Annotated in this window: 47 protein-coding genes (1 of these 47 only partly in view); 23 read left to right on the top strand and 24 right to left on the bottom strand. The window is 53.8% G+C overall.

Translation table 11 applies throughout. The features are described 5' to 3' along the window. The 7 genes from tssF to tssB form a co-directional block, all read right to left on the bottom strand. Nucleotides 1-231, bottom strand: the start of a protein-coding gene (gene tssF / locus GSQ82_RS13795) for a type VI secretion system baseplate subunit TssF (RefSeq protein WP_158792821.1). It extends 1,614 nt beyond the left edge of the window; the window shows 231 of its 1,845 coding nt (coding positions 1-231); it begins with the start codon at nucleotides 229-231; its stop codon lies beyond the left edge, outside the window. A 4-nt stretch (nucleotides 232-235) separates the two neighbouring features. Then, entirely contained in the window at nucleotides 236-697 is a 462-nt protein-coding gene (gene tssE, locus GSQ82_RS13790) for a type VI secretion system baseplate subunit TssE (RefSeq protein ID WP_158792820.1), read from the bottom strand. A gap of 3 nt (nucleotides 698-700) precedes the next feature. After that, nucleotides 701-2,617, bottom strand: a complete 1,917-nt coding sequence (gene tssA, locus GSQ82_RS13785; RefSeq protein WP_158792819.1) for a type VI secretion system protein TssA — start codon at nucleotides 2,615-2,617, stop codon at nucleotides 701-703. After that, entirely contained in the window at nucleotides 2,617-3,348 is a 732-nt protein-coding gene (locus GSQ82_RS13780; RefSeq protein WP_158792818.1) for a type VI secretion system accessory protein TagJ, read from the bottom strand. The genes tssA and GSQ82_RS13780 overlap by 1 nt, the downstream gene beginning before the upstream one ends. A gap of 6 nt (nucleotides 3,349-3,354) precedes the next feature. Then, the gene (locus GSQ82_RS13775) at nucleotides 3,355-3,846 is read right to left on the bottom strand and encodes a type VI secretion system tube protein Hcp (RefSeq protein ID WP_158792817.1); all 492 of its coding nucleotides are present in this window, start codon (nucleotides 3,844-3,846) and stop codon (nucleotides 3,355-3,357) included. A 65-nt stretch (nucleotides 3,847-3,911) separates the two neighbouring features. Next, nucleotides 3,912-5,414 carry a type VI secretion system contractile sheath large subunit gene (gene tssC, locus GSQ82_RS13770; protein WP_174243076.1) on the bottom strand — a complete coding sequence of 501 codons (1,503 nt, stop codon included), beginning with the start codon at nucleotides 5,412-5,414 and terminating at the stop codon, nucleotides 3,912-3,914. Beyond that, nucleotides 5,411-5,929 carry a type VI secretion system contractile sheath small subunit gene (gene tssB / locus GSQ82_RS13765; protein WP_158792816.1) on the bottom strand — a complete coding sequence of 173 codons (519 nt, stop codon included), beginning with the start codon at nucleotides 5,927-5,929 and terminating at the stop codon, nucleotides 5,411-5,413. Before tssB ends, tssC begins: the two co-directional genes overlap by 4 nt. Before the next feature lie 534 nt (nucleotides 5,930-6,463). Between tssB and GSQ82_RS13760 the strand changes: the two genes are divergently transcribed. From GSQ82_RS13760 to GSQ82_RS13750, 3 genes are all read left to right on the top strand, one after another. After that, a complete protein-coding gene (locus GSQ82_RS13760) occupies nucleotides 6,464-9,613 on the top strand; it encodes a serine/threonine protein kinase (protein ID WP_158792815.1) in 3,150 nt (1,049 codons plus the stop codon). After that, nucleotides 9,610-10,848 (top strand): hypothetical protein, encoded by a 1,239-nt coding sequence (locus GSQ82_RS13755; RefSeq protein WP_158792814.1) that lies wholly within the window; start codon nucleotides 9,610-9,612, stop codon nucleotides 10,846-10,848. The genes GSQ82_RS13760 and GSQ82_RS13755 overlap by 4 nt, the downstream gene beginning before the upstream one ends. 101 nt (nucleotides 10,849-10,949) lie before the next feature. After that, on the top strand, nucleotides 10,950-11,630 hold the full coding sequence (locus GSQ82_RS13750; RefSeq protein ID WP_158792813.1) for a PP2C family serine/threonine-protein phosphatase: 681 nt from the start codon (nucleotides 10,950-10,952) through the stop codon (nucleotides 11,628-11,630). Between the two features lie 26 nt (nucleotides 11,631-11,656). Here GSQ82_RS13750 and GSQ82_RS13745 read toward each other — a convergent pair whose 3' ends face one another. Genes GSQ82_RS13745 through tssK (GSQ82_RS13735) form a run of 3 tightly spaced genes read right to left on the bottom strand, consistent with a single transcriptional unit; the run spans nucleotide 11,657 to nucleotide 17,138 of the window. Further along, entirely contained in the window at nucleotides 11,657-15,088 is a 3,432-nt protein-coding gene (locus tag GSQ82_RS13745; RefSeq protein ID WP_158792812.1) for an ImcF-related family protein, read from the bottom strand. Then, entirely contained in the window at nucleotides 15,085-15,786 is a 702-nt protein-coding gene (locus GSQ82_RS13740) for a DotU family type IV/VI secretion system protein (protein WP_158792811.1), read from the bottom strand. The genes GSQ82_RS13745 and GSQ82_RS13740 overlap by 4 nt, the downstream gene beginning before the upstream one ends. Next, nucleotides 15,783-17,138 carry a type VI secretion system baseplate subunit TssK gene (gene tssK, locus GSQ82_RS13735; protein ID WP_158792810.1) on the bottom strand — a complete coding sequence of 452 codons (1,356 nt, stop codon included), beginning with the start codon at nucleotides 17,136-17,138 and terminating at the stop codon, nucleotides 15,783-15,785. The genes GSQ82_RS13740 and tssK (GSQ82_RS13735) overlap by 4 nt, the downstream gene beginning before the upstream one ends. Nucleotides 17,139-17,394: 256 nt before the next feature. On the opposite strand from tssK (GSQ82_RS13735), the gene GSQ82_RS13730 reads away from it, so the two are divergent. Continuing rightward, the gene (locus GSQ82_RS13730) at nucleotides 17,395-18,618 is read left to right on the top strand and encodes a hypothetical protein (RefSeq protein ID WP_158792809.1); all 1,224 of its coding nucleotides are present in this window, start codon (nucleotides 17,395-17,397) and stop codon (nucleotides 18,616-18,618) included. Nucleotides 18,619-18,709: 91 nt separating this feature from the next. After that, on the top strand, nucleotides 18,710-19,510 hold the full coding sequence (locus GSQ82_RS13725) for an IS5 family transposase (protein WP_371417232.1): 801 nt from the start codon (nucleotides 18,710-18,712) through the stop codon (nucleotides 19,508-19,510). Nucleotides 19,511-19,563: 53 nt separating this feature from the next. Here the strand turns inward: GSQ82_RS13725 and GSQ82_RS13720 are convergent, their stop codons facing one another. Further along, nucleotides 19,564-20,871 (bottom strand): hypothetical protein, encoded by a 1,308-nt coding sequence (locus GSQ82_RS13720; protein WP_158792808.1) that lies wholly within the window; start codon nucleotides 20,869-20,871, stop codon nucleotides 19,564-19,566. Between the two features lie 665 nt (nucleotides 20,872-21,536). Between GSQ82_RS13720 and GSQ82_RS13710 the strand changes: the two genes are divergently transcribed. Further along, entirely contained in the window at nucleotides 21,537-22,025 is a 489-nt protein-coding gene (locus GSQ82_RS13710) for a hypothetical protein (protein ID WP_158792807.1), read from the top strand. Between the two features lie 161 nt (nucleotides 22,026-22,186). On the opposite strand, the gene tssK (GSQ82_RS13705) is transcribed toward GSQ82_RS13710, so the two are convergent. Then, nucleotides 22,187-23,545: a type VI secretion system baseplate subunit TssK gene (gene tssK / locus GSQ82_RS13705; protein WP_158792806.1), complete on the bottom strand. Its 1,359-nt coding sequence runs from the start codon at nucleotides 23,543-23,545 to the stop codon at nucleotides 22,187-22,189. Nucleotides 23,546-24,276: 731 nt separating this feature from the next. On the opposite strand from tssK (GSQ82_RS13705), the gene GSQ82_RS13700 reads away from it, so the two are divergent. The 10 genes from GSQ82_RS13700 to GSQ82_RS13650 all read left to right on the top strand — a co-directional run bounded on the left by GSQ82_RS13700 (nucleotide 24,277) and on the right by GSQ82_RS13650 (nucleotide 37,085). Next, the gene (locus tag GSQ82_RS13700; RefSeq protein ID WP_158792805.1) at nucleotides 24,277-25,881 is read left to right on the top strand and encodes a GMC family oxidoreductase; all 1,605 of its coding nucleotides are present in this window, start codon (nucleotides 24,277-24,279) and stop codon (nucleotides 25,879-25,881) included. Between the two features lie 88 nt (nucleotides 25,882-25,969). Continuing rightward, the gene (locus GSQ82_RS13695) at nucleotides 25,970-26,422 is read left to right on the top strand and encodes a cupin domain-containing protein (RefSeq protein ID WP_254061642.1); all 453 of its coding nucleotides are present in this window, start codon (nucleotides 25,970-25,972) and stop codon (nucleotides 26,420-26,422) included. Between the two features lie 141 nt (nucleotides 26,423-26,563). Then, the gene (locus tag GSQ82_RS13690) at nucleotides 26,564-27,517 is read left to right on the top strand and encodes an alpha/beta fold hydrolase (protein WP_158792804.1); all 954 of its coding nucleotides are present in this window, start codon (nucleotides 26,564-26,566) and stop codon (nucleotides 27,515-27,517) included. Between the two features lie 425 nt (nucleotides 27,518-27,942). Continuing rightward, entirely contained in the window at nucleotides 27,943-28,869 is a 927-nt protein-coding gene (locus tag GSQ82_RS13685) for a hypothetical protein (protein WP_158792803.1), read from the top strand. Nucleotides 28,870-29,509: 640 nt separating this feature from the next. After that, a complete protein-coding gene (locus GSQ82_RS13680) occupies nucleotides 29,510-30,925 on the top strand; it encodes a DUF418 domain-containing protein (RefSeq protein WP_158792802.1) in 1,416 nt (471 codons plus the stop codon). 497 nt (nucleotides 30,926-31,422) lie between these two features. Continuing rightward, nucleotides 31,423-32,544, top strand: coding sequence for an alpha/beta hydrolase (locus tag GSQ82_RS13675; RefSeq protein WP_158792801.1), 1,122 nt, complete (start codon nucleotides 31,423-31,425; stop codon nucleotides 32,542-32,544). 46 nt (nucleotides 32,545-32,590) lie between these two features. After that, on the top strand, nucleotides 32,591-32,983 hold the full coding sequence (locus GSQ82_RS13670; protein WP_158792800.1) for a carboxypeptidase-like regulatory domain-containing protein: 393 nt from the start codon (nucleotides 32,591-32,593) through the stop codon (nucleotides 32,981-32,983). A gap of 327 nt (nucleotides 32,984-33,310) precedes the next feature. Continuing rightward, entirely contained in the window at nucleotides 33,311-34,123 is an 813-nt protein-coding gene (locus tag GSQ82_RS13665; protein ID WP_158792799.1) for an alpha/beta fold hydrolase, read from the top strand. A 452-nt stretch (nucleotides 34,124-34,575) separates the two neighbouring features. Next, nucleotides 34,576-35,508, top strand: coding sequence for an AEC family transporter (locus GSQ82_RS13660; protein WP_158792798.1), 933 nt, complete (start codon nucleotides 34,576-34,578; stop codon nucleotides 35,506-35,508). Nucleotides 35,509-35,945: 437 nt separating this feature from the next. Next, complete coding sequence (locus GSQ82_RS13650; protein WP_158792796.1) at nucleotides 35,946-37,085, top strand: PLP-dependent aspartate aminotransferase family protein; 1,140 nt, start codon at nucleotides 35,946-35,948, stop codon at nucleotides 37,083-37,085. 321 nt (nucleotides 37,086-37,406) lie between these two features. Here GSQ82_RS13650 and GSQ82_RS13645 read toward each other — a convergent pair whose 3' ends face one another. The 3 genes from GSQ82_RS13645 to GSQ82_RS13635 are packed head-to-tail and all read right to left on the bottom strand — an operon-like array spanning nucleotide 37,407 to nucleotide 39,701. After that, complete coding sequence (locus GSQ82_RS13645) at nucleotides 37,407-37,913, bottom strand: protein-disulfide reductase DsbD N-terminal domain-containing protein (RefSeq protein WP_158792795.1); 507 nt, start codon at nucleotides 37,911-37,913, stop codon at nucleotides 37,407-37,409. Between the two features lie 22 nt (nucleotides 37,914-37,935). Continuing rightward, nucleotides 37,936-39,255 (bottom strand): TlpA disulfide reductase family protein, encoded by a 1,320-nt coding sequence (locus GSQ82_RS13640; protein WP_158792794.1) that lies wholly within the window; start codon nucleotides 39,253-39,255, stop codon nucleotides 37,936-37,938. Beyond that, entirely contained in the window at nucleotides 39,252-39,701 is a 450-nt protein-coding gene (locus tag GSQ82_RS13635; RefSeq protein WP_158792793.1) for a hypothetical protein, read from the bottom strand. Before GSQ82_RS13635 ends, GSQ82_RS13640 begins: the two co-directional genes overlap by 4 nt. A gap of 689 nt (nucleotides 39,702-40,390) precedes the next feature. Between GSQ82_RS13635 and GSQ82_RS13630 the strand changes: the two genes are divergently transcribed. The 6 genes from GSQ82_RS13630 (at nucleotide 40,391) to GSQ82_RS13610 (ending at nucleotide 45,592) form a co-directional block, all read left to right on the top strand. Then, entirely contained in the window at nucleotides 40,391-41,275 is an 885-nt protein-coding gene (locus GSQ82_RS13630; RefSeq protein WP_158792792.1) for a helix-turn-helix domain-containing protein, read from the top strand. Then, the gene (locus GSQ82_RS13625; RefSeq protein ID WP_158792791.1) at nucleotides 41,272-41,490 is read left to right on the top strand and encodes a hypothetical protein; all 219 of its coding nucleotides are present in this window, start codon (nucleotides 41,272-41,274) and stop codon (nucleotides 41,488-41,490) included. Before GSQ82_RS13630 ends, GSQ82_RS13625 begins: the two co-directional genes overlap by 4 nt. Beyond that, nucleotides 41,429-41,578: a twin-arginine translocation signal domain-containing protein gene (locus GSQ82_RS25730; RefSeq protein ID WP_371417208.1), complete on the top strand. Its 150-nt coding sequence runs from the start codon at nucleotides 41,429-41,431 to the stop codon at nucleotides 41,576-41,578. The genes GSQ82_RS13625 and GSQ82_RS25730 overlap by 62 nt, the downstream gene beginning before the upstream one ends. 188 nt (nucleotides 41,579-41,766) lie before the next feature. Beyond that, nucleotides 41,767-42,759, top strand: coding sequence for an alpha/beta hydrolase (locus GSQ82_RS13620; protein WP_371417207.1), 993 nt, complete (start codon nucleotides 41,767-41,769; stop codon nucleotides 42,757-42,759). 650 nt (nucleotides 42,760-43,409) lie between these two features. Continuing rightward, nucleotides 43,410-44,036, top strand: coding sequence for an RNA polymerase sigma factor (locus GSQ82_RS13615; RefSeq protein WP_158792790.1), 627 nt, complete (start codon nucleotides 43,410-43,412; stop codon nucleotides 44,034-44,036). 353 nt (nucleotides 44,037-44,389) lie between these two features. Next, nucleotides 44,390-45,592 (top strand): cupin domain-containing protein, encoded by a 1,203-nt coding sequence (locus GSQ82_RS13610; RefSeq protein WP_254061640.1) that lies wholly within the window; start codon nucleotides 44,390-44,392, stop codon nucleotides 45,590-45,592. An 874-nt stretch (nucleotides 45,593-46,466) separates the two neighbouring features. On the opposite strand, the gene GSQ82_RS13605 is transcribed toward GSQ82_RS13610, so the two are convergent. The 7 genes from GSQ82_RS13605 to GSQ82_RS13575 form a co-directional block, all read right to left on the bottom strand. Continuing rightward, nucleotides 46,467-47,225, bottom strand: a complete 759-nt coding sequence (locus GSQ82_RS13605) for an SDR family NAD(P)-dependent oxidoreductase (protein ID WP_158792788.1) — start codon at nucleotides 47,223-47,225, stop codon at nucleotides 46,467-46,469. Between the two features lie 128 nt (nucleotides 47,226-47,353). Next, nucleotides 47,354-47,827 (bottom strand): hypothetical protein, encoded by a 474-nt coding sequence (locus GSQ82_RS13600; protein ID WP_158792787.1) that lies wholly within the window; start codon nucleotides 47,825-47,827, stop codon nucleotides 47,354-47,356. A gap of 117 nt (nucleotides 47,828-47,944) precedes the next feature. Beyond that, the gene (locus tag GSQ82_RS13595; RefSeq protein ID WP_158792786.1) at nucleotides 47,945-48,130 is read right to left on the bottom strand and encodes a hypothetical protein; all 186 of its coding nucleotides are present in this window, start codon (nucleotides 48,128-48,130) and stop codon (nucleotides 47,945-47,947) included. A 125-nt stretch (nucleotides 48,131-48,255) separates the two neighbouring features. Further along, nucleotides 48,256-49,131 (bottom strand): CPBP family intramembrane glutamic endopeptidase, encoded by an 876-nt coding sequence (locus GSQ82_RS13590; protein WP_158792785.1) that lies wholly within the window; start codon nucleotides 49,129-49,131, stop codon nucleotides 48,256-48,258. Nucleotides 49,132-49,331: 200 nt separating this feature from the next. Further along, nucleotides 49,332-50,207 (bottom strand): CPBP family intramembrane glutamic endopeptidase, encoded by an 876-nt coding sequence (locus tag GSQ82_RS13585; protein WP_158792784.1) that lies wholly within the window; start codon nucleotides 50,205-50,207, stop codon nucleotides 49,332-49,334. A gap of 434 nt (nucleotides 50,208-50,641) precedes the next feature. Continuing rightward, nucleotides 50,642-52,135, bottom strand: coding sequence for an aldehyde dehydrogenase family protein (locus GSQ82_RS13580; RefSeq protein WP_158792783.1), 1,494 nt, complete (start codon nucleotides 52,133-52,135; stop codon nucleotides 50,642-50,644). 97 nt (nucleotides 52,136-52,232) lie between these two features. After that, nucleotides 52,233-53,885, bottom strand: coding sequence for a GMC family oxidoreductase (locus GSQ82_RS13575; protein ID WP_158792782.1), 1,653 nt, complete (start codon nucleotides 53,883-53,885; stop codon nucleotides 52,233-52,235). 971 nt (nucleotides 53,886-54,856) lie between these two features. Between GSQ82_RS13575 and GSQ82_RS13570 the strand changes: the two genes are divergently transcribed. Then, on the top strand, nucleotides 54,857-56,125 hold the full coding sequence (locus GSQ82_RS13570) for a glycosyltransferase (RefSeq protein WP_158792781.1): 1,269 nt from the start codon (nucleotides 54,857-54,859) through the stop codon (nucleotides 56,123-56,125). Nucleotides 56,126-56,188: 63 nt separating this feature from the next. On the opposite strand, the gene GSQ82_RS13565 is transcribed toward GSQ82_RS13570, so the two are convergent. Both GSQ82_RS13565 and GSQ82_RS13560 read right to left on the bottom strand, forming a co-directional pair. Beyond that, nucleotides 56,189-56,551, bottom strand: a complete 363-nt coding sequence (locus GSQ82_RS13565; protein WP_158792780.1) for a hypothetical protein — start codon at nucleotides 56,549-56,551, stop codon at nucleotides 56,189-56,191. Nucleotides 56,552-56,796: 245 nt separating this feature from the next. After that, the coding region (locus tag GSQ82_RS13560; protein WP_216847082.1) for a hypothetical protein at nucleotides 56,797-57,671 on the bottom strand (875 nt) is incomplete at its 5' end.

The raw sequence follows: 57,671 nt of genomic DNA, 5'->3' as shown, positions 1-57,671 counted from the left end.
ATTGAGCAGTGAGGAGCTAAGCTCCGGCAGATCGTCATCTAGACGTAGATGAAGTCGAGCCGCCAGAAAGGCAAACGACTCGATTAAGCGTTCGACGTGGGGATCTTCGCAACGATCCGGTTCAAGTAGTAGTCGACTCGCAACACGCGGATACTTGCGGCCAAACTCCCCACCCATGTCGCGGAGATAGCTAAGTTCCCGTTCGTATGAATCCAGCAGTTCAGGCCGCATCGTTTCAGTCCACCAGATACTTGCCGGTGGTGAGATCAAGTATGGTGTCGAACACAATCTCCTCCGGCAAAGGTTTCATTTGCATATGCGCTCCGATTCGGAAGAGCAATCGTTTTCTTTGCGGATCCCCTTCTTCAAGCCGTACCTGAACCTCTCGAAGACGCGGCTCAGAGCGTTCGATCATCTCGGCGATCACTTGCTGTAGGCGCAACTGACCGTCGTTTGAGGTGAGATTCAGTGAGTTGAGGTCGAGCAGCCCATAATAAAGAACCGTATGTCGGGCAAGAGGGTAGTTTTCAATGCCAGCGATGGGGGGGCGGCGTGTATTCAGGAGCCATTCGAGGTTTCGCTTGATATTGTCTCGTAGAAAATTAATGGACTGCGCCCGTGTCACAGGCCAATCAGCAGTTGTACTCAATCGATCGAGAACAGACTGGGTGACCAATAATTCAAGTGTTCTTGCCATAACTTACTTACTTTCTCCGCGCTCTACCGGAGGTGTGAAAGCGAGGGCAGCGCTGGGATCAATCGCACACAGACGAGCGAAGATGGATTGAGCATCGAGCTTATCCATAGGTGAACATTGCAGGAGCAACGCATAGGGACGTGCAATGGTTTCGCGCGGCTCCCAACTTTCAAGTTGTCGTTGCTCCACTTCTCGTATAAGGCTCTGCAACACGGGTATGGCGACAGCTTTGTTCCCGCTTTGCATACAAAGCTCGGCGATCTGAAGCTTACGACTATAACGCAGACGTCCGACCGATTGCTGTGCGGCGTCATGTGCCAACATTTGAATAGCTCCTTTGATCTGACCATTGGCGGTAAGTGCCTGGGCGGCGACAAATAGATTCTCCTCATCCGGAGAGTTGGAGGATGCAGTTCCAACTTCTTGCTCGGCCGCAGGCACCGGCGCAGCGGCCAAAACCGTCGCCACCTCGATATCGTCTCGACCCGGAGTCACAGCAGGTGACGTTATCTCTTCTCGAAGCCAGCGCAGCGTGTCCGCATTCCCAACTGGCGTGTCGTCATTCAATGTCCATTGTGGAAACTCTGGAATTTCGCGCAGTGTCCGCGAGACTACACTGAAAATGGAGCGCTGCTGTGCCTCCCAACCTTCTTCGTGGCAACTAGTCCAAAGGTAGCGATAGAGGTCAAGCCACGCGCGACCGCACGACGTACCAAGCGCCTCAAAACTTTGGCGGTGTACTTCCCTCCAGTTGCCTGAATCGATAGCGTTTTTAATTGACCACCTGAGTTCGGTTGAGGGTGCTACAAGATCTTCATGTCGCAAATCTTCGCAAATGGCAAGCAATTCCCCAATACGCATAGAACTTCGCACCAGAAACGGCACGCGGCTGCTGGGATCCTGTTCGTACATGTAGCCCACGGCACTTTCGATGCGGCTCAGAGCATCGCTCCAGCTTTCGGGTGTTATCGTCTGGCTGTTCGCCTTGGGCAGAGGTTGTCCCGAGGCCAAGGCGGGGCGTGTCTGCGCAGGTCCCTCGTCCTTGACCACGTCAGCAGAGACAGGTGGCAACTCGGCATGATCTTCCTCATGAAGTAGGTCGCTTCGGCTCTCGATATCATTGCCGACTTGATCTTTTACGGCGTCTGGGTCCTGTCGTCGCTTCTCGCGTAGCAACGAACTCGAGAGATTATGCACTTCCTCCAAAGCTTCTCGTAGCTGACGGAAGGATGGACCGTCTTCTACGTAATGCTCCTCGCAAAAGATCTCCAATTCGCGCAGGGTGTCTCTAGCCGAATGTAACTCTTGCTCCAGCTCTACATAAAAAACTTTTGGTGTTGCCGCTATCGAATCGTCCACCTCTTCGCTTGTAGGCTTACCTTGGGCGACAGCCTCCTGGCGGAGCGCACGTCGCTGCTCGCTACCACCTGCCTCTTCCTCTGTCCCGGCTGCGCGAGCCGCTTTGAAGTCGAAAAAGTCAATAGCGCCACTGGTTAGCCCAAAACCATAAACAACTGTCGTATAGGATTTCGAGGCCCACTGAAGAGGGGCTACACGTAATCCTGCATCTCCATCGTCAAGCTCTGGATACAAGGTATCCCAAAAACGCTCCTGCAATTCGAGGCAAAGCCTCAATACAGATGGCAGTACAGAGACACCTTCCTGCCTGCAGACCGCTTCTCCCAGCCAAACTGCTAACTGAAGATCCTTACTCTTATTGACAAGTGCCTCACTGGCAAGTTTAATCACCAGGTTTAGATCAGCCCGCTTGACCGGCCGGTCCCACGCCCCGGTCGGTAGCGTCTCATCCTCTTCAGTTCGTGCCTCTTTGATCTGATCGTAGACTGTTTCGTAACGAAGATTTACACCCGCCGGATTATCTCCAGCAATAGGCGTCAGTAGATTCTGACGTAGAGGCACTATTCCAGCTCCACAGAGGTAGATGCAGTATGCGCGAAGGTAAGCTCGCGTATGGAAAGAAATGGATAAGCTACCCCGTCAACCAGAAAATTTTTTTGCCCAATAGGTACCCCTTCACTTTCTCCGTCCGCATTCTGCCACATGGTTGCACGACCGAGTCGCACTAAATCGTCGTCCGAGGCCGAACTACCGGGGCAAAGCACTGGAAGTAATACTTCGCCAAGATCCTGTAGTCTAAAGTCCGATGTAGTAGTGAGAGTCGCTCTTGCCCATAGTAGATCTCGAAGACGTTTCGGGGACATCATCTTTACTCGCTGAATATATCGAAATGGAATTAAGGTATAGCTACCGGCAAGAAACACCTCCAGATTTTTGCCAATCCTAGAATCCTCGTCCTCTATGGCGGTGAAAGTAGTCTCATTCACAGAACCGGAGATAGAAGCATCTTCAGGTTTCCGTGCGGATAGTTGGCCATTAAGAAATAAGTCTTCGCGCATACGCTGTGCATGAAGCGCCGCCTTGTACAGCATGGAGCCTGCCAAGGCGCCTTTATTCGATTCAGCAAGTACATCCAGCTGTTTTTCGGCGCGGGTATATGCACCCGTGAAACAAAGCAGTTCAAAGAGGAAAGTGCGACGCCTGATATCACCCGGCTGCATGCGCAGCTCAGTGCCAAGCGCCTCAATGGCCGGGCCCAACTGCCCGGCTTTATATAGGTCGACAGAATTCATAGTTGACTAGCTTGCTTTTTGCGTTCCAAGAGTATAGGTAACCTCACCCGTCGAAGATAGAGTACCGGTCTTGGATTCAACAAATGTCTCCACCGTCACTTCGGAATAAGCAAAGCTGAATGAACCTATGGCCAGACCTCCATCCCCGGCTTCCTGGAAGGATAGACTTGTGGTGTAACAATTTTGGAATGTACATTTGAAAAATGGAGACGATGTGCTATTTACCGTCTTAAGTCCAGTTACTGTTATTGAACCCAGACTTTGTTGCGATATCATATTTTTGAATAACATACCTGCGGCAGCATCCCCCTTCAATTGCAGGGCACAGTCCCCGCACATTGGCTTGGCGGGAGCCTTTCCTATTCCGTTCGAAGTGGCCGAAAGAAATAGGTTAAAGTCGATTACTTCTACCTGCCCATTTACAGCGGATGGGGTTTCATCTGGATTTGTAACTCCGGGAATTTGAGCCCACCAGTTTTGGGATGATTCGCTTGCCATAACGTATTTGTGCCCCTTTTTTATTATTTTAATGAGAAATTACTCAGTCGAGTACTCGCGAAGGTCTAGCCACGAGCAGACTCTGGAAGCTCCGCAACTAGACGAAGCGATATTGTAAGTTCGTCTAGTTGAAAGTGCGGCCGCAAAAAAGCAACTGCTCGATACACGCCAGGTTTGCCTGGAACCTCAGATACCTCAATGGACGCTTCACGCAATGGCAATTTCGATTTTGCCTTATGACTTCCTTGGTCGGACGCAAGCACATAGCGCGAGATCCATTGATTGAGAAAAATCTGGCAGTCCTCCCGTGTAGTGAAACTGCCGATTTTGTCGCGCATCATCGCTTTGAGATAGTGCGCAAACCGCGACATTGCAAGAATGTAAGGGAGCTGAGCGGAGAGGCGCGCATTAGCGTTGGCCGCGTCTTTGTCGTACAGCCTCGGCTTGTTTCCCGACTGCACGCTGAAAAATGCGGCATAATCAGTGCCTTTACAGTGCACTAGGGGTATCAATCCCTGATCGGCAAGCTCTTTCTCACGCCGGTCGGTCACCGCAACCTCCGTGGGACACTTCAGCGCAACATCGCCTTCATCGGTTCGAAAGGTGTGCGCGGGAAGTCCTTCCACCAAGCCGCCGCCCTCCACTCCACGGATTGCAGCGCACCAGCCATACTTTGCAAAGGAATTTGTAAGACGGGCGCCCAAAGCGAACGCTGCATTACCCCACAGGTATTTAGAGTGGTCCGTCCCATCGACCGCTTCTTCATAAGCGAATTCATCGACCCTATTCGTCTCGTTCCCATAAGGAAGGCGCATGAGGATGTGCGGCAGAGCCAAACCTACATAGCGAGAGTCCTCCGACTGGCGGAAGCTTTTCCATTTGGCATATTCCGTGGTGTCAAATATTTTTCCAATGTCGCGGGGATTTCCAAGCTGGGTGAAGTCTTCGAGATTGAGCAACCCTGCGGAGGCTGCAGAAAGGAACGGCGCGTGCGCAGAGGAGGCTACCTGCGCAATCCGCTCCAACAGTTCTATGTCTTCAGGCCCACGACTAAACTCGTAATCCCCGATCAACGCAGCAAACGGTGCGCCACCGAATACTCCAAACTCTTCCTCATAGACCTTCTTAAACAATGCGCTTTGATCAAACTCCGAGGCACGTTGAAGATCCTTAAGTAACTCCTTCTTGGAGACATTAAGCACCTTGATCTTGAGCATAGAGTTGGTTTCGCTCTGATCCAACAAATATTTGATACCGCGCCAAGTCGCTTCGAGCTTTTGAAAGGCTGGATGATGAAGAATTTCGTTCAGCTGCAGCGAAAGCAACCGGTCGATCTGAGCGATACGCACCTGGATCGCGGCTTCAGCATCTCTGCTTACAGTCATGTGGCCTTCGAGCACCTGGGCCACAAACCCCTTGATCATGTCGCGTCCGCGTTCCTGGCTCACCACATCTTTACTGAAGCGACCCTGGGCAACAATCTGGTCGAGTAACGATATCTCCTGGGCTCCGGCGATCACTGTATTATCAGACAACGGTTCCGCAACTGCCGACTTAACTGCACTCACTGCACACCCCCACTGTTTTCGATTTCCTTGCGCAGCTTTTCACGCATCTCTGTATTGGATACGACATCCAACAACATCTCATCGAGCTTGTCGTTGCCTTGGAGGCTGCCACTCAAGTCGGAAAGACGCTTGCGCAGTTCGAGTAGTTCGTGCAAGGGCGGAATCCTCTTTGCAACGTTCTCCGGCGCAAAGTCGTCCAACGATTCGAACGCGAGGTCAACCTTGAACTGTCGGTCATCGTTGACGTCGCTCAGTTTATTCGCAACGGAATAAGCCACGTGCGGCTCCATATTCTTGAGAACGACATCGAAGTTGTCCGGGGTAATCTCGACAAACTTACGCTCTTTGAGCGCAGCAAGCTGACTGGCCGGCTGGCCTGTTAAATCCCCAAGCACCCCCATTACAAAAGGGAGTTCCTTCAACTCAATTGCATCGCCGATTTCAACGTCATAGGTGATCTGGACGCGCGGTGCACGAACGCGATCAAGCTTATGTTGCGTATTTTCTCTTGCCATAAATGTCTCCCCCGAATCGGGCTTGCTAGAGTAATTCCTAAGCCATTTCCGATCAAATGCTCTAACTAGATCTTCCAGTGTCGTTCTCGCCTATTGATCATCCATTCACTCGAACCCGTGCTCCTTCAGCCCCGGTATGTCCAATTGAGTAAACCCCGGTTGCTCTCGTTTATTCCAAGGCAGTACGTTTTTTTTGAGATTGGGAAACTCAGATATGCCTTCCACACAATCTGACCATCAGAGACTACCCTTCATATTCAAAGAGGCGCCCCTTTGCCCCCTACCCTTGTTCGTGCAACAGAGCCTGATGCGTTGAGCAATAAACTGATCGCATTCTTAAGAAACAATACCCTTAGCTTTTTATTCCCCTGCGTATGTCGCCGAAACAACCCATTCAAAAACGTAGAGTGATTTTACGAACGGACATACCCTGTTGAAATAAAAGGCTGCCTCGGGTGTTCCGTTGGGAGACGCGATTCCACGGGGCTATCTCAGCATGCGGCGGCGTGGAGCGAGTACGAGGAAAAGTAGACAATGACTAGCGATCCCAAAGCCGACACGACTCAACGTATCGGCCGGTACGATATCATTGGTGAGATTGGCCGCGGTGGCATGGGCATCGTGTACCGTGGCGAAGACAAGCTGATTGGCCGCGATGTTGCCATCAAGACTTTGACAGAGGTGACGCCGGAGCTGCGCGAGCGCTTCTACGTCGAGGCTCGCTCGGGCATCCTTAGCCACCCGAACATCGTCACGGTATACGAACTAGGTGAACACGAAGGCAGTCCATTTATCGCGATGGAGTTCCTGTCGGGGGATTCGCTTGAAAAGATGTTGCGGTTGCGGCGACGTTTGCCCGTGCTTGAGACGTTGTTGATCGTGGAGCAGATATGCGCGGGGCTCGCCTATGCTCATCAACACGGCTTGCTGCACCGTGATGTCAAGCCCGCGAACATGATCGTGTTGCCTGATGGTCGGGTTAAGATCGTCGACTTCGGTATTGCCCGCCTGGCTGATCAAACGACGAGGCTGACTAAGACCGACGCGCTGCTCGGTACCTTCCATTACATAGCGCCCGAGCGTTTGAAAGGTGAATTGAGCGATGGACGCGCGGATATATGGTCGCTTGGCGTGATGCTCTACGAAATGGTGACGGGAGAGTTGCCGTTTAGGGGTAAAGACGTATCCGCGCTCTACCGCGTCATCAACGAACCATATGTGCCTCTTGCGGAGCTCGTTAGCGATGTACCGCAGGCGCTCTCGATGGTGCTTGATCGAGCGCTTGCCAAGGATGTCGACGAGCGTTATGCCACGGCTGAGGAGATGGCGTTTGACCTGCACCTGGTAGGGGATAGTCTGAAGATTGAGCGCGTGCAGGAACTCGTGGAGTCAGCTCGACGACTGACAGAGGAGCGCCATTTCTCCGGTGCGCGTGCTGTATTGCTTCAGGCCCAGAGGATCGATCCTTCTCATGCCGATGTTCGGCTATTGATGCAGGACGTGCAAGACGAGATCGGCCACCTGCAGCGGGGGGAGCAGCTTCGGCAGGTGGTGGAGCAGGCAGGAGACGCGGTAGAATCCGAACGCTACGATGAGGCGATTGCATTCTATGAGCAGGGCGCGAAGCTGGACCTCGAGAATACGTATGGCCTCACCGAACGGATAGAGGCAGCACGGGCGAGCAAGGAACAGGCGCGGCGGGTGCGAACTTTATGGGATCAGGCGAACGAGGCACGAAGCCGTGGTGACCTCACCATGGCGGAGGAGTTCCTAGGCCAGGCAGTGCGGATCGATGAGAAAAGCACAGACCTGCGCAATGCGCACTCCGTCGTCCTTCGCGAGGTACGGCACAAAGAGGAAGTCCGTCGCGTTGAGAAGCTGCTCCAGCGTGCGCGCGAGGAGTACAGCGGCAGGCGATATACAGAAATGATTGCTTGCTTGCGCGAGGCCGCCGAGATCGATCCGATGCACAGCGAAGTGCAGCAGTTATTGCTCACTGCGACGGCCAGGCAGAAGGAAGAACGCAGGCGTCTGTTGCTCGAGCAGCTTGTCGCGGGCATAGGTGAATCCTTAGGCGCGGAGGACTTCAGCCGTGCGCAGGATCGAATAACACGCGCACTGGAATCGCTTCCTCACGAACCTTTGCTACTGCGGCTTAAGACCGAGATCGAAGAGAAGAAGCAGGCATTCGACGCGGCTCAGTTGGTTCGCGCGGCCATGCTTGAAGCGCAACAGCTTGCTGCTGACGATCCTGGCGCAGCGCGCTCGATCATCCAGAGCGCCCTCGAGCAAGTTCCCCGCGATACGGCATTGTTGCAGTTTCTTTCGCGACTGGAGGAGCAGCTGGAGCGCATGGAGAAAGACGAGCTCCATGGACGGCGGCTGGTCGAGGCGCAGGTGCACCTGGCGGCGGAGCGATTTGATGATGCGATCCGTGGGCTCGAGTCAGCTCTGATTGAATTGGGTGCCTCGGAAGAGGTGCAATCACTTCTCGCATACGCGCGAAGTGAGCAGCAGAAAAGCACGCAACGCGCTGAAAATGAGGCCATCTGGCAGCAGGCACAAAGCTTACAGGCCGCAGCTAAGTGGCAGGCTCTGGCAGGCTATCTTGAGCCTATTGTGACAAAGCAGGAACATGCCGGGCTCGCGTCGATGCTCGAAGATGCCCGGCGGAGATTGGGGGAGACAGCAACCCGAATTGAGAACGTACGAAATCGTGTGAACGAACTCGCAGAAAAACACGCAGACGAAGCACTGCAATTGCTGGCAGATCAGCCGCCCGAGATATTGTCTAATGGTGAACTTAGCGCGTTACGTGACGAGGTCGTGCAACGCGTGGTTTTTCACCGGGCACTCGCCGCAGCGTCGGCTCAGAGCCGGCAACTGTTGGCGTCGGGCGACTTGAGTAGCAGCCTCGATGGTTTCAAGGATGTGTCGCGCACCTACGGCGATTCGTCCGAACTGGAGCAGGCAAAGGTCGCCTGTGAGAAGGATCGCATGGCTGCAGCAGATGATGCATTACAGCAGTCGATAAACCTTGCCCGCAAGGCTATCCAGGCCGATGAAGGAAAGCGGGCATTGCAAGACCTGCGCCGCAACAAAGATATTGCAGCTTTCGCGAGTGAGCCGGTGCGCGCGACGTGGCAAGCCCTGCAGGGCTCCGCGACAAAGAAGAAACGAGCGCGCAGGCAGACTGCAGGCAAAGCCGAGAACAGTGATGTAGTCGATCATGCAGGAGCAGGATTAAGTGAATTTAGTGTTGCGAGTGCCGTCACACGTTGGTCTAGGGCCTCGCTCTTTGGAGTCCTCGGCACTGCGCTTCTTGCATTCGTTGCATTCGAAAGCAGGCACACGCGTCATACGCCTGCGCCCCTGCCTGCTGGTCCGACAATCTCGACAATGCCGGCGATTCCACTCACCTATATGGAAATAAATGCCTCACCCTGGGCCAAGATTGTAAAGATCACTGACGCGCATGGCAAGAGCATGCAATTAGATGATGTGAATGCAGTCACTCCGCTTCGGGTGGCAGCTATCGCTGCCGAGGGGTATGACGTGACCTTCGAGGATGCCGAAGGCCAACAGCAGGTAGTTCATTGTAGCGTGACACCTAGCCAGCACGCATGCAGTGCGGATCTGGGAACACCCGATGTACGCCAGGTCCTTGCAGGAGAGCAACCATGAAGACACGTAACATGCGGCTTGCAGCAGCCTTATTGAGTAGTGCAGCCTTCCCCTCCCTAGTACATGCGGATCAACAGACAAACCGTCTGAAGGATATCGCCAAGTTGGCAGAGACGAATGGTGACCTGGACCAGGCAGCATCAGCATTGTGCCAAGCAGCGAAAGTGGATCCGCAGCACTACACGAAAAAATGTGCTCGCGTTCGTGCCGACGCGGATCAGAAGTTGCAGGTTTACTCGCTAAAGCTGGCTATGAGCAAGTCCGAGCTACAGCAGAAAGATTATCTCGGTGCGATCCGCGATCTTAGCACCATCAAGTTCGGCCCGAACAAGGAAGAAGCACAGCAGTTGCTTGAGCAGGCGGAAGGCTCACTGCCCGGCGCGCATCCAGAGAGCACCTCAGCTCTGCGTGCCGCGCAGGTGGCTTATCTGCAGGGAAACTTCGACCTGGCCGCGGCGCGGGCAAGCCAGGTGATGACGCAGCCTCAGCGTGCCGCTGCCACACAAATATTAACTAACATCAAGACCTACAGCGACACAATGGCGCAGGCCGACACGTTTGTCAAAAATAGAGAATACGAGCGGGCGCAACAGTTGTATATGTTCGCGGTTAGGATCAAGGCAAACGGTCCTGGCAATCCAAGTGAAAAGCTGCAGCAGCTGAACGCACTGATCGCACAACAGGCCGCGGTGGCAGCGCGACAGCCGATGTCGGACGAAACGAAAGAAACCCAGCTGTCGAATGCAGACTACACAGCGAAAATCAAGGCGGCACTGACTACAGCACGTCGCGACGAGACAAGCGACGATATGAAGGGTGCACTGCAAGCCTTCAACAGCGTACTCGCGCTCGATGAACGGCAGGCGGAGGCAATTGCAGGAAGGCATCGCATTCTGGCCCGAATGCAGCGAGATCCGAAGGCTCTTGCGGACAGCCTGGAGACTGGCATTCGCAGCTACTATGCAGCACAGTTTGACCAGGCTACCCAGGCGTTGACGCTTTACCTGAGCGGGGGCGGTATGCATGATAAGGGAGCGGCTCATTTCTACCTCGCAGCGTCTTTAGTCTCGCAAGCCGTCGTAGCCGACCCTAAAGATATCGATGAGATCGCAGACCTGCAGCAGAAGGCACAGCGGGAATTTGTATTGGCGAAACAGGCGAGTTACAGACCTGTCGAAAAACTGGTCTCTCCAAAGATTATTGCGGAGTGGAGCAAGATCGGAAGTCCGAGGTGATGGGAGAGCCTGTTGTTGTTTCGGGACTAGAGGAAGGTGAGCGGTCAATACATGCTTCGACACACGCGAGTATGCAGTGCGATGTAGCAGCGCTATCTGACGTGGGCCATAAACGCTCCAATAATGAAGACTGCTTCGGCTACGACCTAGCTAAGAAACTCTTCGTGGTCTGCGATGGAATGGGTGGCCTTGCTGCTGGTGAGATAGCGAGCAGGACCGCGGTAGATCATCTCCTCACGCATTACAGCCGCGGTGGCTCAGGCACGATGGCGATGGAGGATTCTCTTCATGAAGCGATCCTTTCCAGCAACATGGCTGTGTGGGCAGCATCGCAGACGGGGCCGCACGTCCGCGGCATGGGCACGACACTGGTGGCTGCATGTCTCGATCAAAGCCGGATCGTGATCGGGAATGTGGGCGATAGCCGCGCTTATTTTCTAAGAGACGGAGCATGCGCACAAATTACGCAAGACCACTCCGTTGAAGCAGAGCGGAGACGGCTTGGGTTGCAAGAAGATGCCGCATCTCTACGTCAGTTCATCACGAGGGCGGTCGGTGTAGCCGAGAGCGTACAGCCAGACTTCTTTACTGCCGAAGTGGGCCCTGGCGATTCTATTCTGCTGACGACGGACGGGCTTACGCGCTACGCAGATGCGGGTAAGATCGCGCTCGAAGTAAACAGGCACGCCAGCGTGGCTGAGGCATGTGCGGGACTAATCGAGATTGCAAAGTCAGAAGGCGCTGAAGATAACGTGACCTGCCTATTACTGCGCCTGTTGTAAGTCTTGTTGTACTCAAATCAGATAGCTTAATGCGCGACCTGCGAGACACAGCGTAAGCCACTCAATCCGCCGGGTATCAGCAGGCTGGCACCTGCTCCTGAGATCTCGATCCGCTCGGTGAGCGGGGTACCGTTCACTAGGATAGGTGTGTTTGAGATCTCAAGCGGATAAGCAAGCCGAGCTGGGCTGCTGGCCGGTTCGAGTTTGCCGCGATCGATCAGGTGGAACAGCGACCACGTGCCGTTGAACTGGAGCGGCAAGCTTCCTGTGCCATAGTTCGCCATAAGTTCTGCATACTTCGCATTTTGTCCGGACCAGGTGAACTGCTGTGATACATCCGCCCCTGTCAAGCGCTGCGCATCGACTGCGAGCGTTACGCTTTTGATCTCTGGCGAGCGCAGAATATGGACTGTGAAGGCCAGCGTAGGCTCGGCTGTGCCCGCGGGAAAAAGGGCAGCAGAGAGTGCGGCTGCACGGTTGAAAAACTGCAGAAACGCCGGCGCCGGCTTAAGAATCGAATTTGGCACTGCGCCCCACGTCGTGCCTTGCTGGGTAATCAGCGTCTTGAGGTTGGCATCATAGAACCGCCACAACGCGCCCGAGCCTGGCTTCAGCAAAGCAGTGACCTCCGCAGGGGTTGCATCTGTGGTAGCGTTGCGCGAAAACGGATACTTGTTCGTAAGGGCCGAAAAGCTGCTGCAGAAGCTGCGGCCCGCAGCATTTACCTGTTCTGGTCGCTCGCCTCGCACCGAGTCTTCGATCAAGGAGATTGGGGCTTGTAGTAGGCTGATGACCGTTTGCTCTACGTGTGCGTGCGGATCGAGATTAAACGCCTGCGCGGTCTCTGCGACGGCTCCGTGCGCCCTCACGGCAGCGCTAATGACGGACTGTGCAGCGTCGGGATTGCTCGCGCTTGCGGGATCCTGTGTGAACTCCGCGACAGCACCCTGCAGACCGATAAGTCCGTTGATATAGTTTTGGTTCCCCTGCGACATTAGCCTGCTCACGCTGGCTGGCGGCACAAGCGCCTGAGCTGGCTGGAATTCCTGCACAATTGATGCATCGGGCACAGCAGTGTTTTGCGAGACGGTGAACATGAGCGCAAGTAAAGCAGAGTTAGGAGAGGAAAGGCTCTGCAGCTTCTGTCTCGCATCTGAGAGGCTACGGTAGCGAACTACGGCGGCTGCGTGCAGAAAGGCTATCCATTGCTCCGCGAATTCAGTGGAGTAACGCTTGGTCAACTGCTGGATGAGTGAAGCTGTCTGCAGGGATGGCGCGGCCTGACCACCGAGTACCCATGCTTCGCCAGCGAAATACCGGTCTGGATGCTGTATCGCTTGCTGCATATAAGTAAACCCGCCCCGTGTAAATGCGCCTTGCACGATGTGTGGATCAACGACAGTGCTGCTGGAGCCCGGGAAGAGATGATTGAAGTCAACTGGGAGGCTTGACTGATTAGCAGCCGCGATCAGGTTCTGGTAGATGCGATCAAACCCGCCAAAACTGTTGAGGTAGATACGGGCGTGTGCGACGGGGTCCATCACAGGTGTGAAGTGGTAGGGATTGTCGACCAGCAGTTCGTCAGCATAGAACGAAAATTGAAACTGCGCAAGTTGCGCCTGCTCATCAGTCTCGGGTTGCTGCCCGTTCAGCCACGCCTGCACAAGAACCGGCGCAAGAAAATGAGGCGTACTCTTGTCCGCGTAGGAGGTTGTGATGAGATAAGCTCGCAACGAATTATATGCAGCCGAATACCCGGCATTGGCTGGGGCCGTTTCTGGTAGCGCTCCGAGCGTCGCTACCAGATTCCTTTGTGTGCGCACCAAAAGCAGCTGCGCGAATCTGTCGAAGTAAACGTTTCGCGCCAGCGCGATAAGGGAGTGGCCGCGATATAAGCCCCAGCGATAGCTGAATGGTGCGCCCTGGCGATCGAAAGCCTCCAGTTGCATGAGCGTAAGCCGGAGTCGATCAAGGGATGCAAGCTGTGCTGTGGAAGCAAGCGTTACGAATGGCGGTCCTGAGGCCAGCGCAATCCTGCTCTCCTCAATTGTGCGTTCAAGCTTCGCGTTATTGCGATAGGAGATGCTCAAGCCAAGGAACCAGAGTAGAAGAGCAGCTGATGCGGCGCCCAGCGAGACGCGACGCACGAGGTGAACGAGCGCGCTGGTTCTCGTGGCGGAGAGAGCAGTACGGTCGGCAAAGATTGCGTCGGAGAACAATCGTGGGAGAAAGCACCACTGCGCAATTTTCTGCGTGACAACCTGCGGGCCACCTCTCTCACTCTCAGCCTGGATGCTCTTGAGCGAAAAAATACGCGTGGCATCTGCATCGTTCTCCGCGTGCCGGCGCACGACCGCAGGCACGCTGACGGCTTGCTCGGTCACGTGCGCACGGACGCCGGTAAAGTAGAAGCTACGTAGACAGGGATTCGCACTGAGGTGACTCGGACGTGTGAGCTCTACGAGGTAAGAGGCAAGGTTAGTCCGCAGCTTTTGCATCTCGCGGGGAAATTCGTAGACCAGAGCGCTGCTCTCCTCGTCTGAGCTGCGCGAAAGTGCTTCGACGCGAAATTCGCCCAGCGAAAAAAAAAGTTGATCGAGCGCTGACGAGACGGTTGAGGTTGTCTGTTCAGCATAGAGCCCACCTATCACACTGCTGTGAGAGAGAGCGATGCCAAGCGGGGCCATGATTTCTTCGGTTGTAAGATGGCGGACATATTCGGCGAAACCTGGAATGCGATCGAGTTTGGTAAAGATAACATACACCGAAACATCGGTGCCAAGCTTACGGGAGAGGGTCCGCAGCATTAGATTAGTCTTGCGGGCCGACGCGGTAAGCGACTCAGCAGCGTCTGGCCCGAAGAATAGTTCGCAGCTCATGCACACAATCGCTGCGCGGAACGTTGGTCTGATGCCGAATGCGGAACGGTATGTCTTGGGTCGAGTCTTATGCACCAGCGTATTCCAGAGATGGTCGCTTTCGCGCAGTGTTTCGCCTGCTTCGATTAAAATGCCATTCTCTGTATAGGAGAATGTGGCGAGCGCCGTAGGAATCACACTCTTGTCGCGGTAAACCTGTCCGGCCAGCAGTTCTGGATCAAGCCCGGAACGGAGTAGCGTTGTGGTCTTCGCCGAGTTGGCTCCTCCAAGAATGTAGAACAGGGGGGTTGTATCTAGTGACTTGGCGCGGGCTCTCTGCGAAGAGACCAGTCTCTGTTGAGCATCACGAATCAAAGTTGTAAGTTCGGTAGCATCACGCACCTCCGCGTCAGATGCGGTTGCTCTCACCACTCCGCGTTGTGCAAAGAAGACGGCTACGGCGGCGGCGATGCCAGCCGCGATGATGATAAGCCGCAGCAGTACCAGGGCGCCTCCGTGGAAGTGGGTTATCGGACCGACCAGCCATCCAAGCAGACCCGAAGTGGTCAGGAAAAGAGCCGGGAAGAGGTAGGGCTTCACAATCCCCCCTGATAGATAACCTGGCTATCTGCCTGCAGACGCGGAGCGTCGGCAGAGAGTGAGACTTCGTAGACGCCGAAAGCGAGCAGGACGAAGCAGGCCAGGATACATGCAGTCCATGCGAGACGGCGGGTCCACGGGTCAGGACCGCGCCGCATAGGGATTACGGCGGTAGGGGTGGGTAGCGGACGTAGGCGCGCTTCTCCGCGTATGCGGACAATTCGCTCGCGAGCCTGACGGAGCATCGCATGCAACTCCCCGCTGTTGCCGAACGCATACCTTCCGCGGTAACCCATCAAAAGGCACAGGCAATGCATCTCGAGCACATCTGCAACCTCGGGAGAGTCCTGTTGTGCGAGCGTAGAGTGTAAATTCTGAAAAAACTTTTCGCCTGCAAGGTGGCCGCCGAAAAGTTCCTCCTGCAAGGGACGGCGTGCCCAATGTGCGAAAACCGGGTCTTGCAGATTAAGGATACTTTCATCGAGAAATGCCACTGCGGCAAAGACAGCTCTCTGTATGCTTTCATTGTTGTAGCCGAGAGCCCGTGCCTGTTGCATGGTAGTTTGCAGCGATTGGCGAATTTGCGCGCGAAATCCTTGTGCCTCCTGCACCTGCTGCGCTCGAAACTTGACACGCAGGATGGCGGTAAGAACTTCCTGGAAAGTGGAAGCTAGGCTCGCTGCACGTGCATTGCTCATGATGCCGTCTCCACGATGGCGATAAGTGTGAACTCAGGGTCGGCGATTTCGCCGGGTATATAGATGCCGACGCTCTTCGTTTGCAGGATGTGTTCCCAACAGGCGCCCGAGGTATCGATTGAGAAATATTGCATGTCGGCCACTGCGCGAATCGCTGTTGGCGGTACAGGCAAATGCATCAACGTCATGCCCGGCAGCGCACGCTTGACGAGCTCTGGGACGAAACGAGCAGAGCATATCTTGATGAGCCGCGGAACGAGTTGTAGTTGCTCAGATTCGCCGATCGATGAGCGTACGCCGAGGATCCAGCGTGAACGGTGTAGGCAGCGCTCGTCGATCACGACTGCCTGATGAAGGTAGGCGCCTGCCGACGTGAACGTAAGCGTGACAGCGTTCGAGGGGACAACGATCTCAAGGTGATGCCGTATGTGAGCGATAAGCGCACGAAATATTGGGCCAGGATCGCCGTGATTGTAGTCGGGCAGCAGTCGAGGGGAGGAATCTACGGAGAACGTGCATAGCGCACCGGCGAGGCGCGATACTTCAAGAAAACAATCGGCAGGGTGCGCGTGCCGCGTGTAAATTAGGTGCCGCAGCGGAGGCAACGCAGTATGCAGGGAGTGTAGAAACCAGTAATTGGCTATGTCGAGCGCGGAAATACCGGGCTCGAAGCGTTCCGGTCGCTGTGCCCCACGCAGAATGGTAGCGCTCTTTTCACCAATGGTATCAATCAATCGTTTTAGCATCGACATCAGGGCAGGGCTCGCGCTGACGCGTAGGCTTGCCGGCACAAATTCGTCGTCGTAGGTGAGCTCCCCGCGGCCGTCGCGAACAACACGCGCAAGTGGCAGGGATATCATCCCCGGCGTAAGCTCGTTCGCAGTGACGATGTGAATATTCTTACGTGCGAGCAATACTTCGCGTTCGTCGAGTCCGTTGGTCTCATCACGCAATGTATGCGGTGCACTCAGGTAGCGAGAGTCTCCCGACGCGTGTGAAATATTCGCGTCATAACCATCATTTCTGCGGCCCGGCACCATAAGGTACAGCAGCAGCTCTGTCGCAGATGGCTCAAATAGCAGCGCAAGGTCGCGCGTCGCCGGAACCGCGTCAGACGTGGGCATATCAAATGTAAGCCCATCCGCAAAGATGCCAGAGGCGTGCAACAGCGAGGCGCTCCCGTTGGAGATCGCTTTTGCGTCCATTTCGAGATAAAGAAATCCCCAAGGCTCGCTCCATAAACCGCTGGCGAGAAAGGCTATGGAATCGTCGAAATAACGGCTTTGTGCCTGAAAGTGGTGCGGGGCAAGATACATACCTTCGGACCACACAGGGCGAGATAGAAATTTCATAAGCTTCGGTCTGGATCCAAGTAGTCCCTGGAGCGAGTGGTTTTCCACTGTTATCTGTCGCCAGGGAGAACGGCGTACATTTTTATCTGCCTCCTAGGGAATAACGGGATCGTTGATGTTTTATTCCCTGTGTACTTCATTTTGCGCAGAGGCGATGCCTTTCGCGAGAGGATGAACCTTGACTAATAAGCAGGATCAAGAACTCGAGGCTTGTCCTGCTAGGCCTCGGGATGCCTCATCTGCTGATGGACTGCAGATGAGCGCTACCGAGGCTCTGTCTCGCAGTGCGATAGCCGGACTGCAGAAAATTCCTAAGAGTGACGATGAGATCGCCCAGCTGCTTGGAGGTCTAACGGCCACCGAAACCAAGACCTTTGCGATCGCAGAGGCCGCGGCGACAGGAACAGAAGGTCAGCAGCCGTCTTCGCAAGCCCATGCCACAGCAGCGAGCCAACACGGCACTGAAAAGGCGGCTCTTCACAAAGGACCAACACCCGGAAATACAGATTCAACCCTTGAGGAGATACCACCGCGACCTGCGGGTCAGCTTGACTTGACGGGGATATTTAGAAAGGTCGCGGTGGAGAGTTCTGTGCAAAGTCCACAGACTGCTGATGCGCCTGGCAGGCCAGCACGGGAGGGGCAGAACACAGAAGCTGGTCTTGGGTTCACGCAGATCTTTCAATCACTGGCGGCGCCACGCGCATCGACGAATGACGCCCAAAAAGCAGCCGGTGCAGCAGGCACATCCCTGACTGACCACGAAGCTGGACCACGCCTGACGAACGAGATGAGCTCATCTGCGCAAGATGACTTCACCAGCTTTTTTGAGCGGGTTGATGCAAGAAGCACGGATTTCAAACGGATAGAAGAGGGTTTTCCATTCAGGACGAGCAGCCCTCCATTGGCTGAACCTGTTCAGGATGGCGGCTTTACGCAATTGCTGCGCACGCTTTCCGCTGAGCAGGATACGGGTCTCCCTAGAGACCTCCCGGTAAACCCGCGAACGCAGGAAATGGCCATCTCGTCCTCCGGTCCGGGCGAATTTACGCAAATTATTTCAGGCTCCATACTCCGCGAAATGCAAGCAAGAGTAGATCGTCAGGACGAGCCGAGGATACAAGCCACTCCAGCCGGGCAGCTGCAAGCCGAAACATTGGCGTCCCATACCCCTGTTCCCGCGGAGCAGAGGCTTGCTCCTCATGTACCGGCCCCATCGGTGTCTTCTGCGGTGGCTCCACAACAATGGATGGCCGCTGCTTCGGCCCATTCACCGTCATCTCAGGTGTCGTCGCTTCTAGCCCACTCGTCGCAGGTTGTCCCGCAGGCAATGTCGCCACATTCAGGTGGGCAGGTTGCGCCAGCCGCAGCGCCTCCAACAAACAGATTGCAGCAATATATACCTCTGCTGCTGATCGCTAACTTATTTGCGATGGCTTTGGTGCTCATTCTGGTAACTGTCTTGCTACTGCACCGCTAAGCGCCAACCAGGTGCTTAGCGGTTTTCCCTGGGATTTAGGGCACCCCTTATTCTGATTCAAACACCGTTGCGATTCTTCAGCTAGCAGAGCATTCATGAGGTCCGGAAGAGTATTCGACTTGTTAGCCCAAACGTACCTTCTAATGCGGCTGGGACGGTTGGACGACCGGCGGAGGATGACCGGCGGTTCGTGGATGGTGTCTTGTGGGTGCTGCGCTCGGGCATGCGCTGGCAAGATATGCCCGAGCGTTATGGCAAGTACAAGACGACCCACAAGCGTTTTACGCGATGGGCAGGGACCGGTGTCTGGGATCGGCTCTCGCCGATCTGCTCAAGGACCGGGAGACCGGTATGTCATGATCGACTCAAGTGTCGTTCGCGCTCACCATCAGGCCGCGACGGCGCGAAAAAAATGGCTTCGGAGACCGCTCTGGGGCGGAGTCGAGGAGGTCTCACGACCAAGATTCATCTACTCGCCGATGCGCTTGGCCTCCCCCTCAGCTTTGTGCTGACCGGCGGCCAGACCCACGACTGCACCCAAGCCATCGCACTGCTCGGCGACCGTCGGCCCGAAGCGGTGCTAGCCGACAAGGGCTACGATACCGACTCGATCCTCAGCCATCTCGCGACACGCAACATCCAGGCTGTGATTCCACCGCGATCCATGCGCAAGGTCCAACGCACCTTCGACCGTACGCTCTATCGCCAGCGCAACCGCATAGAACGAACCTTCGCTCAGCTCAAGCAGTTCCGCAGGCTCGCCACCAGGTTCGATAAACTCAAACAGAACTTCCAAGCCACCGTAGCTATCGCCTACGCTTCGCGTTGGCTCAGACAATATATCGATACAACCGGCAATATTTGCTCTGACAAATGCACGAAGGCTTTTTAAGGATCGATGATTGCAAGCTGCAGGAGTTGGCGGATATGTGCCCATGCACGTATTCACATCGAATCCAGTGAACGTGTTCGGCTGCTAATTTTACTCTGGAGTCTCAGGAGTTCATCGTAAAAATGAGCATTTTTGCGGGGTTGATAGACGACGTCGCCCCACCCAACCGCAGTGGCGCCTTGCGGGATAGCACCAGACGCCCGCCACGTTCCCGGCTCCATTGTCTGACACCATCGCGCTAAGACCGAGATTTCTTTTCGGTGAATATAGTCAAATTGCGCGAATTGCGGAAGTTTTCCTTTGTTCTTCGGGATGCTGGGCTTCAACTTACCGAGGTCACCTCCTTTGGTCGGGCTGGCAGGCATCACACCTCCGACTAGATGCATGTCTTCGATCTTACGCACGCCTGCCATCTGACGCCTTGCCGCAACAGGCCCCTGGATATTGACGGCTTCCACTTCTTCATCAAAGTATGGCTGCCTTCCCGGAATTCGTAGATCGTATGGATGCCAGACGATCTGATCGAGGGTGTACGTGCCCCTAGAGGCCATGTCCAGCAGCATCAGATTGACCGGAAACGCCCGCAGATTGCGCGAAGGCTCGGCCAGAAACATAGCCGCCGTGAGCACGGGCAGCATGGTCTGCATGCGGGAATAGTTTGCAACATTGCTGGAGGTTTTCGGAGCCAACAACAAGGCGCTCTCATTCTTCAAAAAGGCCCGCATTGCTCGCAGCAATGCAGGCTGTTTGGTGGCCATCGCCCAACTGGAAATGGGGCGATGCAGTTGCAGTAGACCTGCGGCCCTGCTGTTTTCGGTGTTCTCGGGCAAATTCCTGCCCGGTTCAACAATGTTTTCTGCGACCTCGCGATATTTCGGCGCATTCCCCCCAAACGCCTTGTTTGGAGCTGTACTCTGCAGCTCCCAGAATCCCGGTGAAACCGGAGGTCGAGGGACAGCCGACATACCCGGAGGTGGAGGGGCAGCCGGTGGACCGAAAATTGCGTTTGCATTTCCGTTCAGATTATTGCCTGACGTTGCTGCCTCAACACGGCTGTACCACGCAGGACCCTGATCGCTGATATACCGGCTTTTGTCCTTTTTCAGGAGCCTCCCCCCCACCACGAGGTATTGATCGTCAACCCCTGTCAACTTGCTGGCACAGTGCATCCACTGAGCTGCTTCTCTAAACCTCCAGGGAGCCTGGAGTGTACCATCTCCGTCTGCGGGGAGAAGGGGGGCCTCGTTCACCAGCCTCTGGAGGAGAAAGAGGAGGTGGAGACCCTCAATGTAGTGCAGGTTGTCACGGTGAGTCAGGTATTGGTACAGCATATGAGAAATACCTCGAAGAATATTCTGCATATAAGAACACCGCACTCCTTCGTTTTATTCCACTCCCAGCTGTATCGTGGTTACATCACTCTGACAATTAAGAAATGCATCTCGTAGAGAAGGCAATAATGGTCTTTCAGAGAGTCGGCCGAAATAGTGAGAAGAGGCTTCGGTCTGGAATTTCTCAATGCGTTATATGGCTATGCCCTTATGCTGACTCGTAATAGCGCCGAGGCGGAAGATTTGGTACAGGAGCGTATGCACGCGCGTTAGAGGCACAGCATCGGCTCAAGCAAGACAGCAATGTGAAGGGATGGTTTTCACTATTCTTCGAAACATTTGGCTAAATCAGATTAGAAAACGCAAGTCGTGGCCGATTCTTGTCGAAGTGGATGGCCAGGAGGGGGGCGATGTCTTGCTTGCCCATGCGCGCGACTCGCATGAGATTCTCATCTCACGGGAAGATGCAAGAGCGCGTGCTAAATTGCGAACATTATTAGCTGAAACGTCTGGCCCTCTAGGCTGCGGAAAAGCCTCACACTGATGAAACATCACGCTGATTACAGCGTCATGATTCAGCTTTTTATTGACGACGAGCTAACAAACCAGGAACGGGGAGATTTTTTGTCCCATTCCAACAATTGTGTCAGCTGCAAAAAGAGCTGGAAGAGGCAAAAGCCGGGAGATTACGATCTGTGGATGGTCGCTCCCCACAGCAGCAATTTCAAAACGGGCCAGAAGGTATTCGATTATGGAGACCCTCATGGAGGGTCAACGGCAACGACCTATGTATTGGATGTCATTCGCGAATTGAATCTGGCTTGTCGCCGTTCCAATACCCAGGCTTCAACCATGGTGCAGAAGCCCAGAATTACGACTTCACCCAAGGAATGGAAAACGAATTGGCTGTTTTCTTTCCTGGCGTCCAGGACCCCATGATGATCTCTCGGCGGTTCATTGCAAGCATCTTGGCTGAACTCAAGAATCATGGTTACCTTGTTGTTGAAAACCCGAAATGGGGATCAATGCCGTCTACCACAGACATCCTCCCCGCAGGTTCGTTTCCTAAAGTAGGGAAAAATGGCCAAACACAACCAAGCCAAGGATTTTCTACGGTTCGCCAAACTATCGTTGATTCTGCGGAGAGACGAGCGAAAAGCGAAAAACAAATATATCGCCTATGATACCCGGCCTCCTCTTACCAAGGAGGGGCAAAGTGAGGTGAAATGGCATTGCTCTTTAGGGCGAACTGAACCAATTCCAGCAATGATAAAACTCGCTTGTTGTGATTCAGTATCATTGAGCGCGCGGGTCAAACACCGGCTCGCAATAGAGACCAATTTGACTAGGTAGTCTTGCCTTCTGGAAGAAGAATCAATTCCATACGCGGATTGGCGATCTCGCCAGGAACGTATACACCGAAATCCCCTGCCCTCTTGATCGACTCCCACGCGGCGCCAGCACGCTCGAGACTGAAGTATTCGTAAGCAAGTTTCACAGGAATCTCCTGTGGCGGAGAGGGCAGGTGTGTCATCGAGAGGCCAGAGAGTGCCTGGCTGATTAGTCTTTCCAAGTGGGCTGCGGAGCATGCTTTTACCAGAGCAGGGGTGCGCGCTATCAGCTCCGCGGTCGGAATGTCCGCCGCAATCGCGAGATACAGGCGTGATGTTGCAAAGATCGCATCGTCGCCGATCTCCGCGACATAGATAGAATCTCGCACAGCACGAAGAGGCAAGGAACGGAACCTGCTCGGGATTACGGTATTGAGTAGCTCCGTCAGCAAGGCATCCAGCTTGAGGAAGCAGCTTCCTTGATCTCTATGGTCATATTTGGGGAGGTCGAGTGGCGAGATGCTCTTTGAAAAAGTGGTAAGTGCGCCCGCAAGTGTAAGCACCTGTGTGTACACCAACTCGGGATGAACGTGTGGGGCTTGCAGCATCTGATGCAGGGCGGGTAGATGTGTATTGATGGTGTACAGCAGCCAAAAGTTGGCGACATCGGCGGCGTTGAAGTCTACCAGCGATTGGTTTTGCTGACGTCGCACGCCGGAGAGCTGTCCACTGCGTGAGACCAGTACTTCAACCAAGCTGCGCATCAGTCCGGTCAAGCGTTCACTTCCCGCAGCATTCATCATCGGCGGAATAAAGTCGCGGTCTAGACGATACTGCCCTGCCTCTGTTTTGATAATTCTGGCCATCGGCAGCATGACAGAACCCTCCACATTCTCACCTTCGGCAACAATACGAAGATTCTTCCGAGCCAGTAGTACCGGCTTCTCAACGCCGGAACTATTCTCATCGCGAAGCATTTGCAGTTCTGTATAAAAACGGGTGCTCAGCCCGCTCCGTTGTGACCCCACATTGATTCTTCCTGGCCTGCGCTGCGGAATCGCGAGATAGAAGATGCAGGCGGCGTGGCCATCCTCAAAGCAATCATCAAGGGCGCGGGAGCCTGGAGCATCGTCCGCATCAGCCAAGTCAAACGCAAGCCCGTCAGGGAAGAGCCCAGCGGCACTCACCACCTGAAACATGCCTGCGCTGATCGCTGCAATATCCAACTGCAGGGAGAGAAAACCCCAGCTCCAGGACGACAGGGATTCGACAACAAAGTGTAGCGAGTCCTCTACAAAGTGGTCCTGCGCCTGCAGGTGCTGCGGAGAGAGGAACACGCCCTTCGACCAAACAACCGGTTGTAATCGTCGCATACTAATTTTCCTATAAGTCAGCGAGTGAATGGAAAGCATCCACTGCAGCGCGAAGCGCCACTCCAGTTTATATTGCGAGAACCCCGCTGTGGCTACGCGCTTCCCTGCTCTCCACGCCCACTCCGGCAGATATCCCGATACATCAAAAGCCGCGCTACAGTAGCAATCCAACCGGTACAAGAGATCGGGCAGACTATTGACGAAGATTCATCGCATTATTTCTCGACGTCTTGCGCTAGCCTGGGACTTCCGGACTGGGGCACTGAATCGTGGACCTTAGCGCGGACCACATCAGATGCACCGCCACGTTACCTTCGTCAATCGACCTCGTTGATCAAGACGACTAGAGCCATTCAACAACTTCGACTGCAGCCCAACTGATTTATAGCAGGTTATGCACTCGGCCTGCACGCCGTTAAGTGCAGCGTCTTTACTGAGCACTTGGTTTTAGAGAATAGGACAAGAGGATATGAACGCTATGTTGATCAATTGGAGATCTTCGTCCCGTCCCGGAATGCTCACGGGAAAACCACGCCCTCATGGATTTGGCACAAATGTTTCTCCACCTCTACGGGTACCCGCGAGGCTTCGTCAATCTTGCTCCTCGCTTTCCTCACTTCCACTTCGTGAGACTTTTTCGCAAGCACGATATGTGGCAAAAACGAATACTAGCAATATCGCGGCGATCACATCGATCAAAGCAAATGCTAATAGATCAAGGAGATCTTTCCATGAAGAATGATCAGACCACGACGTTCCGCGAAAGCGTCTTGATGAACCAACAGGCGTTGGCTTCGAATTTAGCGACCGAATATGATTTCATCGTCTGTGGCACCGGCTCATCCGGATCCGTTGTCGCTGGCCGGTTAGCATCCGATCCAAACATTCGGGTGCTCGTATTAGAGGCCGGAGGTTCAGACGAATCTGAGATTGTTATAGATCCCAACCGTTGGTGGATGACTCTCGGAACAGATCTCGACTGGGGCTTTGTAGCGGAGCAAAATCCAAATCTGAACGGACGCGCCGTTCCATACTCTATGGGGAAGGTTCTTGGAGGAGGGTCGAGTATCAATGTTGCCACCTGGTCGCGCGGACATCGTGTTGATTGGGACTTCTATGCGCAGGAAGCAGGAGATGAAGCCTGGGGATATAACGCTGTCCTCAAACTCTATCGCGAGAAGATTGAAGCATGGAGCGGTGCGCCCGATCCTCAATACCGCGGAACGAGCGGGGCAATTCACGTTCAACCCGCAGCTGATCTCGTACCCTTCTCTTTCGCCGTCCTTGATGCAGCGGAATCGATAGGCATGCCACGCTTTCCCAATGCAAACGGCCGGATGATGGAGGAGGCAGCCGGCTGTGCCGTCGTCGATGAGACCATCTTTGAAGGTCAGAGGAAATCGATCTACCGCTCCTACCTCTATCCGGTGATGAATCAGCCCAATGTCACGGTATTGACCGGCGCGCTTGCCAGCAAGGTGCTGTTTGAAGGCAAGAAAACGGTCGGCGTGGAGTTCCTCTGGAACGGTCAGCTCCACCAGGTGAGAGCTGCTCAGGAGGTCATCCTCTCAACAGGTGCGATCCAGACACCAAAGTTACTCATGCAGTCCGGCATCGGTGACCCAGAGGAACTAAACCGCTTTGGGATCCCACTCGTTCAGTCTCTCCGGGGTGTAGGACGGAATCTGCACGATCACGTCGCATTCGGTGCCCTCTGGGAGGTAGCGGGAGATCCACCAGCCCCTGTCCCTCGGGGCAAGACAGCATGCTTCTGGAAGAGCGATCCAGCGCTCGAGGCGCCAGACTTCTATGCATACTCTCGGCGCGGAGCATCCCTTAGCACGGAGAATGTGAAGCGATTTGGTGCGCCACCGGCAGACGTATGGTCCCTGGTCATCGGTATGAGGCCTGCCAGTAGAGGAAGCGTCCATCTGATGGGCGCAAACGCCTCGGATCCTGTGAGAGTCAATGCAGCATATCTTGAAAACCCAGAGGATCTGAAGTCCCTGATTGCGGGTTTGAAGACTGCTCGTGCTATTGGAAATGCACCTGCGCTGGCGGGATTTCGCGGTCAGGAATCATTGCCAGGTTCGCTCTTTGGAGGCGATCTGGTCGAGTTCTTCCGGAATGATCTGACTACCTTCTGGCATCAGTCGTGTACCGCAAAGATGGGGCGCGATGAGATGTCGGTTGTGGACAGCAAGCTCAAAGTCTATGGTCTGGATGGACTTCGTATTGCAGATGCATCCATCCTTCCCCACGTAACAACCGGCAATACGATGGCACCCTGCGTTGTAATCGGAGAGCGCGCGGCAATGCTACTCGGGGCAAAATAAGCAACATAGCCTCCTGGGCAGCTGATTCTATGGGTTCCGCTCCGAAATGCGCAGTTGTTCCAGATACAGAATTTGTAAGGTGACTCCAGTGACTCGTTTTATGACCGCTTTCATCATGTCTTCAATTTTGCAGTCTTTAAGCGGCCAGACCCTTCAACCTCCTGTTCGGACCGAGGTTCTGTCGCAGGCCACTTCTTCCTGGGATGGGACGAAGTATTCGTCCTATCCACGTGGTGTTCCACAACTGACGGTTTTGAAGATCACGATACCACCGCATACGACGCTAGCCTGGCACCGCCATCCGTCGCCGAATGCAGCCTATGTTCTTTCGGGAACGCTCACCGTAGAAAGGAAAGACGGAACGAAGGCATCTTTCAAGACTGGTCAGGCGATTTCGGAAAGCGTCAATGTGGTTCATCGCGGAACCTCCGGTGACGACCCAACCGTGTTGATCGTCTTTTACGCCGGCACATCTTCTCTCCCATTGTCCGAATCTGCCATGGGAACAATGAATGCTCCTACGGGACATTCTCACCCCTGACCAGTCACGGTCAGGGGTGACAACGCATTTTGAACTCCCGGCTTCCGCGGGTCAGCGATCGAAGCCGCATCACGGAAATCAAAGGCCTAAGACATCGACCAGCAGGTCTATGAAACGCTCTCGGCCCATCTATCTGGAGGCATGTTGAAAGCTCTCTTTTTTGTTGTTTGCAGCACGTTTGGTCTGGCGCTGTGTTGGTCGGCTTCGGCTGCTACCACTGTAAAGCATCCACCCGGTGCGTACGTTGAGGTCGATGGTGCGAGGCTCTGGTATGAAACCGAAGGCACTGGGCCGGCGTTGCTACTAATTGCGGGCGGCCCAGGCGCCTCACATGATGTTTTTCATCCATATTTTTCCGTGCTCGCAGCGACACATCGCGTGATCTACTTTGACTCGTTTGGACGAGGGAAATCAGAAAAGGCGAAGGATCCTACCGAGTACAGCTTCGACCGCGACGTGAGAGATGTGGAGGCGCTGAGGGAGGCGCTGCACCTCGGGAAGATCGACCTCTTCGGTCACTCGTATGGGGGGATGGTCGCTCAGGCATACGCATTGCAGTATCCAAAGGCTGTAAGCCATCTGATCTTGTCCGACACTTTTTACAGCGGTGAGATGTGGCAGGCCAATAATCAGAGTACAGCTCTTAACATCCGTAACCAATTTCCAGAGACCTGGAACGAGATCGAGAGTGTCAGGGCCGCCGGGCACAATACCTGTAGCAAGGAATATCAGGATGTCGCGAATATTCCACTCTCGCTCATGTACTTTTACAATGCCGGAAAAGCGAAGACTCTTGAGGAGAGTGGAGTCCAGATCAACTTAGAGGTGTATTGCGCAATCGCGGGGGAAGATGCGGATTTCCTCATCGGAGGCGATATCGGTAGACTCGATTTCCGTATGAGCCTGGCGAAGATTCAGAGCCCTATTCTGATTATCAGTGGCAGGTATGACCGCATCTCGATCCCAAGCTGGGCCGCGTCTTATGCACGCTACACGCCTCAGGCGAAGCTCGCCTGGTTCGAGCAAAGCGGCCATTTCCCATTCATCGAAGAGACTGAGAAAACCATGACCACCATCGACGCCTTCCTGAGATAGCGGCAGGCGGAATTGCACTTGGCTACACGCGAGGTTGATAACGTGAGAGCTATGCTTCCATGGCCAGTAACATGTAGTCGCCCTCTCGTTAACAATATTCGAAGCCAGCACGCACACTATAGTTTTATGTAACTTCAAAGCTGATTTTCAAACTGCATCATAAGCTTGGTGACACAGTCTGATTGCTGTCTCACCAAGACAACGCTTTCGCGTAGAAAAAAAGGAGTCGCACTCGTCCAATGACCAAAAAGTTTGCCTGCGTAATCACAACGCTTTTGACACTATCCGCTGCCATTCCTGCAAGTTCCCAGGAGAGCAATATCGGAAAGCTTCCAACGAAACATATCCTATTTGTAGGAGATAGCTTTACGCACGGACGCTATCTTCCCGTTAGGACGTACCACAATACTCCAGGTACTGGAGGGGTGGGCTCGACAGAACCTTCTCCTCTTGTTGTGGACGAGAACTTCGATATCTCTATCATAGGCCGTATGGAGGACACTCCCGGCGAAGAAGGACCTTGGGGAGGGATACCTGGAATTTTCGCCGAACTGGCTCACGAAGCACAGCTTCCATACGATGTCCACATCGAGGCTATCTCAGCTACGACGCTCACCAAGAACTACAGCTTGGCTAAAGACGTGATCACCCGCCCCTTATGGGATGCCGTAGTTTTGCAGGAGGCGAGTTTCGAGCCTATCCCCAGCAGTTTGACCAAGGACAATGCGAGCAATCCGCAGGAATTTTGCAACGCTGTCCAAAACATCGAGCGCGGTGTCCATAGCGCCATTCCACAGGCGAATATATACCTTTATTCGACATGGGCGCCGGCCGACACTGCTTACCTCGATGCGACCGCCGATGGAGCCTCATTCTCCCCCGACAAATTCCTCGAATCCCTTGACGTGCTGACGGCCGCTTATCGCAATGCCTATCTCAGCGCCGCTGCTCAGGATCGTCACATCCGCGACATCGCCCCCGTCGGAGATGCGTGGGCCCTCGCTTGGCGCACAGGCGTTGCCAATCCGAATCCATATAGCGATATAACATCAGGAATCTCTCTAAGCTTCAACTACCAGCCGGACAGCGAGCCGTCCACAACCGATACCCCCACCGATGCGGGCTTTCACCACCCGAGCAAATATGGCGCCTATCTTAACGGGCTCGTTCTCTTCCAGACCGTCACAGGAGTTGATGTACGGATGTTTGGGAAGAGTGAACAAACCGCGCGCGATCTGGGCATTCCCGCGGATCTCGCCGTTGCACTGCAGCACACCGCATGGCAGTCCGTTGTTCAACGAGATTATCGTCCGAACAGCTTGAATTCGAGCGCCTGCTCCCCCAACCGCTGATATTGACGATACTTCTTACCAAAGGATGGCCTCGAGTTGGCCATCCCTTTCACTTTCTGGGAGCGCGTTTTTGTTGATTACTTTCTCAGACCAAATTCACCTATGTGGTGAATCTCGGCTTTGGCACCACACACGCCCACGCTGCCCTTGCAGACAAGGTGGAAGCTCACGGTGGCGATAATTATTCCCTCACAGAGTTGGATGTGGCTTCCCTTGGCGGGTCGCCCATGCACATTCATGAAAACGAAAATGAGATTATTGTGGCTCTTGCATGCTGCCATCGTTGTATCTGTGACGAAGAGCACTTTGATGCTCCTGCCGGTACGATCTTTGTGGTGCCGCGCGCTAGTCCGCGTGCGTGGATCAGTCTCCCCGAGACGACCTAACGCATTTGTTGAAGTTCATTCATCCATTGCGCTGGGACATCGACATATTTCATAACGTGCAGGCAGGAAATGCGGTCTGGATGACAGACTGCTCTCCACTGCAAATCGTCAATCGCACATTCGGTAATCATCCATATGTTCTCCTTGAGTCTCGGCGTCTTCAAACCCGACATCTTGGTTCTCGGCCAGATGGACAATGCTGTTGAACCCTTACACCTGGTGTCTTGTTTTATCCGATCAAGGAGAGCTTTTCGATGAGTTTGGCCGCGAACGTCTTATACAGTCTGGACCGTCCAGTTGAAACCAACGCAAATGAAGAACTTGCAGGCCCGCGAAGAATGACCGCTCCGGTTGAGCGCGCGGACCGCATTTCAAGCTTAGATGTCATACGAGGGTTTGCCATGATGGGTATCCTTCTTCTCAACATCGACGATTTTGCCCTGCCTGAGATGTTCCACGATATCCCTGTGGGAAGCCCTCTGCCGGCTTTCACCGGACCGCACGCGCTGATAAACCTCGTCACGCTATTCATCAAGTGGATGTTCTTCGAAGGCAAGATGCGCGGCATCTTCGAGCTGCTGTTTGGAGCTGGAGTCATCCTGCTGACCGATCGTGCCGAAAGACGCGGCAATGGAGCAGTTGTTGCCGACATCTACCTTCGGCGGAATATGTGGCTTACGTTCATCGGCTGGGTTCATGGCAGTTTCATCTGGGCCGGAGACATAATCTTCAAATACGGACTGTGCGGACTCCTCTTCCTCTATCCTTGCCGCATGCTCAAGCCGCGAGCACTAATCCTTGCCGGATCGTTGCTTGCATTAACCCTTGGCAGCTATGGCTATATGAAGGTATTCGGCGGTTTCGACGATATGGTTCTCGCGCGTCAGGTTGCCGCTTCATCCTCAGATCGTCGAGAGGGCCAGCGGCTTACGCCGCAGGACAGGAAACTCCAGCAGCAATGGAAGGCGGTGGTCGACGCCAATACGGTAACACCAGCAAGCATTGACCACAGCATGTCTGACCTCCACGAAAGCTATCTCCAGCACCTGTGGAACTCGGGGTTATCCTATGGACCTAAAAAAGCCGGTTCTAACTGGGCTTTTCAGTTCTTTGGTCCGCTGGGTGTAATGCTCATCGGAATGGGGCTGCTCAAGAATGGCTTCCTGACGGGTGAGCTGTCTTATGGAACATACTTTGCCACCGCCGCAATCGGATTTTTCATCTCTCTGCCGATTTATGTCATCGGCCTCCTGCGCTCTTACGCAAGTGGTTTCGATTTTTTGGTTTTGGACAGATGGATATTCATTCCCTATGGGCTCACACAACTGACGGGAGCGATCGCAATCACAGCGGTATTGCTGATCATTATCAAAAGCGGTGTATTCGAAAGAGTTCTGCGTCCCTTCGCTGCTGTGGGACAAACAGCTCTGAGCAACTACCTGTTCACCAGCATCACGTGTCAGACAGTATTCGTCTGGGGTCCTTGGAAGCTCTACGGAAAGCTGGAATATTACCAGCTAACCTATTTTGTGCTCGCGGTGTGGGTGGTAAACCTGACCGTCAGCACACTATGGCTACGCCTATTCGAGTTCGGACCGATAGAGTGGCTATGGCGCTCACTGACATACTGGAAGCCACAACCTTGGCTGATCGCGAAGAAAGACACCTAGACGTTACGAAGTAGTGAATGCGCATTTGATGAGTCTCGTCGCCATGAGAATAGCGAAGGCGATATAGTGTAACCCCTTGAGGGCTGTTCCCAGTCGGTCATAGTCCCCTTCATCGGCGGCGGCGGATGCGACCCCTCACAGCTATTTGTCCGAGCTAGGCTCCGTAGAACCCAGGAGCTGCCGGATTCCGAACTCACGCACACATCTCAGCAACGTTTAACCGGCGGCTCGGTCTCGCACCTAGTTCTACCGCCAGACTCTTTTCGCAATGTCACATTGAGCCAATATCTTTGAGTCACCTATTTATTGAGACTATTTCGAAAGCACTGACTTGCAGGAACCTCAACAATGAGGATGCTGCTTTATAAAGATGCGACTGCAGCTTTTGAGACGACGTCGATTCATCCAATTAGCCTTATTGAACAACCAGCAGTGCCTTCGGTGAAAAAAGGGTTAGGTCAGACATGACATTTTGTAGCAGGATCGCGCTCCGGACAGTGCTGACGACATCGCTTTTCTCAGCGTCTTGCATTGCGGCGGCGGCTCAGGCAACAGCAGTGCTTCCCTCAGAGGTGGCGATTCCGAGGAGCGTGCGCCATCAGATCACCTCCAAGATGAATAATCTTACGTACAAATTGAGCGTGTTCCTGCCGCGAGGTTATGAGACGGGAACAGATCGATACCCTGTCCTCTATGTCGTCAGCGGAGAAACCTTCGGTCCCTACTTCGCGGAGATGACGCGATTTCTCGCGGCAGGCGACATCCCTAAGATTATCGTGGTCGGAATCGACTTTACAGATGGCGACTCCTACTCCATGGACTTGCCTACGGCAGGGAAAGATTCTCATTGGGACGTACCGGAAAAACGCGGGGCAGCGAACTTCCTGAAGATCCTCCTGGGAGAGATGAAGCCTTTTATTGATGGCCGGTATAGAACGATTCCGGGAGATAACGGTGTCGCGGGGCAATCTATGGCAGGATTTTTTGCGCTTTATGCCTTTCTTCACGCGCCTGATGTATTTCAGCATGTTTATGCTTCCAGCCCATCCATGGTCTGGCAAGACAATGTGCTTCTCCGTGATGCCAAGGGTCTGGTGGCTCAAGACCATGACGTGAAGGCGCGGGTGTTTACCGATGTCGGTGGGCTGGAACCCAATGATGGACGACTGCAGACGCTGGATGCAGAGATGACCTCCGCACATTTGCCATCACTACGATGGAGGTTGCGGATCGCGGAGAACCAGAGTCATCAAACAATAGCGTTCGCCGACGGCATCGATGCGCTGTATAGCATCTACGGGCCTTACTTGCGCCAGCCACTGGAGAGCGAACTTGCCGGCCTGGCCGGAACATATTGCGCATCGGATAAGCGCCGGTTCTCGCTTCAAACTCACGACCACCGTCTCTTTGTTATCGGCTTCCAGTCAGACGACGACAGCCGCACCGAACTGCTTACGACGGAGCCGAACGAGTGGTTTATCCGCTATCTAAATTACACAATGGTCGTGACTCCCAAGGGTTCGGATGCCTATAGCCTGACTTTCCATCTACAGCCTACTCCCGGACCGAACGGCAATATTTACACTCCAACGGTGTCCGCCGAACTATGTAGTCGCTGAACCTGTGACCGAAAATCCATATCTTTCCAGCCCATCAGGAGAACTCGTGTCTCAACTCAAATCTTTACCGTCCCTGGTCACTTGTCTCTCAATCTTGTTGTTTTCGGCGCAGGCTTCAACAGCTCAAATGAATTCCGTCACCGGAGCTATTACAGGAAACGCGGACCCCGAATCTCAGATTGTAGTAACAAGTATCCCTGGTGGAGAAGTGGTCGGCGTAATGGCCAAATGTGATGGAAGCTATAGAGCAGACAGCCTAAAGCCTGGTGGTTACAAGGTCGTTGAAGCCGGCCCTCACCTTTCCGTGAGAGAAGTATCTGTTGCGGAAGGAAAGGATTCTAAGGTCGATCTCGTCGGTAAAGTCGAGAATCGATGCAGCGATTACCGCGTAAAACCTGAAACGTGGATCTATAGTGTGTATCCATCGAAGCCTTTTTAGCACCTATTCACAACTGAAATACAGATGGCTATGTGCCCCCAAATTGCTTACGGTGGCAGCATTAACTCGAGTAGAACTGATTCTGAACAGTTTGAGAAGTATGTGGAATGGAAATCACTTTCGCTTCTGGACGTACAGGAGCTGGCGACACAATTGATCAGTCCAAGGGATGTAATATCCGCTATCAAATGTACTCGTCAATGGAGGCGGTGAGTTGGCGGGTAGCTGCCAAAAATACCATGGCGACCACAGAGCCTTGCATCACCCATAGGTTATTCGTCACCTGATCCATCTCATTTCAATACATTCACAAGGAAACCAGACTCAATGTTCATCAGCACATCGCATGGAATTTTAGCGTACGAAGAATATGGACAGGGCGACACCGTAGTCCTTTTCATCCATGGCAACTCTTCCTGTCAAAAGGTATTCAAGCGCCAGATGACAAGCGAGTTCTATGAGCAATACCGGATGATCACCTTTGATCTTCCGGGACATGGGGAATCAGAGAACTCGCCCCATCCCCATCAGACCTACACCTTACCCGGATTTGCAGACGCGACGCAAGAAGTAATAGAGACAATGCGACTTCAGCGGCCTGTGGTTGTAGGGTGGTCGCTTGGAGGGCACATCGCGATCGAATTACTGTCGCGCCATCTGCAGCTCCAAGCCTTATTGCTCAGCGGAGCGCCGCCAGTAGGAAAGGTGAACGGCATAAGTGATATATCAGAGGGTTTCAAGAAGACGCCGACAGGCAGTGCGGCCGGAAAAGACACCTGGTCCGATGATGACGCAGAGGCTTTTGTTCGACGAATTTTCTCAGGGTCAGAGGAGAAGTTCTTGATTGAGGCAGCGAAGAGAGCGGACGGACGGTTTCGCAAGCGAGTGTTCGAAGCTTCGCGAGAAGGCTTGGGCGTAAATCAGCGTGAAGTGATTGAAGACGCATCTATCGCGATCGGAATGATCAACGGTGCCGAGGACCCCATTCTGAACCTGGATTACTTCGACCCTCTTCACTACCAGCATCTTTGGGGCGGAACAGTTTTTCGCTTGCCGGGCGTTGGCCATGCTCCTTTTTGGCAGGATGCAAAAACCTTCAATTACCTACTCGGGAGGTTTCTCGCTGCCACAAAGGGCTGATTCAGAACTACTGTTGGAGTGTGATCTTTGCCTTTGTCCAGACTCTGATCGAGCTTGATGCAGGATAACGAAATGGTACCGAGGGTTAGTGAACTCTCAACCAGGTCTCTTCGGATGAATTGGTCGCGATGCACAGGTCTTTTTCCGAAGCAATCATAGGGGGGCATTATTCGCTTTCCCCTAGTTCAAGTTCGCACAAGAGTCATCCTATGGCCAATCCAACATAACCTCTCATGGCTCCGAGCTAGGCCTTACGACAAGTTTCCACCGTTGACCCTGGCGCCGCTGAAACAGGTACCCACCGTGGACGGCCTCACGAACAGTTAAGCGGGAACCTCTTGCGACTGATGCGTACGACCAAGCAACGTGCGGGTGATTTGTAGGGTCGGCCTGTGATGTGGCGTTCGGGAAGCTGTGGCATACACTTCATAAGTGCACTTGTGAGAATAGACATGTTTTCAACGTTGGCGATTGTTCTGCCGATCTTTGCTCTCGTCCTAGCAGGCTATCTTTGTCGGAGGTCAGGGGTCCTTGGTCCTCAGGCATCTTCGGAACTGAATCGCTTCGTCGTTTATCTGGCGCTGCCTGCACTCTTGTTCGATGTCATGGCGAAGGTCCACTTTAGAGAGCTGTACCAGCCGGGATTTCTAGCAGCCATCGGGTTGGGAACTGAAGGTCTTTTCATCCTGACCTTCTCGCTTCGGAAGAGAAAATCGCACGCTGCCGATGCGAGTATCGACGGGCTAAACGCCGCGTATGCGAATGTAGGCTTCATCGGTCTGCCATTGTGCGCGGCAACTCTGGGTGCGGGCAGCTTGGCGGCGGCCACCATCAATACCATCTTCACCGTGTGCATACTGTTCGCTGGAGCCATCATCGTTATCGAGACTGGACTCCAGACTGAACGAAGCGTCCGTCATACCGTCCGGAATGTAGCGCAGCAACTGATTCGCAATCCATTGCTGCTCGGACCGGCGTTGGGAATCCTTGTCGCCGTCACAGGGCGACAACTTCCATCCAGCATTGAAGCCTTTGTGAAATTGCTAGGTGCGGCTTCAACTCCATGCGCTCTCGTCGCCCTGGGGCTGTTCCTTGCGGAGAAGAGATTGGACTTGTGCATCGGCGTCTCGATGCAACTGGTGGCCCTCAAATTGATCGTGCATCCCGCGCTAACGTGGTTGCTTGCCTACCATGTTTTCTCTATGCCGAGGCTTTGGGCAGAATCAGCGGTTTTGCTCAGCGCGTTACCCACGGGAACAGGGCCATTTATGCTGGCTGAGTTTTATGATCGGGAAGCATCGACGACGTCGGCGGCCATTCTGTTTTCTACAATTGGATCGCTTTTTTCTGTGACGCTCTATCTGTATCTGTTAAATGGGTACTAGGCTGCCTAACTATCGGACTGCATCGATAGTATCCACCTAAAATAAGTGGATAACTATTTAGGTGTGTCCCATTTCTTTCCGACGGCAAGGTTCCAAGGCAACAGTTCTGCAACCTGCTGATGAGCTGGTCGGCGATCCGTTCGAACACTTGCTGCAGAGAGAGTTCCTTCAGCTTGATTCTCGAAAGTGCCCGCACGAAGGAATAGATGAAGCTTCGATGTGTTATCTACCCATAAGGTATATTCGATGAATTCGTCTCAAGAGATAACTGGCAACATCGTAGGTCGTCAAGTGAATTCAGAGGCAGCCGATAAACCGCGCCGGATGTCTGTCACTTCGGCAGCGTGCCTGATCCGACTGTCGGTGGGCCTTGAAGACTCTCGCGACCTCATTTCCGACTTCGAGCAGTCCTTTGAGGCAGTCGGCGGCGGTGCCAGGTGAAGTTCGCAAGCAAACTCGTGCACTTCGACTCGAATCCCGGCGATCCACTGCGTCCCATGGTTACACCGATCTACCAGACGGCCACCTTCGAACAGGAGCACGCCGACAGCTTCGGCAAGTTCGACTACTCCCGCAGCGGCAACCCAACGCGACGTGTCCTCGAGGACCAGATGGCCGTGCTCGAGAACGGCACTCGCGGCTTTGCATTCTCAAGTGGCATGACAGCGGTCGCCAACGTAACCCGACTACTCAAAGCCGGCGACGAGATCCTGGCCGATTGGGACCTCTACGGCGGAACCGCTCGCCTTTTTGGAGGCGTACTTCCACGCACCGGCATCAAGGTACGCTATGTCGACGCATCGAACGCAGCCAACATCGAAGAACACATCTCTCCCGCCACCCGCATGATCTACGTGGAGTCGCCGACCAACCCAATGTTACGGATCATCAACCTCAAGGCTACCGCCGTCGTTGCGAAACGACGTGGACTTCTACTCTGTGTCGATAACAGCACCATGTCGCCCTACCTGCAGAACCCCCTTGATCTCGGGGCCGATATAGCACTTCACTCCGCGACGAAGTTTCTCTGCGGGCACAGCGACGTAACCGGCGGAGTGATTGTCGTCAAGGATGAGAAGTTAGCGGAAGATATCTATTACTTGCAAAATGCCGAAGGCACCGCCCTAGGCCCATTCGACTGCTATCTGCTCTTGCGAGGCCTCAAGACCCTGAAGGTCCGCATGGATGCGCAACAGCATAACGCCACCCTCATCGCCAACTTCCTGTCGACACATCCCGGCGTGCGGAAGGTATTTTATCCAGGCAACAGCTCGCACATTGGCCACCCCATCCACCAGGCGCAGGCGCGTGGGTCAGGCGCGGTACTCAGTTTCACCGCGGCCGGCGCGGCCGCAGCAAAGTCCATCGCAGAGAAGAGTGAGCTGTTTCGCATCTCCGTCAGCTTCGGCAGCGTCAGCTCAACAATCAGCATCCCGGTAAAGATGTCTCATGCCAGTGTTCCGGCGGAGATGCTTGCATTCAGGTCGATCCCTGAATCACTCCTCAGGTTATCGATCGGAATAGAGGATGTAGATGATTTGATCAGCGACCTGAGCCGGTGTCTCGACCAGGCATAGTTGGTCTCTTGGTATGGATGGCAGGTATTGCCGGCTGCAGGCAGAGGACTGTACGAAAAATAATCTGACATGGATCTCCTATGGGTTGAGCATCGAAATGACTCACGCTTGTAAGCGGCGTTTGGTCCAGGAGGCTCCTCAGATTAAGGTGAAGGGGGCGTGAGTTACGCCTTCAACCTTTGCACTTGCCGCCTGAGCCGCATCGCCTCAGGAGTGCGCGTTGTCAGGGGGTGTCGGTGCACGGTCTGCGCTCCATCTGTTGCGACTTCAGGGTACTTCAACCGTTGGCAAATGGAGCCAAGACGATAATTCGTTGGCTGTCTATCGGATGTCGGCCGCGGCCTTGAGCGGTACTGTCAAGTGGACCGTCTTCGGGGGGAGGCAGATATGGTCATTGCATGCCTGAAATCGCACATCCAATCCGATCTGTTCGCCAGCAGCAGCAGATAACTTCATCAGGACAGGAACGTGCACCGTAAATTGATGATCGAAGATCTCGGTATCAAGGTCAAAGCTGGTGTCGTGTCTCTTGATTGGGGATGTTCCAGATGGAGTACCTGCCAGCTGAACGGTGCCGTTGGGGTCGGCGGTAATACGAAGTGGCGTTGGGCCGTTTTCGGCCTGATGAAAGGCGTAGACGTGCCACCCGTCGTCGATATGCGCAGTGAGATCGAGCGTTAGGTGACTCCCAGCTGCCGTTGAGGGTTCGGGAGTGGACGAGAGTGCCCAACTAACCGGTTGAATGGCACCCTGAGCTAGCGCAGCTATGTAGGTGAGACAGCTCAGGAGAACCGCCAATCCAATTCGACGTGTTGTTACTGTAGTCAAAGCGATGTTCCAGTCTGTCTACTTACTTCGTGATGCTGACTGTTTGGCTCGGCGCAGGCTGCGCCAATAGCTTCTCAACAAACTCCGTAACGTCATGCTCCAGGGCTACATGTCCTGCCGTGTTGCCCGGCCCTGCGAAGCCCGCGTGAACCTCCTTCACCAGACCATCGCGACCGATGAAGAAAGAAGTCGGCCAGCAGTTCAGGTTCACGCCTTGCGGAATTTTCTCCGAAAGTTGATCCGTCGTTCCGGCCGCCAACACGGGGTAAGAAATACCGTAGTGAGCGATGAACGCCTTGAGCCGGGCTGTATCTGTGTCAGGATCTCCCTGCTCAAAATCGAGGTTCACGATCTCAAGCCCCTTTGAGTGAAATTGCTTATATAGATTCACGAGAAAAGGCGCTTCATCGTGGCAGTTCGGGCACCACGAGCCGCCCACGGCAACGATGACTACCTTCCCGCGAAATTCAGGGTCCGTATTGGATACGATCTTTCCGTTGAGATCAGGAAAGCTGAACGCGAGGGGAGTATTCGGATCTTTGACCGTAGTCTGCTGCGTGGGGTCCGTGGGAGCAGCGAGGTTTTCCTTGCGTGCTTCGGTCGGCCGACGAGCAATCAGGCCGGCATTTGTGGGGGCGTGCGGATTAGCGAGCAGGCTATTAATGAGCAGGGTTCCATCCGTTTGCGGTGTCACAGAATAGAGTGCGGGGCCGTCCGCGTCGAAGTGGCCCACGATGTAGCTGCTCCCATTCCACGTTCCCCAAAGCCCGCCGGTGTCGCCGTCGATCTGTTGAATTACAGTTTTGATGACTGGAGACTTGCCCTTGGGAGGGTCAGCGCGAAACTCCCATGCTGACTCGCCCTTTGAGCTCTTCGTGGCGATCTCCCATGAGCCGGAGATGTCGGGTGCGTTGGGCGCGGATGCGGGATCCATCTCTACTTTACCTCGTGTCGCCGTGAACGGTGTAGGAGCGGACTTGGCAGTCGGATGTGCCGGGCCGTAGGTCCCGCTCAGTTTGCCATCGGTGATCGTGGCTTCTAGTGTCCTAGCGAAGTAGTCAAAAGACGCGACGAGGTGAGCGCCGTCGAAGGTGACGGAGGAGGCTGGTGTTGAGTCCGGGTAGTCCGCCGGGCCATTCAGGAACTCCGCCTTCAGCCTTGAACCGCTGCCGGAGATGCGGATCGTGATCGGCACTTGCTGTGTGTCACGAACGGTCGCATTGCCCTGCCAGATGCCAAGGATCGGTGAGGTCGAAGGCGTCTGGCCGAGCATGGCAGAAGGCGCAAACGCAGCGGGCAGCGCGCTGAAAGACAACGCAAGAACGCTCGCGAAAAGCTTCATCGTAGAACTCCTTCGAAGAAGATGAGCCACATGTTACGGCGAAGGAAGATGTCTGCTGATTTTCCGGCGGTTCCGCCTCGCTCCGCGCGGTCGGTGAAAAGTATGGCACCCGCACCGAAGAACATGGAGACGAGGAAGCGCATCTTTCCTTCAAAGAAGATCCATTTGATGAAGAGGAAAGTGAGACTGAGGTGCGCATGAGCGCCTGTGAAAGCCGGTTTTGGCAGACCGATGGGGATGTCGTGAAAGAATTCCGGGCCGCAGAAACTGTCCAGGTTGAGGACGAGGATGCCGAGCAGGGCAAATCCCCCCAAGGTGTCGATACTGGCCATGCGTTCCGCGCGGTTGACGGGGGCGACGGCGCGTGGAGGGCCAGCGAGCTCTTCATTGGCGCCTTCTGGCAGATACGTTTCAGATGGGAAGAAAGATGTTGCAATTGACGGCAAAGGAACGATCCTTTCTTAGCGCGGTTTTGGGATGAGATTGATTTCGTCTGTTTGGCTTCGGTTCGAGATTGGAATTCGGCCGCTACGCCCGGAGTTCTTGTTGAGAGAAACACGGTCGAGCGGGCAATCGATTCCCTGATCCGGAGAGTTTCAGCCAGAGTCGGTGTATGCATGATTCCATCGGAGTTCCAGTCACTTTCTTCGCCACACACACGTACAAGGCGCGTCAATGCAGGCGATGAATGTGCTCTCGTGCGTGATGAGCGAAATCAAGGCTAGATCCGTTTATTCCGATGAAAGGCCCAATCGTGACCTAACACCCTTCCAGGCTGTGCTCTTCGCGAGCCAGATTGATCAGCGTCGGGACTGGAACTCGATCTGCCGAGATCGTTACTTTCTTATTGTGCAGCTCTGTGCGAATCAAAGCTTTCGGAAAAGTCTCTTTTAGCGATCCGCTTGGCTTCACTTCCCTACCCCGTCTGCGCTATCGGGCTCTGATCGGTCTGATGATCTATACCTTTTCCCGCGTCGACGCGACGGATTTGATGCAGGAGCACTACCTTCTGTAAGTTTAGTGTCCATTGCGAGGCAAGATCATGTCCGCACAATCATCCGGATCGTCCTTCTAAAGATTTTGAAAAAGGAAGGACCGAAGGGCAATTGACAACGTCTATATACATAGAAACGTTATGGCTCGAAATCCGATCTCTAATCTGCCGGCAAATTCCAAGCTTGCTTCGGCATCTGGACCATCGCTCCATTGGAATGGCGTGACGATCGAACGTCAAATCTTGAAAGCTGGTGACTGGCCGAGTGAGGTAATCGATCAGCACTATCTGATGCTTTGGGAGCAGAAGCCGTTTCTCGGAGAACTGGAGACAAGACCGGGATCATTCGTGCGGTTCAGAAAGTCTCCGGGGACAATAACGGCGCTGAATCCAGACATATGTTCGGCAGTCCAAACGAGGGAGGATCAAGTCACGCTGGTGTGTTCTCTTCCGCCTCGCTTTCTCGATAATCTGGAGCTGGAGATGGACCGGCGCCTAAACGGGCCGCTCCAGCCGTTGCACGTCACTGACGACAGTTCACTTCGAGAGCTTATGTATAAGCTTATTATGCGCGGAGCAGCTGATGGACGAGGATACGATGCAATGGAAACCGAGTCTCTCCTCGTGGAGCTCGGAATCCGGCTCCACTTTGCGGCTCGTTTGCTGCCGCAGGAACCTGCCCAGTTTGATCCGTACTTCCCCCGCCATCTTCTTCGTCGCGTGCTCGAGAAAATGCATGAGGAATTAGATTCGGATCTTTCCCTTGCCACACTTGCCGCAGAAAGCGGATACAGCAGGGCGCACTTCATGAGGATATTTAAAGAGACCATGGGGGTCACGCCCCATAGCCACCTTCTCGAGCTGCGGCTGCGGCAAGCGCAGAAGATGCTTACTTCCGCTTCAATGTCAGTTATCGATATCGCCCTCGCGTGCGGGTTTCGCAGCCACGCACACTTTACCGCCTCTTTTACCCGGCGCTTCGGCGTTGCCCCTAGCTTCTATCGAAGATCCTTATCGACCGGATGAAGCGAAGTGAGTCGCTAAAAGAGACTTTTTCAAAAGCTTTGATTCGCACAAAACCGCACAATGAAGAGGTACTGATCGCCACCGATAGGGTTCCGGCCGCGACGCTGATCGATCTGATCCCCAGGCAAACAAGGGAAAACCTTGGCGAGCAGAGTGAGCCTGTATCAGAAAACGTGCGCTCTTATAGTTGCCACCCAATCAAAGGAGAGCTGTAGAGATATGAACCGCAGAACGTTCCTTCAGAGTAGTGCAGCTCTCACTGCTGTATCAATTGGCTTACCCGCTATATCAATTCGATCATAAGTGGGGCACGTCCGGTCCTCAAAGCAGCCTATTCGTCTTCGTAGTGCTCGGCATACTACTGGCCCCAGAATTCGTGATGCTTCGGAAGAATCCTCTAAAGTGTCGATGAGTGGGCGAATCGAGGCTTGAGGATATTAGGGGCATTGATGGGTAGCGCTACCCGAGATTCATGATGTGAGAAAGGAAAGATGAAATTGAAATTCAATCGTGTTGCTATGGCTCTTATCCTGACGTGTGGGTTGAGCATCGCGTGGGGATTGCAAGCAGAACGGATCGATCATCGCAATCGAAGTGGATCCGCAGCTGGCTCCCCAAACTGCTATGACCCGGGAGATCCCACAGAGGTTCGCCTGTGGGAAGGAGATGCGCCAGGCGCAACCGGCAACGATCCGTGCCGGGACATCCCTTACATGCGCGTTTTTCGGCCAGCTGCCGGCGCGGGTTCTCCATCAGCCGCCATACTGATAATCCCTGGCGGTGGCTACGATCGGCTCACGGATACGAAGGAACAGGAGCCAGTAGCTGAGTATTTCTCGCGAACGCTACATGTAACGGCCTTCGTACTGTATTACCGTCTGGTTCAGCGAGACGGAACATACCGATATCCCGTGCCGATGTGGGATGGACAGCGTGCCTTGAAACTTATCCGTTCCAAGACCACGCGGTACGGCATTGATCCCGAGCGGCTTGCATTGTTTGGGTTTTCCGCAGGGGGCCATCTTGCCAGCACTCTGACGCTCCACTCAGCTACCGAATTTGGTTTGCCAACCCATGATGCAGTGGATAATGAGAACGGGCGTCCAAACCTGCTTGGCTTGGGTTACCCCGTCATCTCCATGGACCCGGCCGACGTGCCGCCCTCAGGTTCCTATCGAAATCTGCTCCGCGGCTTTACCGGACCAGAACTGGCTAAGTTGCAGGTTTATCTCTCCGGAGAGAAGAACGTCACGCCGCGGACGCCACCGGTCTTTCTCTTCGAGAGCATGGACGATGCGGTGATAAGCCCAGAGAACAGCGTGCTCTTCGTTCAGGCTCTCAAAGAACGCGGGATATCTGTAGATGCGCATCTCTTCGCTCATGGAAAGCACGGCGCCGGACTTGCCACAGACGTTCCCGAGGAAAGCGCGTGGCCAGGTATGTTTGAGCATTGGCTAGCTCAACAACATTTTATCTCGAAGTGACTAGTAGGGAAACGGTCCTGCGTCGTACGTCGTTGGGCGAGCGGCTGAAAAATGTCGCTCGTCCACCGCTTGCAACGCAATGCAGAATGGACTTTACCGTTCGAACGTCACAACAGTAGATTACGAAATGTCTAGGTAGTCCCAGAGACTCAGTCACGATGCAGTCGACTGCATGAAGTATGGTCGACTTTAGAAACGATGTTGGACATCCAAAAGCGTGAGCCAGGAAGCCGGAGTTTCGTAGTACTTTTGTCAGAGTGAAACGAATCAGTTTGCTATCTTCGACGAGTGCGATTACGGGCTTTCTTTGCATTGATAACCTCCGTATGGATTCCTCGAACATACTAGGTGCCTCAATCGCGATTCATCGTAGATTCCTATAGGTACAGGATTCTCGTAGCCTCGGCTTTTCTGTTGAATGGAAGATAGTTAGTCAGTGAAGTCGACTCGGCGTGGGGTGCATTGTGGGCTCTTATTCTCGAGGTTCGAAGATTTGCTTAGGCTTTTTCGATGACTACATCGACTGTGGGTTTCTCTTATAGAAAGTGATAGGTAGCGACGCAAGGCTCTTGGCTGTAGTGTTGTGCCAGCTGGTCGAAATCTTCACCTACATCGGAGGCACGATGAACTGCTGCAACAACGAGCCAACAATGGCCGACACATCCTATGTCAGTCCGGATGCGAAAAACGCGCTATGCAATCTCTTTCGAACAGGAGACGCGCAGGTATTCTCGATTGTGTACAAAAGTCACTACACGCGTCTCTTACGTACCGCGATGCGAATAGTTCGAAACATCGATGACGCGGAGGATGCACTTCAAGACGCTATGTTGAAGGCATTCAGAGCGGCACACTCGTTCCGGGCCGATTCAAGCATTTCCAGCTGGCTTACTCGAATCGTAATCAACACCTGCCTTATGCGGCTGAGAAAGGAGCGCGCTCACAGGACCGTGTCTCTCGATCGGCCGGTTGACGACTCGATAACTTTCGCCGAATTACTAGAAGATCCAAAAGCACTTATTCTCGACGACCTAATCTTGCTGGAACGACGCCAGATTGCTTTCCAGGCAATCGAGGATTTGAGACCAGAATACAAGGACGTAGTTTTGGCGTACAACTCCGTGGAACTTCCGATGGCCCAAGTTGCTCGGCAAGACGGCGTCTCCGCTTCTACTCTTAAAAGCCGTCTACGGCGCGCCAAGAAGCAGTTGCAGAAACAATGCCAAGCCCCTACAAAACTGAGAGGACTTGACGCGGCCCATCCAGTCAAGGCTTAAGCAGGATGCCCGGCAGCCCGCGACAAGCGAAGGCCATCTTCTGCGACACTTCGCCGTGCCCCTTCCACATCTCCACAGCCCCTGAGATCGAAACTGCAACGGATCCCAATGATTTTAGCCTACAGATCATCCTCTGAGCAGAGGAGAGGCGGAACAGAAAGCACTCCCGCGGATCGGGCGTTCTAAGTCGTGGCTGGAAACAATATGTATGGTCAGCGACTTCGAGCGTCTGCATAGATATCGAAGGAAAGAAGAAAGGATGAAAGACGATGGAGATGAAAGAGCAAGCCTCAAACAATTTGAACGAAACATCAACTCGCACCGAACAAGAGGGGGTGAGCAGGCGGGCCTTTATGGGAGTCGCAACCATGGCGGCCGCAGGCCTGGCTACCGAAAGTGCTCTCGCGCAAACACGTTCCGAGTCGCTGGCGGGAAGGACGGGCGATAACGCCTCCGATCCCGGACCGGAGAATACCGTGCTACTTCGGACTAATCCGAACTCAAATCTACCTCCCTTCACCGATCGCGGCAATCCTCATACGATCTGGTACTCCTTCGACCTCACGCCGAAGCGCGTTGAGTCCGGCGGATGGACGCACCAGGTTACCTCGCGCGAGATTCCCCGTTCGCAAGACCTCGCGGGCGTGAATATGCGCCTGACAGCCGGGTCATTTCGCGAACTCCATTGGCACCTGGCCGACGAATGGGCCATCATGCTGACCGGCAAGGCCCGCATCACTGTCATGCAGCCGGATGGCAAGATGTTCATTGACGATGTAGGACCCGGAGACCTGTGGTACTTCCCTGCCGGCTTTCCGCATTCGATCCAAGGGCTTGAAGGCGACGGCTGCGAGTTCCTTCTCGTCTTCGATCAGGGCGACTTCTCAGAAGATGATACTTTCCTGCTCTCGGAATTCCTGGTCCACACACCGCCCGAAATCATAGAAAAGAATACTGGCTGGAAGCGTCAGGAGTGGGACCAGCTCCCTCCTACCGAGCTTTACATCTTCGAGGCTCCTCTGCCCGGTGCGCTGGAAGCTGACAAGCGCTTCCTCGGCAACTTCCTGGAGACGGAAAACCACTACACCTTCAAAATGGCATCTATGAAGCCGACGAGCCAATCAGCAACCGGGGAGGTTCGCATCGTGGACTCTTCGAACTTTACGATTGCAAAGAACATCGCTGCGGCCATGGTGACCCTCAAGCCAGGCGCCATCCGTGAGATGCACTGGCATCCGAACACAAGCGAGTGGCAGTACTGGATCAAGGGTCAGGGTCGTATGACCGTTGTGTTCACCGAAGGTAGAGCACGTACCATGGATTTCCGCGCCAACGACGTGGGGTTCGTTCCTTCAATGGCAGGACACTACATCGAAAATACTGGCACTGAGGACTTGGTCTTTCTTGAAATGTTCAAATCGCCGCGCTATCAGGACGTATCGCTGAACCAGTGGATCGCCCGTATGCCGGACAAGATGGCGGCAGCCCATTTGAAGCTGCCGGTATCGACGATTCGCAGCGCCCCTCAAAACAAGACACCGGTTCTCCCGCGCTAATCTCGCCAGGAACAACAGGGCCCAGTTGGACAACGCTGATAACCGCGTCCAACTGGGCTATGATGCAGTGTTTGAAAGGTTGCTACATGATCATTCCCCGAACGAGGACACGTTGAAAGCAACCACAACCTCCATGGATATTGTGGGCTTATAGTTCGACAGGCCAGCGGAACAGCATGGGCCAGGCTGCATGGCGACCCGCCTATCAGCAGCGTGCGACTCACTAGCCATCCGGCCACGGACGCCTATGCCAGCCGCGGCACTTCGGCCCACACCCACTCGCCCAGAAAAATCTTGGCTGCGAAAATACACCGGCAATGGGAGCCTGGTGAGCTGCTGCAACAGCCGCAGCTACACCGCAAGCGACTTGGCGGGACAATGGAATCGTGGGCAGAGGCGAACGTTTGCTAACCCTGGACGTCACAGCCGTCGCAAACTGGATCCCTAGCGTCCAATTGCGGCTCCGGTTGCGACGGAAAATGCGGACGATAGCGTGCACCAAAGCGTCGGCATGAACGCTATGTGTCCTTCCTGAAAGCGAACGGCTTCGACATATTCCTCGAAGTGCCGAGCTCGCGACCACCGGCGGACTGCCCAAAGCACAGCCATCGCTCCGAGAGCTCCTAGTACTGGCGTGAGGAAACGGCGCATCGGCGGCGCTGATGCCGCAGCTTCGGGTAAGCCCGGAGTGTTTCACGAAAACCCACTGCAGCAAGCGGAACAAGAGCCGTACACAGGCAAGCCATAACGCTCACTACTCCCAGTACGGCTGCCCATGTTCCCGCTGTAAGCGGTGATTGTCCGGCGTTGCTACAAGGAATGCGCTTGCAAAACCAGTCTGCGTTGCATTTTTGCTTCCTATCGTGCCGTTTGCTCAATCGGCAAACGAACCTGCATCCACGGGAAGTATGTGGCCGGTGACCATGCGGGACTCGTCGGACGCTAAGAAGACAGCCGCATAGGCGATGTCTTCGGGCTCGATCAGACCGAGCTGCTGAACCGCAAATGCAGCTTTGACCTCCGGCCGATCAGCCAACATCTTCTTGATGCGCTCAGTACCGACCGCAGCTGGCGCAATGGCGTTAATTCGGACTCGATCCTTGGCAAAGGCGTGCGCCGTGCTCCGAGTTAGATTCATGACAGCCGCCTTCGAGGAAGCGTACGCGGAACGCCCGCCAGTCGAATTTCCGAAGGCCGCCACCGATACCATGTTGATCACCGATCCGCCTCCGGATTTGACCATCTCGGGAAGCGCGAAGCGAAGGCTGAGAAACGTGCCAAAGTGATCGACACGCATCTTATTCCAAAACTCGTCAAGAGAGGCGGTTGTCACCAGTCCGTCCGTGTTGCTCGAGCCTCCTGCATTATTGAGCAGAACATCAAGCCGCCCCAAGCGGCCGATAGCCTGGTGAACCGCTTCCTCAACCGATTCCGGCTCTGTTACATCACACATCTGGAATGTCGCATCGCCACCGGCAGCAACTATGTTACGGGCTACTGCTTCGCCTTCGGGGACTCGGCGACCTGTCAGTACAACGCGAGCCCCCTGCCGAGCAAACATCTCAGCGCAGGTCTGGCCGATTCCACTTGTTGCTCCCATTACTAGAGCGCATTTGTTTTTTAGTCTTTTCATTTTTGATACCTCTCTATCGCATATTCTGGATCTTTCGCAAGCTGTCCATGCGAAACGGTTAATCGGTCCATTGCACTGCTGATTACATGTCTGATTGACACGCCGATATCTCTGACCAAACGCTAATCTCACTCGGTTGAATTGGGGTTTACTTGATAAATCGGCAGATCCCAATGGTTAGTCGTCAGTTCCCACCGGCGAAGTTCATCGCGGCGAAATGTTTGCTGATCAGGAAATAGTTGTTTGGCCACTTCAGATTCAGATTGTCCGGGCGGAGCATCGTGCGACGTGCGAATGACCACAATACGATAATCCCACCGAGACTCTTCACTCGTGTGCAGGCCAGGAGACCAAATAGAGTAGTCCTTCACGTATCCAAGCTGTTTCTGTCGTTCAAGTATGGCGACCTGATACTTCTGAAAGATTCGAAACCACTCGTCATGATATCCGTAGCGAACCCGGAAAACCCATTCGATGGTCTCGGTCTTTGATGAAGAGGCAACCGTCGAACCGACCGCCTGAGCCGTTGCTGAGGGTAGAGTGAGAATACTCAAAAGCGAAACTGCAAACAGCAATCGTCGCGCAGGAAGAAGTAAATGCATAATATTTCTCCAAGATTATGATTACGAGGAACAGATTTACGGACCGACGTTGGATGATGCGTCAAGGACGCGTCGTTCTATTGCTCAAAAGACACACCAGTACTTACTGCGGGAATTTCACTGCGCCGCATGTGCCATGGGAAGGCCTCCAATCACCTGCTTATAGCTAGCAGCACGAATTTCGTTTGGGCATGGGGGCTTGGCATCTCCAGCGGCAGGCCATGTTACCGGGGAGCCTCGGCGGGATACGTCCGCAGTAGCCCCATGGCCGACATAGGACTGCTGCGCGTAGTCGGCTCTCATCTAGGCATCTCTTTCTATCAGCACAGCAAGTTGTTCGCGATGACTTGATCAGCCGACGCCAGCAGCTGCCTGAGGGGCTCGACTGCAATGTGTACCTTCGATTCCTCGCGCCCTTGGTTCCGTTACTAGACCATTGTCAATTGTTCTACTTCTTTTCTGCGTGTCCAGAAGTAGATGGCGACGATCGTCATCACGATTGGCACAGCCGCGCCGAACTCGTCAATGAAATAAGCGGTCTTGCCGGTAGAAGCTGTCAACGGGGTGAAGATCTGTTGAATCCATACATTGTGGGACGCATGGAACAATGCCGCAGCCCAGACGCTGCCGGACTTGAGCCGCAGCCAGGTGATGATGAAGGAGAAGGCAATGATTGCCACCATAAAACAGATCAATGCATACCAGCTGGGTGTTCCTTCGTTGTAGTTCGAGAACAGCAGAACCGGAAAATGCCAGACCCCATGGATGCAGCCGCAGATAAGGGCAGTTGTCGTGAAGTTGAAGCGTTTTGAAAGCTGAGGCGCCAGCAGGCCACGCCATCCTATCTCCTCGCCCAAGGCTCGACCGACAGCAAGGACCAAAGCCCCGGTCATGGAGAAGAACACCTGCATTCCGATGAGCAGCGCGGGCGACAACTTGCCTAGGCCATACGTAGTGACCAAACCCGCAACGAACTCTCGGTTGTAGAAATGACCAAGTCCGCTTATCCACACTCCTCCATACGCTATCGCGCAATAGAACAAGGGGATAAGGTAAGCTGCCGCCATGTAACGTGTTTCACCCCACCGCCATCCAAGGTCGCCAAGGTTCAATCCTAGCAGCACATAGGTAAGCAAAGCTGCCACGCCGGGAGACCACATGAGGTCGGTCGCATAGGGGAAGCTGCTGCCTCCACCTCGAAGGTTCCCTGTGTAGATCACGATGGCATAAAAAAAGCTGCTGAGCACTATCGTGAGAGCCAGATAGGTGAGAATGATCTGCGTGGGTGAAGCTTTCCGGGTCATGCGTAGGGCTCTCCATTTGAATGGTTGTGCCAGGTTGTGTCTTGACACAAACTCGGCAATGATTTCGAAAACAACAGCAACACCTTTAGTATTGAAGTTTCACGCGCGGCCTGCTTTGGAAGCGTCTCAATTAGGAGTTAACCAACATAATTTTTGTGATTCATGGCTTCATCCAGACGTCGCCCCGCTTGGCTACATCTTTAGGCCGTTGTTAGCTGTTCTAATTCTTTTCTGCGCGTCCAGAAATAGGTGGCGAAGATCATCATCACAATCGGCAACGCGGCACCGAACTCGTCGATGAAATAAGCGGTCTTGCCGGTCGAAGCTGTCAGCGGGGTAAAGATTTGTTGAACCCATACATTGTGGGTCGCATGCAGCAATGCCGCGGCCCAAACGCTGCCGGATTTAAGCCGCAACCAGTTAACAACGAAAGTGAAAGCGATGACTAACACACCAAAACAGGTTAGCGCATACCAGCCGGGTGTTCCTTCGTTGTAGTTGGAGAACAGCAGGACCGGAATATGCCATGCTGCATGAATGCAGCCGCAGATAAGTGCAGTCGTTGTGAAGTTGAAACATTTTGAGAGTTGAGGCACCAGGAGTCCTCGCCATCCAATCTCTTCGCCTAAAGCCCCGCCGATAGCAGCGATCAAAGTGCCGGTCATGGAGAAGAACACGTGCATTGCGATGAGCATCGCCGGCGACAGCCCGCCCAGGCCATACGTAGTAGCCAAACCCGCAACGAACTGTCGGTTGTAGAAGTGGCCAAAGCCGCTTATCCAGACGACTCCATACGCTATCGCGCAATAGAACAGGGGGATAAAGTAAGCCGCTGCCATATAACGGGCTTTACCCCAACGCCATCCAAGATCGCCAAGGTTCTCCCCCAGCAGCCAACAGGTAAGCAATGCCGCGACGGCGACAGACCACTGGAGGTCGATCGCGTAGGGCATGTTGTTGCCCCCACCCCAAAGGTTTCCTGTGTAGATCACGATGGCATAAAAGAAACTGCTGAGCACGGCCGTGAGAGCAAGGAAGGTGAGAACAATCTGTATGGGTGTAGCTTTCCGGGCCATGCGCGAGTCTCCATTTGAATGCTTTGTGCCAGGTCGTGTCTTGGCACAAACCCGGAAATGATTTCGAAAACAAAAGCAACACCTTTAGTATTGAGGTTTTACGCACGGCCTGCTTTTGAAATCGTCTCATTTGCTCACGGCTACACAGAGCATTCTTCAGGCATCAATGCTTCACCCAACGCAGGTAGCGGAGAGCATATTATCGAGAGATGATGGGCTTGTGAACTCGTGAAAACTCCTAGCTGATGTTGACGATTTGTTGGAGGTATCCCGCGATGGGCTTTTATGAGCGGCTTCGCATTCAGTTTCACTCACGACTACAACGGCAGTCGGGATCTCAGGCTCGGTCACCAGGCGAGAATGGTCTGAATCTCTTCGTTCTACCCACACTGCTTCGGTGGTTGTAGGTCTAACGTGCGATGGCTAAGGCATCGCTATGTCGAAGGAATTTCAAACCCACTTGGTTTTCGTGTTTCCGTCATCCACCGCCATGTAGTGAATTCCTCCACGCTCGCACTGCCCCCAATGCGAGTAAAGTTACCCGACGCTTTCGTCCCACCGAACGGTGCATTCACGTCAGACATCAGTGTTGAGCCGTTGATGTGGAGCATCCCTGCTTCGATTTGCTTACCAACTTCAGCGGCATGTTGCGCTTCCCCAAAAACGGCAGCGACAAGACCGTACCCTGTATTGTTTGCCAATTGAATCGCATCTCGATCTTCCTTGAACCCAACGATGGCAGCAACAGGACCAAAGATCTCCTCTCTAAACGCCCTGGAGCTCTTGGGAACATTTTTCAACACTGTTGGTCGATAGTAACGATTATGGAAGCTTCCTCCTTCTACCAGTTCAGCTCCGGACTGAATAGCTTCCTGAACAATTGAATCCACATGATTAAGCTGCTTGTCACTAATGATCGGACCTAAACCCACCTGCTCGAGATATGGGTTCCCAACTTTCACTGCCCTCGCAAGCTCAGCCATTCTGGCAGAGTATTCATTCAGCAGGCTTTCATGTACGAGATGGATACCAGCGGTGATGCATAATTGTCCTTGATGGAAAAAGGATGAAAACGCCCCAGCAAGTGCCGCTTGCTCAAGGTCCGCATCCGAAAGAACAAGAAACGCATTTTTCCCACCCAGTTCAAGTTGCACTCGCTTCAAAGAGCGACCGGCGACTGAAGCGATTTGTCTTCCAGCAGCCGTGGAGCCGGTGAAGGCTATCATCGACACATTGGCGTTATCGACTAGAGCCTCGCCTGCTGCAACTTCGCCTGGTAGTACGTGCAGAACACCCACAGGTAATCCTGCTTCTTCAAAAACACGGGCAATGACGACCCCACCGCTCACTGCCGTATTCAAACTAGGCTTTAGGATCACTGCATTTCCGCTAGCAAGTGCAGGGGCAACCACTCGTACTGCAAGAGCCAATGGGAAGTTGAAGGGTGAGATAACTCCGACAACACCTAGCGGAATACGTTCAATGGTGCTCAACATATCGGAATCATCCTTAAGCAGCTTCAGGCAAGGAAGTTCAGCTACGTCCGCAGCGTGATCCAGATATTCTTTTGATGTATGGATTTCTCCAATTGCTTTGAGCTTAGTTGAGCCCGATTCTCGGATGATCCAATAAGCTATCTCTTCTTGGTGCTGGAGTAAAAGCTGACCTGCACGACGCATGATTGCGGCACGATGCTTGGACGAACTCTGCGCCCAAAACTTTGCAGCGGCTGAAGCAGATTTGCTGGCAATACTGACATCGCCAGAACTTGCTTGAGCAATATTTGCAATGACCTCATCAGTAGCTTTGTCGGTAACGTTATAGACCCCGATTTCACCCGGATTCCAGCCATTGAGGAATAATCTTCCTTGCCAGATGGATTGGTCCATTAGGTGCTGAACTGTTGGTACGGTAGAACTAGAAGTCATTTTATTGTCCTTACTGCTTTAATTCGTTATTGTTTGGTTTCTGACGTGCTTCCTGTCAGTGAGTCATCTGGCCTCTTAAGCAAGCTTCATAAATCACTCATAGTCCATGATCCGATTTAAGTATTTCTCCTGCTCGTTCGCCTATGATGACGCAAGGAGCCATGGTGTTACCAGTTGTGATCCGCGGCATAATAGAACCGTCCGCAATACGAAGGTTCTCAATTCCATAAACCTTTAGATTGTTGTCAACGACTGACATGGCGTCCCGTCCCATCTTCGCGGTACAAGTTTGGTGCCAGTAGGTGCCGACAGAGTTTCGCACGAATTCCTCTAGAGATTTTCCTGTCATCCCTCCTGGGATGACCTCACGTTTGACGAACGGACGCATCGCAGGAGAGTTGGCGAATTCGCGACAGAATTCGACGCAGCGAACCATGGCCTTCAGATCCTCTGGATTTCCTAGGTGATTTCCATTCAGCTCAATCGGATCAGAAGGATTGGGCCCCGTAAGTCGAATCTGACCTCGACTCTTAGGTTGAACGAGGCCCGGAGCTATGGTCCATGAGTTTGCCGGCGGGTCGAATCCCGCAGTTTCGGGACTCACCGAAGCACCTTCTCCTAAGGGGCACCACATATCGGGAGTATCGAGGCTAGAATCGCTTTTCCACTGTAAAATCGCCTGTTCCTCGGTAGGAGGTATCTCTGGTTCCGGTCGCTGGAAAACACATCCTAAAAGGAGAAGGTGATCCTGCAAATTTTGTCCCACACCTGGAAGGTGCTGAACAACGGGGATTCCAAGACGCTGCAACTCAATGTGGTCACCGATACCCGAATGCATAAGCACTCTTGGAGTGTTAATCGCGCCCAATGAGAGGATGACCTCTTTTCCGGCCCCGAGGCGAATCACCACACCATTATTTAGAACCTCGACGCCCGTCGCGCGCTTGCCTTCCATAGTCACCCTTGTGACCATCGCTTTTGTAAGCACGGTAAGGTTCGGTCGATCCATATAGGGAAAGACGTACGAACGGAATACAGAACAGCGCCGACCATCACGGATCGTTCTTTCGATGAAGGAACAACCTCCTTCTCCTTCCGCCATGTGGCCATTTAGATTATTGAAGGTTGGTATCCCCATCGACCGCGCGCTTTCAAAGGCCGCAGGGCCTAAAGGGCTGGTGAAGGGGGATGGGCGAACAACAATCGGTCCCCCCGTCCCTCGATAGCTCGGATCGGCCTCTCCCTGCCAGTCCTCGACACGACGATAGAGAGGCAATATTGATTCATAGCTCCACGCAGCATCTCCAGCTTCCTGGGCGAAGTAGTTCCAATCGTTTTTATGGCCCCGCGCCCAGTACATTACGTTGATGCTGGAGCCGCCGCCTAGAACCTTTCCCATCGACATCAGAAGCGTACGCCCGCCGAGCGCAGGGTTTGGGGAACCCTGAAAGGCCCAGTCACGCTCGCTCCCCAAATTGTTGACCCACTGAGCAGGATCCATCACGCTGGGAACGTCATCTGTGCCACCTGCTTCGAGAAGCAACACGCTCACGTCGGGATTTTCAGCAAGCCGACGTGCCACTACCGATCCTGACGAACCAGATCCGCAGACGATGAAGTCGTACTGAGACTTCAGTTCTGCTGTCAGCGTTTGCTGGTTGGTGCGTATACGCTCGATAAAATTGGGTGTCTCAGAGTTTTGCCTGAGGTGTGTGCCTTCGCTAACAGACTGGTTGATCGCCGAATTCATTGTCTTATCCTCTGAGAGTGCACAAAGCACATCGAATTCCGTTTCTCTTCACGATATTGGTTTCACGTATGGTCTACTTTCGAAATCGTCTCATTCAGGGCTCACCAAGATATTTTTCAGGAATGATGAGGGAGGGCCGTCCGTTTCGTTCTTCCGACCGCACCAGCTATCGCGCCAGGCAATCTGTAGTGCGCCTCCACCCACATTTCGCCAAACCCGCAACATCGCCGCCGGTTACGAAGCTCTCCACAAATGCGCACAGGTCAATAAGGCCGCGCAAAGAGGCGTAGACCTACGCCTATACTTCCTGCTCGCGAAGAACCACCTCGCCTGATGTCCGACAGCAAAATAATGCAAGCGCCCGCTCGCCCACACCGTCTACTTCACCACGTCAGCGCTGCTTGGATGCTTACTCATCTGGAGACACTGGAACCGCACCTTCCACGTCCCACGTCATCAACTTCATGAGCGATGAGCACTTCACAGTGGATAGCACGCTGATCCAGGCTTGGCCATCACAATCCGCATTCGAGGGCTATATATCAATCAGCGCAGCTGAACGAGAAGAAACCATCTCCTGTGCTCTACGAAGCCTTAGCTCGAGCAATGGCTTTTAACCGGCGGTTTGGCCTCGCTCCTAGTCTCTATCGGAGGAGCCTTTTTGCACCTTCAGATTACGTTAAGTCTTCGAGTCACCTTTTATTGAGACTATTTCGAAAGCGACGTCCCCTCGAAAACCTGACAATGAGGATGCTACTGACGAGCAGCCGCCGTGGCTTTGAATTTGCAGTACCGTATCTCTTCAGAGATCATCCGATTCACGTGTGCGCACATGTGAATCGGATGATATGACGGGAGCCATCGAGAGATATTGGGGAAACACACGACACTTTACCCATTAGCGGGATATTTGCTCTAGATCTTTCTTTCTGCAGCAGGAGCAAGCGATTATCTCATTACCCAGAGGTCGAATGAAAATTGCATTTTTAGGAGTTCGCGTACCAGGGCATCTCAATCCAATGACCACGCTTGCCCGTAAGCTGCAGGCGCGTGGACATGACGTGGTGTTCTTGTCGGTGCCAGATACTGAGCCCTTTGTTCGTGCAGCAGAACTTCCTTTTATCCCCTTTTGCGAAAAGGATTTTCCTGTTGGATCGCTGGCAAAATCGTTGGCTACTCTGAGCAAGCTGCAGGGACAGGCGGCGTTGGAGGTGGCTATAAATTCGGTTGCCAATACTATGGAATCGGCATTCAGAAATCTGCCGCGAACGTTGCGAGACGCGAACGTGGATGCGCTGGTCCTTGATGAATCCCAGCGCGGCCTAGGAGCCGTTCCGTTGCATCTTGGCATGCCTTACGCCCATGTCTCTAACGCTCTTCCCTTCGACTTTTCAGGGAAGGCTCCCGTATGTACATTTGACTGGCAACATGAGACGACCCCGGAGGCATTGGCCAGAAATCAGGCAGGTGTGCGCAGCCTATTGCAAATCTATGAGCCAATAACATCCGTCTCGCAGGCTTACGCCAAAAAGGTCGGACTTGATGTCAATTGGACCGATCCATTCGCTACGATTTCTAAATTGGCATGGCTTACGCAGATGCCAAAGGAATTCGATTTCAATATCTCTCACCGGCCCACACAATTCCACTACACAGGCCCATTTCACGATGGACTGGGGCGGATCGAATCGGACTTTCCGTGGAACCGTCTGACAGGAGAGCCTCTTATCTATGTCTCGATGGGAACATTGCAGAATGGGCTCGAATCGGTATTTAGTACCATCGCTGAGGCAGTCGGCACCAGACTCGGAATGCAACTTGTACTGTCCATCGGTCCCATCCTCGATCCTGAAAAGATTAGTTCTTTGCCGGCCAACTCTATTGTTGTAAAAAACGCCCCGCAAATGGAACTACTTAAACGTTCAGCACTATGCATCACGCACGCCGGACTGAATACCGCGCTTGAATCTCTGACTCAAGGGGTTCCCATGGTCGCGATTCCGGTTTCGATTGATCAGCCCGGCGTTGCGGCGAGGATCGCCTATACGAAAACTGGAGCATATGTGCCGTTACGGGAGTTGACGGCTGCCCGGCTTTCAACTCTTATCGACGATGTTCTGGGCAATCCAGAGTATCGCCACAACGCCAATAAGATGAAGGAAGCGATAGCTCGTACAAATGGACTTGAAAAGGCAGCGGACCTCCTAGAGCAGGCGCTTGATCTTCCCCAACGCACTTGAATCACGATTTCCTACAACGTAGGGGTAGTTGCATCACCTGTAAGATCACTGCTTCGGATTTCCTCACATGTGGGTGTATAGATCAGCGTCTTCTTCGATGACGCGTGTCTTGGGCTCTGGCTCTAGGGTGTCACGCATTTCCAGCAGCTCGCGATTGAGGATAATTTCAGGAGGAGGGCTGTCGAGCGAAGTGGCTAGTCCGAATCCGGTAACCCTATCGTCAAGAACAATGCCGCTCAACATTCTATCCATTGAGCGCACAAAAGTTGAGTTCTTCTCGATGAGTTGCTGTGCTTCATGAATGGCTCTCGGAATGACTACCCTATCGTTGCCGCTAACGACGATTACTTCATCAGTCTGCACAGGCTCTTTCTTTCCCAACGTATGGTCGTAGACGTATGAGGCGTGGAAGATGGGGCGGCGCAACCAAGTACTTCCAATACTGGAAGCGAGGAGACGATGAATTCGGTGAAGATGAGTGACGCGGGATCTGGACAGTAGCTTATCTCTGCTTTAGCCATCGATCTTGCACTGCTGCTGGCGAGAAGGCCGTTCGGAAGTATCGGCCGCGAACGGGTTTTCCAGATGCACCTCTTACCTCGCCTTTCCTACAACCGGCGTGACTCGTAGTGCTACCACCTGGAGACATCTACACCGATACGGATGACACTCTACTCCTGAACAGGTGGCTTAGGTACTTCCTCGTCCTTCACGGCGAAGTCAATGATGAGGCGTTCGTTCAATTCCTTATAGGCTTTAACGTGAGCATGCAGTTTTGGAGCTGCACCTCGCTGAACATACTTCACTGCCACGTCAAAAGGCTGTCGAAGCGTCGGGTCGGTTTGAATACGCTCTTCCATCACATCCGCAAAGGATTTTTCCTGCAGCACCCACATCATGCGCTCCAGGCACGAAATGTTCATGCTCACCAGTGGCGTGACCACAATACCTTTGTGTGACTTCGTGCTGATCTGGTCTTTGAAGCGTTTATTCAAATAGGCATTCACGCCCCAGCAGCCACCGACATCGTCTCGCGTGATGATTACCGGGATTATTTTCTTGATGGACTTGAGATAAACCGGGACATCGTTTCCCTTGGCGGCAACGCGCTTAATTGATCTTAAAAGCTGATAGACCCCCTTCGACTTCACCAATTTGTCTTCGAGATACTCTCTTATCTTCTCGTAGTCGCCGGAATGCCTGTCCTCTGCCGTGCACGTACCAAGCTTCGCTTCGATGAGCACTGCCGTATCTCCACTGATGCTGATTTGGTCGCAGATTTGGTCGGAGCTGCTCACGTATGTCGGACTCGGATGCATCTTGTGGAGCACCGGCGATGCATAAACTTCGAACATCCAAGATACATATTCTTCAAAGACCAATCCCCAGTAACTAAGCCACGGGTCTTTCTTGTTCTTCGGAAGAGTGCGAAGGATGCGCCAGATCACGGCACTTTCGAGTTTGCCGAGAGCGAATTCGTAGTCAAGCATGTAGAGCTCGCCATTGAATAAGAAATAAGGTCGATGAGGGTGTCTTTTGGCTTGGG

The sequence above is a fragment of the Granulicella sp. L60 genome (genome assembly GCF_009765825.1).
Lineage (GTDB): Bacteria > Acidobacteriota > Terriglobia > Terriglobales > Acidobacteriaceae > Edaphobacter.
The sequence above is the reverse complement of the archived record's forward strand: the minus strand, read 5'-3'. Positions and strand labels throughout refer to the sequence as shown.

Bases quoted from the DNA above. Each gene is read 5' to 3' on its own strand.
- tssE (WP_158792820.1), bottom strand. From the start codon at position 697: ATGGCAAGAACACTTGAATTATTGGTCACCCAGTCTGTTCTCGATCGA.
- GSQ82_RS13780 (WP_158792818.1), bottom strand. From the start codon at position 3,348: ATGAATTCTGTCGACCTATATAAAGCCGGGCAGTTGGGCCCGGCCATT.
- GSQ82_RS13775 (WP_158792817.1), bottom strand. From the start codon at position 3,846: ATGGCAAGCGAATCATCCCAAAACTGGTGGGCTCAAATTCCCGGAGTT.
- tssB (WP_158792816.1), bottom strand. From the start codon at position 5,929: ATGGCAAGAGAAAATACGCAACATAAGCTTGATCGCGTTCGTGCACCG.
- GSQ82_RS13760 (WP_158792815.1), top strand. From the start codon at position 6,464: ATGACTAGCGATCCCAAAGCCGACACGACTCAACGTATCGGCCGGTAC.
- GSQ82_RS13755 (WP_158792814.1), top strand. From the start codon at position 9,610: ATGAAGACACGTAACATGCGGCTTGCAGCAGCCTTATTGAGTAGTGCA.
- GSQ82_RS13740 (WP_158792811.1), bottom strand. From the start codon at position 15,786: ATGAGCAATGCACGTGCAGCGAGCCTAGCTTCCACTTTCCAGGAAGTT.
- tssK (WP_158792810.1), bottom strand. From the start codon at position 17,138: ATGAAATTTCTATCTCGCCCTGTGTGGTCCGAAGGTATGTATCTTGCC.
- GSQ82_RS13730 (WP_158792809.1), top strand. From the start codon at position 17,395: ATGAGCGCTACCGAGGCTCTGTCTCGCAGTGCGATAGCCGGACTGCAG.
- GSQ82_RS13720 (WP_158792808.1), bottom strand. From the start codon at position 20,871: ATGCAGAATATTCTTCGAGGTATTTCTCATATGCTGTACCAATACCTG.
- tssK (WP_158792806.1), bottom strand. From the start codon at position 23,545: ATGCGACGATTACAACCGGTTGTTTGGTCGAAGGGCGTGTTCCTCTCT.
- GSQ82_RS13700 (WP_158792805.1), top strand. From the start codon at position 24,277: ATGAAGAATGATCAGACCACGACGTTCCGCGAAAGCGTCTTGATGAAC.
- GSQ82_RS13690 (WP_158792804.1), top strand. From the start codon at position 26,564: ATGTTGAAAGCTCTCTTTTTTGTTGTTTGCAGCACGTTTGGTCTGGCG.
- GSQ82_RS13680 (WP_158792802.1), top strand. From the start codon at position 29,510: ATGAGTTTGGCCGCGAACGTCTTATACAGTCTGGACCGTCCAGTTGAA.
- GSQ82_RS13665 (WP_158792799.1), top strand. From the start codon at position 33,311: ATGTTCATCAGCACATCGCATGGAATTTTAGCGTACGAAGAATATGGA.
- GSQ82_RS13660 (WP_158792798.1), top strand. From the start codon at position 34,576: ATGTTTTCAACGTTGGCGATTGTTCTGCCGATCTTTGCTCTCGTCCTA.
- GSQ82_RS13640 (WP_158792794.1), bottom strand. From the start codon at position 39,255: ATGAAGCTTTTCGCGAGCGTTCTTGCGTTGTCTTTCAGCGCGCTGCCC.
- GSQ82_RS13630 (WP_158792792.1), top strand. From the start codon at position 40,391: ATGGCTCGAAATCCGATCTCTAATCTGCCGGCAAATTCCAAGCTTGCT.
- GSQ82_RS13625 (WP_158792791.1), top strand. From the start codon at position 41,272: ATGAAGCGAAGTGAGTCGCTAAAAGAGACTTTTTCAAAAGCTTTGATT.
- GSQ82_RS13620 (WP_371417207.1), top strand. From the start codon at position 41,767: ATGAAATTGAAATTCAATCGTGTTGCTATGGCTCTTATCCTGACGTGT.
- GSQ82_RS13615 (WP_158792790.1), top strand. From the start codon at position 43,410: ATGGCCGACACATCCTATGTCAGTCCGGATGCGAAAAACGCGCTATGC.
- GSQ82_RS13610 (WP_254061640.1), top strand. From the start codon at position 44,390: ATGGGAGTCGCAACCATGGCGGCCGCAGGCCTGGCTACCGAAAGTGCT.
- GSQ82_RS13605 (WP_158792788.1), bottom strand. From the start codon at position 47,225: ATGAAAAGACTAAAAAACAAATGCGCTCTAGTAATGGGAGCAACAAGT.
- GSQ82_RS13600 (WP_158792787.1), bottom strand. From the start codon at position 47,827: ATGCATTTACTTCTTCCTGCGCGACGATTGCTGTTTGCAGTTTCGCTT.
- GSQ82_RS13595 (WP_158792786.1), bottom strand. From the start codon at position 48,130: ATGAGAGCCGACTACGCGCAGCAGTCCTATGTCGGCCATGGGGCTACT.
- GSQ82_RS13590 (WP_158792785.1), bottom strand. From the start codon at position 49,131: ATGACCCGGAAAGCTTCACCCACGCAGATCATTCTCACCTATCTGGCT.
- GSQ82_RS13585 (WP_158792784.1), bottom strand. From the start codon at position 50,207: ATGGCCCGGAAAGCTACACCCATACAGATTGTTCTCACCTTCCTTGCT.
- GSQ82_RS13580 (WP_158792783.1), bottom strand. From the start codon at position 52,135: ATGACTTCTAGTTCTACCGTACCAACAGTTCAGCACCTAATGGACCAA.
- GSQ82_RS13575 (WP_158792782.1), bottom strand. From the start codon at position 53,885: ATGAATTCGGCGATCAACCAGTCTGTTAGCGAAGGCACACACCTCAGG.
- GSQ82_RS13570 (WP_158792781.1), top strand. From the start codon at position 54,857: ATGAAAATTGCATTTTTAGGAGTTCGCGTACCAGGGCATCTCAATCCA.